Origin of the sequence: Marinomonas sp. UCMA 3892, assembly GCF_012726345.1 — a bacterium.
Classification (GTDB): Bacteria; Pseudomonadota; Gammaproteobacteria; order Pseudomonadales; family Marinomonadaceae; genus Marinomonas.
Genome location: NZ_PTXN01000001.1, coordinates 113,234 through 170,119 on the forward strand (window position 1 = coordinate 113,234; position 56,886 = coordinate 170,119).

Genomic DNA, 56,886 nt, shown 5'->3' on the forward strand with positions numbered 1-56,886 from the left:
AAGTTGTCAGTGAGCATTATGTTATTACCGAACAGAGTGATGCTCAACTTGGTGACATCAAAATTGAATCTGGCCTAACACCTAGTTATGGATTTGTACTCAATCCTGGCGAATGGTCTTGGTCGTCGGTATTTGGTTTGGATCATGATGAAGTGGATTGCGAACTCTTGAATAATTCGCTAAACCGTCCAACTTGAGACTTTTTTCATTTCGTCTAAAAGTATTTTTTTAGCCTGCTCGAAGCCATCTGGTGAGGTGTTGTTTTTGTGGTACACAAGGTAAATGGGATAAGTGAATTCTGCTGCGCCTTTTATTCTGTGTAAAAGCCCTTCTTTTAGATACTGGTCGACCACTCGGGTACGGAAGTAACCATTTCCTCCTTTCGCTAATAAGTATTTTAAAGCCATAGGACCAAGAGAAAACTGCATCGCTGCTTGGCGGTTAAAGGGCACGCAGCGATCAAATTGCAGAGTAAACTCTTCTCCCCACTCGATGAATAAATCAGGTGTTGTTTGCAAATTGGCTGCGACATGAATGAGCTTCTCTTCCGCTATCTGCTCAACGACTAAACTTGGTAAATAGCGCGGACTGTGGACAATGATCGCGTCGATTTCTTGCTTTTGTAGAGATTGATACAGCATGTCTGTTGTCGTAACTTGGCTGTTAATAAGTAAATGAGGCATGTCGTTATTCATCGCTAGCTGCCAGTCGATTAATATCGGATTCCAGAGACTGATTTCACCACCAATTCTCAAGGTTTGCTGAGCTTGAAAATCTGAAATGCCGCAAAGCTGTTTTGCCTGCTCCCATGCTTCCAACATATTTTTTGCAGGTTTTACAAAGGCTTCGCCATTTTTGGTTAGCTTAGCTCCAGCTCTATTACGAATAAATAAACGGCAATTTAACGATGATTCTAGTGCTTGTACTCGGGCAGTAACCGTGGTTTGAGTAATATGTAGGCGTTCTGCGGCACGGGCAAAAGTGCCAGCGTGAATAATTTCGAGAAAGGTTTTAGCTTGTTCAATATCCATGTTTTAATTTTAAATGCAATTATATTGCACTTAAACCTCATTTAAATTCGTTATACATGAGGCTATTTTAATCATTAAAATGGCGCCTTTACTAGGTAAACACGACTGTTTGCTTTTATTGTCTGAAATCGCAATTTATTCTCATAAGGCGTTATTGCTCCCATGTTCCTTTCGTTATGTCGTAACACAGCCCGATTTATTGGTATTGAAACTAATAAAACCTCTCACTTTGAACGCTTTTTATCAGGAATAACGGCTTGCGTTGCTTTAGTCAGTGTTTTTTATTGTTCGAGTCTGTTTTTGTCTCTTCCTGATTCGTTGTTGGTAGTGTCTTCCATTGGAGCCAGCGCGGTCTTATTGTTTGCGGTTCCACATGGGGCTTTATCGCAACCGTGGCCTTTTGTTATCGGACACCTAATATCAGCGCTGATTGGCATCTTTTTTTATCAGGAGTTTGGAGCGTCTTTTTTGACTGGAGCGGCCGCCGTTGGCACGTCGATAGTTGTTATGCATTACCTTCGTTGCTTGCACCCACCAGGGGGATCGACGGCATTATCTTGTGTGATTGGTGGCAGCAGTATACATGCGATGGGGTATGAATTTTTACTGTATCCGTTATTGATTAATTTATTGGCGATGTTGGCGCTCGCAGTCATTCTCAATAATTGCTTTTCTTGGCGACGTTATCCTGCTGCTTTAAATACATCATTGCATCAAGAAATCAATGAACAACACTTGCTTGAAATGGATGATCTTTATCATGTGCTAGAACAGGAGGACATTTTTATCGACGTCAGTGCAGAAGAGCTTATGCATATTTATAACGCAGCAAGAGTGCACGCAAAAGAGCGACATAAAAGACTTGTATCTACATTGCCGAAGTAGGATCTTAGTGTGAAGACGCTATTTAATGAAAAAGGAATTACATGTTTTCGCATATTTATTACGGTGTTAGTGACTTTGAGCGAGCTTATGCTTTTTACAGCAAGCTAATGACTTGTTTAATCATCAAAGAGCGCTTTTATGATCGAGATAAGCCTTGGGCAGGTTGGAACAGTCCTAGTTCAAACGGCCGGCCGTTATTCATTATCGGAAAACCTTTTAATGGTAAAGTCCATGATCAAGGCAATGGACAAATGATTGCTTTCAATGCAAAAGACAGAGCCACCGTCACGGCAGCATACAACTTAGCTATTCGAAACGGCGCCACATGTGAAGGTCAGCCCGGATTACGCAGTGAATACCATGAAAGTTACTTTGGTGCTTATTTTAGAGACTTAGACGGTAACAAGGTTTGTGTCGTGTGTCATGGGGTTGAATGACATAAGGAGATGACTTGTAAGTTTAAAAATGTAAATAAAATCAATTGGTTAAGTTTTATTTATTTCTGGGTGAAATAACAAGAATTTAAATCGTTTTCTCTTTAGATCTTATTTCTCTTCACTGTTTTGCGCCTAAGATCGGTTGCAACTTCTATACATTGTCGCTATATTCCCGAAACTTGAGAGTCCAAGGAATAGCCAAGTTATCTTGTGCGGTAGGTGCTTTCACTAATGTCATATTTTGGCAGGCGTGTGAGCACTTGGAAATCAACATACCCTGCCTTGGTTATTAATTGCAGAGGTAAGTATTATGATTCGTAAATTGTGTGCCGAAGATATTAATGAAGTCGTATCCATTTGGTATTCGGCCTCAGTGAAAGCTCATGATTTTATTGCTGAAGAATTTTGGCACTCGCAAAAAGAGCCGATGCGTGATGTTTATATACCCAATAGTGAAACTTGGGTTTATTACCTAGAAGACCGCATTTCAGGCTTTATTTCTTATTATCAAGGCTTCATCCCAGCTCTGTTTGTTTCCCCAAGTGATCAATCTAAAGGTATTGGTACTGAATTGCTCACTACACTGAAACAACATTATAACCAACTCAGTCTGACAGTTTATGCGGAAAATACTCAGGCTCATTCATTCTATATTCGACAAGGTTTTATCGAGCTAGAACGAAATTTGTGTGAGCATACTGGGCATGAAGAGATCTTAATGTCTTGGGCTTTATAAACATATAAAAGTATTTCTAAAGGATTCAAAGTATACGATGTGTGTATTTTGAATCCTTTTTGTCTTAATTTCGTGAGCAATAGGATGAGCTAGTTTATCTGAGGCGAAGTAAGGAACAAGTTGACGTATCTACCATGAAAAAAGTAAATGTAATAGGAACAACCGGAAGCGGGAAATCAACATTTTCACAGCGCTTAGCTACAAAGATAAATGCACCTTATATCCAAATGGACCAAATTTTTTGGAAGAAAAATTGGCAAGAGTCTCAAGATTCTGAGTTTTTTCAAAGAATTGAAGAGGTTTTATCTGAAAGCACATGGGTTTTAGACGGTAATTATAGTAGAACGAATGTTATAAAATGGCGAGATGCAGATACTATCATATGGATAGATTACTCATTTTGCAGAACGTTCTTTCAACTATTTAAACGTACTATCAAAAGGATAATCTCAGGAGAAGAGCTATGGCCAGAAACAGGAAATAGAGAATCCTTTGCCAAATCCTTTCTATCGAAGAAATCGATTTTTATTTGGTTTTTTAAAAATTATAGTCAAAACAAAAAAGGCTACTCAAAGTTAATGTATTCTTCAAAAATTAAGCACATTAATGTCATTCGTTTATGTAGTCCAAAAGAAGCAGACTTATTTTTGAAGAACATAGAAGCGTAGAGTACTATTTTTGTATTTTATGAGTTAGTTGTTGCTGCTACTACATCAATTTAACTTTATCGCTAGTCAGATTTGACTACTCCAATCAAAAGCCAGCTTATTTCCCCTTTTATTGAAGAGAAACAAACGGGCTTTCTTGTAATTAAGTTAAGAAGTCGAAAATTAAAGCATGGCCCCGATGAATCGTTTCAGTTCATCAGTCTGAGGGTTGGGCAAGATTGTTTTTGGATCGCCTTGCTCCCAGACTTTGCCTTGGCGCATGAAGACAACTCGGCTGCCTACATCGCGGGCGAAGTTCATTTCATGGGGCACCAGCACTAAGGTGATGCCTTCTTTCGCCAGTTGCTAGAGTACTTTTAAGACTTCGCCATCGTCATGTGTGGGAACAGGTTGAAGTTTTGGAAAATCATACTGACACTAAGCGCAAGACGACGAACCTGAATGTCTTCTGTGGTGACTTCTTAAGCGATAACATATTTATTTTAAAAGGGAATTGATTTGAAAAAGACAATAGCTGTGATGATTTGCCTTCTACTTTTTGGCTGCTCTCATGTTCCATTAGGCAGCATGCTTAAGCTGAGTGCCTTTGATGAAAATAGTTTTTTAAGCTTAAATCCACATGAATTGAGAAGTCGAATTCAGATCGATAAACCGGTTGAAATAGACATATCCAAAACATCGTTATCATTGAATTTAGAAACATCGAATGGATGGCTAGTTTTTGATTATCCATTGAAGGTTCTCTCTATTAAAAATATTCATAAGGATGACAATAAGTGGTTTACATCGGCGACGGAATTTACGGAATATGAGTTTGCTCTATCAGATGAGGCTGTTCATAACTTTCAAGCTTTGCAAGAAAGAATGCAGTTGGAAAAGCCTAAAAGCTACCGTTTGAATATTGATACTGAACTTGAAAAATTACCGGATGATCAAGACGAGATTACGCTATCTATCTTTGTAAGGCTGTCTGCAGAGAGTGATTACATTACCTTGTTTGATAGAGAATCTTTTGATGTTGACGAGCATAACTAAAGCAAGTGAAAGGCAAGTCATTAATTCTGAGTCAGAGCTGGATGCCCTGTTTACCTAAATTAAAGGACAAGCTGCGTAGTTAATAGATTCGTATTAGACATATCAACAGTCACTCAACAGTATTTGGAAAATATTTACCAATACATTATGCCCGGTGGAAGACATCTAGATGGATATTAGATTTGACCCTATTGCTATCGATACACACTTTTTCAATATGTAGCATGAGATGTTTATTAGTTTTAGGTTAAAAAATGAGAATTTTTATAAAGATATGAATATATTAAAGGAATAGAAGATGGCTGATGCAAGTATTGCGTTCGATGATGCAATTAAACATATAATGAAAAATTCAGAACAGTATCTTTACCAATTTAATTTCTCAGCATGCGAGCTTTGGTTATGCAATGAATTATGTAAAATTTTGAATTTCGAAGCTGGCACTGGTGTATCTAGTGAAAAGAATGAGTTTATTTATAACGAAGATAAGAAAAGAGACTTGTCTATTTATCATTGGGATAAAAATGGCACTGAGAAGTTGCTTGAGCATATAGAAGTGAAAGTAGTTTATCCTAAATATTTGTTAAGCCATAAAGTAAATTGGCTTGACTCATTAGTGAATAAACTTGACAGATCGCAGCTAAATTTCAATGAATATATTGGTTACCATGGCTGGGTATTTTTTGTTTGGACATCAGATAGAACATATTCAAAAAAATACCCCAATCCAACCGATTTTTTTAATAGAGATACTCAAGAGATTAAAACTAAATTGCCTCATTGTTATAATTCAAAAACAGACTTCCAATGTGTTGATATCATTGATGGAAGCTTTTTATGGAGAGGTGTTACTAAACGTATTGTTGTTAAGGGCATGCAATTTACTAAGGCAGCAAAACAGATTTCTGTTTGAATACTAATCTGATTTTCTATTACAAATTTTAACTACCCAAGTGAAAAAGCCAGCCAGTCTCTCTTACATTAAGAGAAACAAACTGGCTTTTTTGTAATTACGTTAAGAAGCCGAAAACTAAAGCACTGCCCCCATAAATTGTTTCAGTTCATCTGTCTGTGGGTTGGACAAGATGGTTTTTGGATCCCCTTGTTCCCAAACTTTGCCTTGGTGCATGAAGACCACTCGGCTGCCAACATCGCGGGCAAAGTTCATTTCATGGGTCACTAGCACCAAGGTGATGCCTTCTTTTGCCAGTTGTTCGAGCACTTTTAATACTTCGCCAACCAGTTCAGGGTCGAGGGCTGAGGTGATTTCGTCGCACAGCAAGACTTTTGGCGACATCGCTAAAGCGCGGGCGATGGCGACACGTTGTTGCTGACCGCCAGACAGTTTTTCAGGGAAGCTGTCGAATTTCTCTGCTAATCCTACTTTTTCTAGCATGGCGCGAGCCGTCGTTTCGGCCTCGGCTTTGCTTTTCTTCAAGACGATAGTCGGTGCAAGCATGACGTTTTCGCCAACTGTCATGTGCGGGAACAGGTTGAAGTTTTGGAAAATCATACCGACGCTAAGCGCAAGACGACGAACCTGAATGTCTTCTGTAGTGACTTCTTTACCGTCAACGGTAATGCCGCCTTCTTGGTATTGCTCTAAGCCATTAATGCAGCGCAATAGAGTACTTTTACCAGAACCACTTTTACCGATGATAGACACCACTTCGCCCGCTTTGATATCTAGATCAATGCCTTTCAGCACGTGATGATCGCCATAGTATTTATGGACTTGATGTAAGTTAACGAGAGACATTGAATTTTTTCTCCAGATGCTTGCTGTACAAAGACAATGGATAACAGAGTACAAAATAGATAAGAGCGACTAGGGTGAATATTTTGAAGGGTTCAAAGGTGGCATTGTTTAACATGGTGCCGACTTTAGTCAGTTCGACAAAACCAATCACCGATGCCAACGCGGTACCTTTAATTACCTGAACAGAAAAGCCGACCGTTGGTGCCGTCGCGACACGAATCGCTTGTGGCAAGATAATAAAACGTAAGGTTTGTAAGAAGCTCAAGCCCAAACAACGGCTTGCTTCCCATTGGCCTTTTGGTAATGTGTCGATACAGCCACGCCAGATTTCCACCAAGAAAGCGCTGGTGAAAAACGTCAGTGATAAAATCGCTGCGCTCCAAGCGGATATTTCATAGCCAAGCATTGATAAGCCAAAGAAGCACAAGAACATTTGCATAAGCAATGGTGTGCCTTGAAACAGCTCCACGTAGATTTTTACGATGCGTTGCATGACTGGATTACGTGTCAAACGCATGGCGGTTAATGTCAGAGCAACCGTAGTGCCACCAATAAACGCCGCGAGTGATAATAAAATCGTCCATTGTGTCGCAAACATTAAGTTGCGCAGAATGTCGTAGTTAGAAAATTCGATCATTGAGTTTCCCTCATTTTGCTTTTTGGAATGCCTTTTAATTAGACGTTCGATAAGCAAATAGGCGTTTTCCTAATGCGTTGAAAGCAAATCTCAGCAGAATAGACAAACCGAGGTACATCAAGGCGGTAACCAAGTAGCTTTCAAAAGCACGGAAGTTACGTGATTGCACAAGGTTGGCTGCATAGGTTAAATCTTGCACCGAGATCTGAGAGATCACCGCAGAACCCAGCATGACGATAATGCATTGGCTGGTAAGTGCTGGGTATATCTTTTCAAATGCCGGAATAAATATTACGCGCGTCAGTGTTTGACGAAAGTTTAATCCCAACACTTTTGCTGCTTCTATTTGACCCTTTGAAATACTGGCAAGACCGGCACGAATGATTTCTGTGCTGTACGCGCCAAGGTTAATAGTCAGTGCGATCATGCTGGCTTCCCATGGCGACAACATCATGCCAATCGCAGGTAGACCAAAGAAGATAAAAAACAGTTGAACAATAAACGGCGTGTTACGAATAAGTTCCACGTACACACTGACGACTCTTTGACTTGCTCGGTTGCCGTATTGGCGTACGGTCGCGCAGACCGTACCCAAGACCACCCCCAAGATCGTTGTCAGTACAGTGAGTTCAACAGTGGTTTTTAAACCACTGAGAAACACGTCGCTGTATTGCAATAGATCAGAGAAATACAACATAACGAAAGCCTTATGCGCCGAAGCCTTTAGGTAGTGGTGCTTTTAACCATTTCATCGAAATCTCGTTTAGTTCGCCAGACGCCAAGGCACTTTTGATTAACTCGTTCACTTTAGCTTGTAGTGCAACTTCACCTTTTGCCATGCCGATGTAACAAGGAGAGTCTTTCAACATGAACTTATTTTCTGGTGCGCGTTGCGGCTGACGCTTTGCGATCTCAGCGGCAACCAAGTTACCGGTAGCGATCAAGTTCACTTGGCCAGATAGGTAAGCGGTTAGTGTTGTGTTGTTGTCTTCAAAGCGGCGTACGTTGACGGATTTAGGCGCGTTCTTTTCAAGTTCTAAATCTTCTACCGAACCGCGTGTGACACCTACGGTTTTGTCTGCTAGCTCGCCAATTTTTGTCACAGCTACGTCTTTAGAGCCGAATACGCCTAGGAAGAAAGGGGCATAAGGTGTCGAAAAGTCGATAGCTTTTTCACGTTCTGGGTTTTTACCTAAGCTAGAAATAACCAAGTCTACTTTTTGAGTTTGTAGGTAAGGAATGCGATTGGCACTGGTCACTGGGATAATTTCGATTTTCACGCCCATTTCTTTAGCGATGTAATTTGCCATGTCTACATCGATACCTTGAGGTTTTAAATCAGTACCAACAGAGCCAAATGGAGGGAAGTCTTGAGGAACGGCAATGCGAATAAGGTTACGGTCTTTTATATCCTGCAACACGTCTGCGCTTGCGCTTAATGCGCTAAAGCCTGCTGCAATGATTAATATTTTGCCTAGTAGTTTGGTCAATCTTTTCATGGTTGGGGGTCCTATTTCGTTTTGTGAATGCCTGAAACACAATTTGCAACACCCATGCCAACATGAAACAAAAGTTTCTCTCCTTTTGATTTATGTAACAAATCACTGCAAATAAGACTTAAAACTCCCAGTTACTCTGTACAGTAACGAAAATATTGTGTGATGAAATGGGGAATTCTGCACTTGTTTTGTGCGCCAATATGGGGCGATTATGATTTTTTGGTGCGCTTTTGTTTGTCTGGTTCGATCTGTTTTTCTGATGAAAGCGTACTACGAGGCATCAAAGCGATAATCTAAGTTGGCAGTTCAACGATAATCAATTACCGTAGAGCAAAATATCCCCGAATTGAGGTTAACACGTGGCTACAAAGCAGGATGTGCTATCCCTGATCGAGCAGACTTATCCAACCCTGTCTCCTTCAGCGCGATCCATAGCGAACTATTTACAACAAAATCCCTTGGCGATTGTAAGTCAAACATCAGCTGAGATTGCCGAAAACACCAACACGTCAAAAGCGACGGTGAGTCGTTTCTTTCGTCAGCTTGGTTATGATTCGCAACAAGGTGCCAAACAAGCGCAATTAGCATTACGTGAAAGCGGCGTACCGATTTTCATCCAAGGCTCGTCTTTGGATCAAACCGCGCAAGAGCTAAAAAATCTGTCTCTTACTTTTGAAGGCTTGCGACCAGAAAACCTAAACGACATCAGTGAACGATTAGCCAAAGCCAGTCGAGTGACCTTGATTGGTTTTCGTAATGCTTATCCACTGGCGTTGCATTTCCGCCAGCAGCTGCAACAAGTGCGTCATTCTGTGCGCTTATTACCACAACCAGGGCAAACTCTAGGTGAAGATCTTCACGATATTCTTGACGATGAAGTGATTGTCTTGCTCGGCTTTAGACGCCGTACCCGCCAGTTCAAAAAAATCGTGGAAGCACTAGAAGGTCGAACCACCGTCTTGATTACCGACCCAACTGGGCAAGTCTACAACCAGCAAGTGTCTCATGTGTTGGTGTGTCATCTTGGTAATGAAAGTCCTTTCGACAGCTATGCCGCGCCAATGAGTTTGATTTCCATGCTGTGCAATCGCGTGTTTGGCTTTTTGGGCGATGCCGCTAGTCGTCAGACGCAGGCGATTTCGGCCTTGTATGAAGATTTGGATGAGTTAGAACCTTAACGGTTACGACTACTGTGCGCGACAATGCTTTGTTAAATACACCCACACTGTTTGCGACAGGTCGGCAGAAAAAAGAGATTTATTTTTCGTTTCAGTTGACAGAGTTGTGAAACGATTGTTTCATATGTGCTAATCAAGCGGAGGACATATGAAACATTTCATGGTGCAAAATCCATTTATTAGTCTTAAGGCATTCAATCAAAGCGAAACCTCTTGGCAGCAGAATTCATCTGCCGATTCTGCTTTGCCATTAAGCGGTTTGCGTCTGGCGGTGAAAGATTTGTTTCATATGGCAGGGCTGCCAACTTCCGCAGGTAATCCAACTTGGCTTGCTACTCACCCTATCCCAACAAAAACGGCTTCCAGCGTTAGCGCTTTGCTGAGTGAAGGGGCTATTTTTTGCGGTAAAACCATTACTGACGAGTTGGCTTACAGTCTTAATGGACAAAACATTCATTACGGAACACCCTCAAATCCGGTGACACCAGATCGTCTCCCAGGCGGGTCGTCATCGGGTTCGGCGGTGGCTGTGTCATCAGGTCTTGCTGACATAGGCTTAGGCACAGACACGGGCGGTTCGATTCGAGTGCCTGCTAGTTACAGTGGTTTGTTTGGATTACGCCCGACATATGGTGTCATTCCGTCCGATAACATGGTTGCACTTGCTCCCTCTTTCGATACGGTGGGTTGGCTCACGAAAGACTTAACTACGTTAGAAAAAACAGCTAGCGTTTTGCTTAAAAGCAAAACACCTAAAAGATTTAATAACATCTTGATAGCTAAGAATTTAATCGATCAAGTTGAGCACGTGAAAGAAATTAATGCTCAGCTGCAAAGTTGGCGTGATCAAGGTCGTCTTGTCAAAGAGTCCTCCATCGTTATCGATACCAAAGCCTGGAAAACCAGTGAAACCTTTCGAACATTGCAGGGCGCAGAAATCTGGCACGAACATGGCAAATGGATTAAGAGTCTAGAAAACCTCGAGGGCGTTGATGCCTCGGCGGTATTTGCGCCAGACATTCAATCTCGTTTTGATTGGTCGAAAAGCATTTCGGCAGCCGATGTGGCGACCGCGCAGCAACAAAGACAGCGATTCGTTGATTGGCTAGAACAGGAAATCGAAGGGGCTGTGTTAATCATCCCGACTACTCCCGGTTTAGCGCCTTTGTTTGATGCGGCGGAAGATGAATTAGCGGCTTATCGCAACCAGTTAATGGACATCACTGCCATTGCTGGATTGGCTGGATTGCCGCAATTGCATTTACCGGTTTGTACCTTAGATGGCGCGCCATGTGGCTTGTCCTTAGTGGGTGCTAAAGGGACAGATTTAGCGCTGATAGAATTCGCAAAACACTTAATGGAGTCGGCGTCATGAGTACTTTGAATCCCAATAATGACTCACACACGAATAACATAAAAAATAACGATATTGCGTTTACTGCGCCCCATTTTAAAGCCACCGAAGCAGGGCAAAAAATCCTTGCGCAAGGTGGTACAGCGATAGAGGCCATGGTGGCGGCTGCGGCGGCGATTGCCGTGGTGTATCCCCATATGAATGGCTTGGGCGGAGATGGTTTTTGGTTGATTAGTGAGCCGGGTAAAAAGCCAATTGGCATTGATGCTTCTGGAAAATCAGCCGCATTGGCCACATTGGATTTTTATTGCGGGCACGACAGCATTCCAGCGCGAGGCGGCAAAGCGGCTTTGACTATGGCGGGTGCTGTGGCTGGCTGGCAAGAAGCCTTGGCCGTCAGCCAAACGTGGCAAGCCGTCTCCAACGCACAAAACATGCCCTTAACTTGCTTGTTGGAAGACGCTATTGAGTTAGCGAAAAACGGCAGTGAGGTAACAAAAACCTACCTTGATGCGAGCAACAAAACCTTCGCCGATTTGGTCAGTGTTCAAGGTTTTGCTTCGACATTTTTAAAGCAGGGCAGCCTGTATGAACAGGGTGATAACTTGACCTTGCCAGTACTGGCACAAACGCTGGAACAACTTGCTGAAAAGGGTTTAAACGATTTTTATCAGGGCGATATTGCCGAGCGCTTAGCGAAAGATTTGGCGACGGCAGGGTCTCCGATTCGTTTAACAGACTTTCATTCTTATCAGGCAAAACGAGTAGAACCTTTGCAGGTCAAAACCAGCGTCGGCTCTCTTTATAATCTGCCTGCGCCGACACAAGGCATCGCATCTTTATTGATTTTGGCCTTGTATGACAAGTTGTATACGCAAGGGAAAAGTGCCACAGACATGGCGCATTTGTTGATTGAATGTACCAAACAAGCCTTTATCGCTCGTAACCAATTTGTGACTGACGAATCTCGTCTAGCAATGGATTTATCGTCTTTATTGGATGACGAACAGCTAGAAAAAATGTGCCACGAAATCGCCTTAGAGCGAGCGCAAGCTTGGCCACATCAAGCCAAACATGGCGACACCATTTGGATGGGCGCGTGTGACAGCGAAGGGCGCATGGTCAGCTACATTCAAAGTTTGTACTGGGAATTCGGCAGTGGTGTGGTCAGTCCTTCGACTGGCATTGTGTGGAACAACCGCGGCTCGTCGTTTTCTCTTGAGAAAGGTTCTTTGCAAGAGCTGGGGCCGAATTTAAAACCCTTTCATACCTTGAATCCTGCGTTCGCTGAGTTGAACGATGGTCGTCGTATGAGTTACGGCACCATGGGTGGCGAAGGTCAGCCACAGACTCAAGCAGCCTTGTTTAGTCGTTATGTTTATCATCAAATGCCATTGGCGCAAGCCATCAGCGAAGGCCGTTGGTTGCTGGGGCGTACTTGGGGCGACGTTAGCCATAATTTGAAAATCGAAAGGGATTTTGCCGATATGGTCGCAGAAGAACTGGTTAATCGCGGTCATGACTTGGTGGTCGTTGATTCGTGTAATGAATTAATGGGTCATGCCGGTGCAGTGGTGCTTCATAACGAAGGTCACACCGAAGCCGCGACAGATCCACGCAGTGATGGCTTGGCCATCGACAGTCATTTTATTCGTAACAATCTCATTTAGGAGCAAACAGAAACATGTCATTCATAATGGAAAACTATTCCATGATTCTCGCCATGATGGCAACTGGTGTAGTAGGTGGAATCTTAGCCGGTTTGTTAGGCGTTGGCGGCGGTATTGTTATCGTGCCTGTGTTGTATTTCTTGTACCAAGGTATGGGCGTTAGTGCGGATTCTGCCATGTTAGTTGCCACAGCGACCTCATTGGCAACCATTATTCCTACTTCAATCAGTTCGATCCGCTCCCATAAGGCCAAAGGTAATGTGGATTTCGATTTGCTGAAGCGTTGGGGCTTTTTCATCTTCGCTGGTGTAATGGTGGGGAGTTTTGTCGTAACGCGTGTGGATGGTCAATGGTTGTCCTTGCTGTTTGGCGTTATTGCTACTTTATCTGCGCTAAATATGTTGCTGGGTAAAAAAGACAGCGTGTTCAAATCCTTGCCTGGTAATGCTGGCCAAAGTGTTATGGCCACTTGCATTGGCTTTTTCAGCTCTATGGTGGGCATTGGTGGCGGTACGCTGACGGTGCCGACTCTGACGTTTTGTAACTACCCAGCCCATCGCGCAGTCGGTACGGCCGCAGCGGTTGGCTTGATCATTTCATTACCAGCCGCATTAACCATGCTGATTTTTGGTCAAAGTCCTGTTGATGCACCTTATGGCACAGTGGGCTTAGTTAACTTAATTGGCGTTATTTGCATCATTCCATTGACGGTTTTGTTTGCACCTGTTGGCGCGGGATTAGCTCATCGTTTAGATGCTTCTAAGTTGAAGAAAGTCTTCGCTGTTGTGTTGATATTCACTGGCATCAAGATGCTTTATCAGGTTTTAGGTTAGGAGATTATTATGCAGCCACTTTCATTGCCGCCAAGACTTCTTATGGGCCCAGGTCCAATTAACTGCTATCCACGCGTGTTGTCAGCGATGTCGACTCAGTTAGTGGGGCAATACGACCCAAGCATGACCAGCTACATGAATGAAGTCATGGAATTGTATCGCCGTGTTTTTAATACTCAGAACCAGCAAACTTTTTTGATCGATGGCACGTCTCGTGCGGGTATCGAAGCCGCTTTGGTGTCTTGTTTGGAACCGGGCGACAAAGTATTGATTCCTATTTTTGGTCGTTTCGGTCACTTGTTGGCTGAAATTGCTGAACGCGCCGATGCGGAAGTTCACACCATCGAAGTGCCTTGGGGGGAAGTGTTTGATCCTCAGCAAATCGAAGACGCCATTAAGAAAGTGCAGCCTAAATTATTGGCGATTGTTCAGGGCGACACTTCAACCACCATGTTCCAACCTTTGGAAGAGTTAGGTGATATTTGTCGCGCTCACGATGTGTTGTTCTACACCGATGCCACGGCGTCAATTGGTGGCAACCCGTTGGAAGTAGACGCATGGAAAATCGATGCGGTGTCTGTTGGTTTGCAAAAATGTTTGGGTGGCCCATCAGGTAGTGCGCCGATTACTTTGAGTGATCGTTTTGTGTCTTGCGTGCGCAAGCGTGCCCATGTGGAAGCAGGGATTCGTGATGCTCATCATCAAGGGTCATCTGGCATGCGTATTCGCTCTAACTATTTTGATCTACCTATGATTATGGATTACTGGGGAGAAGAGCGTCTGAATCACCATACGGAAGCCGCCACCATGTTGTTTGGCTCCCGTGAGTGTGCGATCCAGTTGCTTACCGAAGGTCAGGATGCGGTGATTAAACGCCATCAATTGGCTGGTAACGCTATGTTACAAGGTGTGATTGCGATGGGCTTGCAGCCGTTCGGAAATCTTAAACACAAGATGAGCAACGTGGTTGGCGTTAATATTCCAGAGCAAGTAAATGGTGAGCAAGTTCGCCATGATTTACTGAACATCTTTAATATCGAAATCGGCACCAGCTTTGGTCCATTAAAAGGCAAGGTGTGGCGTATTGGCACCATGGGCTACAACGCTCGCCAAGATGCGGTATTGCATACTTTGCAGTCACTGGAAACCGTACTTCGTCGCGCTGGTTTTGCGTTACCTGCTGGTGCAGCGGTAGACGCAGCAATGGCTGTCTACAATGGAGATAAATAATGATTGATTGCAACAATCTCGCTCAGCTGGTCATGGACCGCTGTGACGAACTTGGCAAAATCAGTCAAAGCGACGATTGCCTAGATCGTCGCTATCTCACCAAGGAACACAAACAAGCCAATGGACTGGTGGGCGGCTGGATGCAAGAAGCAGGTATGCACACTTGGCAGGACGCCGCCGGTAACCTTTGGGGACGCTGGGAAGCCGCTGATCCACAAGCGCCTCGCTTTATCATGGGCAGTCATTTGGATACCGTGCCAAACGGCGGTCAATACGATGGCATGCTGGGTGTTATCACGCCGGTGACCTTGATCGGTGCTATGCAAAAAGCGGGAATCCGTTTGCCATTTCATCTTGATGTGGTGGGATTCGGGGATGAGGAAGGCACGCGTTTTAGTTCTACTTTGTTGGGAAGTCGTGCCTTGACGGGTCAATGGCCTGAGAGTTGGGCGGATTTAACGGACAGTGATGGCATTAGTTTGTCTCAAGCCCTTAAAGACTTTGGTTCGGACTTTGCGAACATTCCCAATGCGACCATATCGACGGACAACTTGCTTGGTTACCTTGAGTTGCATATTGAACAAGGGCCAGTATTAGAAAGTTTGGATTTGCCCGTCGGTGTCGTGAGCGCCATCGCAGGAGCGAAACGCTTCGAGTTTAATGTTACTGGTATGGCGGGACACGCAGGCACGGTTCCAATGAATCTGCGACAGGATGCTCTTTGTGCCAGCAGTGAAATGATTTTGGCAATAGAGAAAGTCGCACAGCAGCATGGCATTGTGGCTACAGTAGGCCGTATTCAGAATCGCCCTAATGGTGTGAACGTGATTTCGGGTAACACGGGATTTTCTCTTGATATTCGTAGCGAATTTGATGACAAACGCGATGTGGCTCTGGATGAAATTTTGCAGCAATTAGACGCCATTGCGGCTCGCCGGAATGTCCGTATTGAACGCAAAGCCACTCATGCAGCCAATGCGGTTCATTGCGACGAAAAACTGCAAAGTAAACTGCGCAACGCCATTGAAGCGCAAAGTATGGCTGTTCATACCTTGTTCTCAGGAGCGGGTCATGATGCCATGGCGATTGCGGATATTTGCCCTGTGGCAATGCTGTTTATGCGTTGCGATAAAGGCATTAGTCATCATCCAGCGGAAGCCATTGATACGCCAGATGTGGCGGTGACCTTGGCGGTGTTGAACCACACATTACAGAATTTGGCCTAACGTTTTTTGTGGCTACTCTGCATAACGCCTCGCTCCTTCTGTACTTTATCCAGAATCACGCCTCGCTCCTTCTGTGCTTTACCCAGTATCACGCCTCGCTCCCCGAGCAGGCTCGAAGAATCGCTCTGGCGTGATTCTGGGTTCAGTGAGTAGACGTTTAAGAATTGAATAAACCGAAGCAAACTCGTAGGTCAGATGAGACGAGGAACGAGGCGTGATCTGACGGTTGAAGAGGCATGAGATGATTGAAAATGGCACATGACGCCTCGCTCCTTTTGTTCTTCAACCAGAATCACGCCTCGCTCCCCGAGCAGGCTCGAAGAATCGCTCTGGCGTGATTCTGGGTTCAGTGAGTAAGCGGTTGAAGAATCGCTCTGGCGTAATTCTGGGTTAAGTGAGTAGTTTTGCATTCGATGCATACACGACGAAAAGCTTCCATGCGTTTAATTGGCGCTGACGTGTCGAGGAACGAGACAATACGCAAGCCAATTGAATTGCATGGAGGCTAATGATTTACGATAAATAGAGGAATACTTGATGAAATTCACGCGCATTTTTAACGACGATCAGGGTAAAAGCCATTTTGGCGAGATAAATCTGGATGTTCGAGATGGCGGTGCCATTGGTTTTTTGTCTGAGCGTTTTCCAGCGGGTGAGATGATTTTCCGTGAAACCCCAAGTGATTACGATTTTAAATGGCATCCAGCGCCACAGCGTCAGTTTCTCTTCATCATCAAGGGGCGTTGTGAGTTTAAGGTGTCTTCAGGTGAAACTCGTCAATTCGGTGCAGGGGATGTGGTCTTGCTTGAAGATACACAAGGCGAAGGCCATTGCAGCAAAGCGTTATTTAATGAAGTTAGGCACTCGATTTTTGTCACTGTGCCAGACGATGTGGTGTTTTAAATACAGGTGAAAAAAGCAAAGGGCGCAATGCCCTTTGCTTATAAGTGAGAGAATAAATAGGTTTGCGATTCTTTTAGTCGCTGATGTATCCCATTGATATGTTTTTCCATCTCTATTTGTAGTTGGGCTAATTTCTCAATGTCACTGGGACTGGTTTGCATCATGGTCTGTGCCAATGCATCCAATTGCTCGAACTCGCCAGCCATGTTGATGAAGCTGGACGTATGTCTAAAATCGAATTCGTTATCTGTGCCATTGAAGTACCAATCTGCAGCGGCCGTTTCGCGCACGTTTATCATGGTGTTCTTACCTTTTATGACATTGATCAGGCAGCTTGTCTGCCAGTTGTTCAGTTCCAGCAATGATGCTGAAACGTGAGAATATGCCATGGATTTATAGCTCGCTTCCATGAGGCTTTGTGTGCTTTCGGCGGTTTTATTGAACGAGTGATTGAGGTTTTCACAGGTTTGGCTAACGCGTAATGTATTTTCATGTAGCTTTTCGATCTGCTGGCTAACTTTGATCGTACGGTTATCGATACGATTTACCAAGGCGGAAATCTGTTCGCTGGAATCTTTGGCTTTGGTGGCCAAGGTTCTGACTTCATCGGCTACCACGGCAAAGCCTCGGCCATGCTCTCCCGCCCTTGCGGCTTCGATAGCGGCGTTAAGTGCTAATAAGTTAGTTTGTTCAGAGATGCTTTGGATGGTGTTGGTAAAGCCTTTGATTTCATTGGCAATATCTTTGAGTCCATTAACATCTTCTAGGCTGAGTTGCGTTTGGCCAGCAATCTCATTGAGTGACGTTGAGAGTTGGTTAATGTCCGCTTTGTTTTTCTCAATCTCTGCATTGCTGCCTTCTGCTGCACTCATGGGCTCGAATAATAGTTCTAACACCTGATTTATGGCAGCAAAGGATTCTTGGTTGATATTTCTTTGTGGCAGGAAAAAACGGTTATCGAGCTGAGTAGCTGGTGCTTCTGATATGTTTCTGAGTGATTCAATGGTCGCGGTCAGTTCAGACATATCTGTTTCAAGAGCCTGTTTTTCAGCGGTTACTTGAGTTAATTCATTTTCTAAGGCTTGGAAGCGCTTTTTGTTTAACCACATAGACAGTCCTTACTAGGAGCGGTGAGAATGAATAGTTTATTCAGCAAAAAAATACCAACTGTAAAAAACAACGCCGTTTAGGGCGGCGTTGGTTGATCAAAATGGTGATTTATTTATTTTGAGTCAGGCTCAAATAAGCCACGTTTCATGAAAAACTTCACCCATATCGCGCCAATCACACACAATACCAGCAATATACCACCGGTGATGCTATACACCATTTCGGTCATTTCTGGTGACGGTGAGTTGTTCAAGGCAACATATAGCATGGCCGCAATACCTAAAATTTGTGGTAATGGGTAGAAAGGTGTGCGGTATGGGCGAGGGTGATCAGGCATACGCTTACGCAGTACGATGACATTGATATGGGCGACGATGTAAGCCAAAAGCCAGCTGGTGGTCGCCGCAATAACAAGCGTTATAAGTGAGTCAATACCCAAACTAAAGTATGGAATGGTTGTTAAGCCAGTGATCATTAGGATGCCAACCCAAGGTGCATCAAAGCGGTTTTTCGCTTTGAGTTGTGGGAAAGCTTGGCCTTGTTCAGCCATGCCTTGCAACATTCTAGGAACAGCAGCAAGTACCGTGTTCATGGTGCAACATGTTGCAGCTAAGCCCATGGCAGTTGCAATGATCAATCCACTTTTACCAAATACGGCATTGGCGTAGTCCAAGAAAGGCAGAGGCGAGCCGACAAGCTCATCCACGTTGAGATACAGGCTTGCTCCATACACAAAAGCAGTAAATATGAAGAAAATCATAAACAATGATAAGTGCATAGAACGCGGAATATTTTGATGAGGATTTTTTACCTCTTTAATCATAGGGCAAATGAATTCTACCCCAACCATGGTCCACAAGGCTAAACCCACTAAACCGATAAAGCTGCCATCTAATACACCAGCAAATCCCCAGTCTACGGTCGCTCCCGCAAGAACAGGATGAGGCTCGCTGGTGCCAGAAATAGCAACAACACCCGTAAGAATAAGGGCACTAACCAAGATAAACGCAAGAACGTTTTGTATGCGCGCAAATACGTCTGTACCTATTAGGTTGGTTGCAGTGAAAAGCAACAAGATAAGCAATGGACCGACTTTTTCTGGTAGAAGGCCAGGTAGTAGCTGACTCAGCATGGCATCGACCAGAAACATTTCGACTGGTATCGCTAAAACTGCAACGACGACGTAGCCTGCAAATACTGACACAATGGCTGGAAAGTGTCCTATTGCCTTTTGCGTATAGGTTGCCAGTGTTCCTTTTTCTGGGAACATTAGTGACAACTCAGCAAAGCTCATGGCATTGAATTGCGCCAATATTAAGGCGGTTATCATGGCAAAGATAAAACCCATGCCGCCGATCCCGATACCTTGCAATGCTGAAATCATAGAACCTTGCACAATAACTAAGCCAATACAAATAGCCATCATAGTTGGCAAGCCTAATTTTTGAATTTTTGTCGCTGATTTGTCAGCTGTCATTATTGTTCCTACATTTGTGATATCGCTCATGGCTTTGTTCCTCGTTTGAGTAAAACGTTATTACGATTTCAGCTCTTTTATAATTTCATAGTCGTGTAAACCGGTATGGCTTGGGATCTATGAGGGGTTCCACTCCAGACACAAGGTCAGCTGCCAGTTGCCCTGCCGCTGGCCCAGTGCCAAATCCATGCCCTGAAAAGCCAGTCGCTATCGTCAATCCGGGGATATCTTCGATATGGTCAATAACAGGGTTTGAATCGGGTGTTACATCAATCACGCCAGCCCAAGCCTCTTCTATTTGTGCTTGGTTAAAGATTGGCCAAGCGTTGCGTAGGTTGGTGAGGGCTTCGTGATTCAGGTCTGGATTAGCAGCAGGGTCCATGGTGCGGATCTTCTCAAACGGTGAACGGCTGTTTGCCGTCCAACGCCGCGCTAGTCCAAGATCTTTGAAAAACTCGCGTCCAAACGAGGTGCGTAAAAAGCTACGTTGGGCGCGAAGTTGGCTAAGGTAGCGCCAGCCAATAAGCAAATGATCTAGAGTGATGTGGGCATCCAAAGCACCTCGTTGGGTGATAATGAAGCCGCCATCTTTATGTTTTCTAAAGGAAAAATCTGGCCCACCGACGGAAATATCGGTTGGGCCATCCATTGGTTTGGTTCTTAGTACGGAGCAAACCAAAGGCAGTGTCGGTAAAGAAATACCGTGATTGCCTAAAAAGCGACGAGACCATGCACCGCCAGCCAGCAAGACTTGTGAGCAGCGTATTTCTCCCTTTTCTGTGACCACGCCACTGATCTTACCTGCGGTGGTTGAAAGGGTTCGAACAGCACAGTTTTGTACTAGGATGGCGCCTTTTTCAATAGCGGCTTTCGCCATCGCGGGAACAGCAATGGAGGGCTCGGCACGACCGTCGGAAGGTGTGTAAATGCCACCTTCCCACTTGCCTTGTCCACCAGGAACATGCTGATCTATTTCCTGCGAGCTGAGCATTTTTGAGTCCAGTGAAAGGGAATCGACGGATTTTAACCAGCCTTCATGCATGGCCATTTGTTCTTCTGTTTTTGCTAAGAACATAATGCCAGACTGCTTGTAACCAACAGATTGGCCAATACGTTCTGGCATTTCCGCCCAAAGCTTATCCGCCGCTAATGCCAAAGGAACGTCTTCAAAATGACGGCTGGTTTTGCGTATCCAGCCTAAGTTGCGTGACGATTGCTCTCCAGCAATATGGCCTTTTTCAATCAAGACCACGGGAATATTACGCTCAGCTAACGTTAATGCGGCCGTTACACCAATTACGCCACCGCCGATAATAACCACGGTTGTGGACTCCGGTAACTGGTCGGTTGTATGCACTGCATCAAGTGTTTTTGTCATGGCTCGTATCCTAAATTAGGCGCAATATGCCGTTATTTGGCGGTATTAATGATTTCAACTTCTGCATTGGAGGCACCACGGAAAGCAGTTACTTCCAACTCCATTTTGTAGATAGTTGAACCAAGTGGTGGACAGGTCACCGTAGTGGCAGGGTCGATGCCACGGAACTTTTCACCAATTAACGTCATGACGGCTTCTGTGTCTGCTGGTTTTTGGATAAACACTCGTGACATGACTACATCTGCGAGGCTTGAACCAACCGCTTTAAGCGCTGCTTCAACGTTGCTGAATACTTGGTGAGTTTGTTCTAGTACATCGTCTGGAATTTCTTTTGTTTCAGGGTTTCGGCCAGCCGTGTTGGATACAAATATCCAATTATCGACGCTTACTAAGCGCGAGTAGCTGCTTATTTCTTCTAGTTTTGAACCTGTTTTTACTTTTACTATCTTGGTCATGGCTGTCTTCTTAAAATCTAATATTTGGAATGAAAGGAGGTGTGGTTATCGCAAAACTGGTGTTTCCCAAAGGTTTAACTTCACGCCAATGTTTTGTGCGATTGCGTTGCGATACACCTTGGTGGCCCAAGCGACGTCTTCTACTGGCATGCCACCGACTGACATAATGATGATTTCGTCATCATTTTTGCGGCCAGGAGCTTCACCCGCGGTGATTTTTCCGATGTCTTCTAGATCATCTAACGTGATTTTGCCTTCCGCGATCATGTCCATGAAGCGCACGCCTGGTAGAGGAATGTAGTTGTGAGCTGGCTTTGGTACTTCTTCGTACCATGCTTGGTAAAGGCCAGTGTTATCGAGTACTTTACGAACATCGTCTTGTTCCATGCCATCGTCTAGGCTGCAATAAGCTGGCATAACAAGGAAGGTTCCTGGTTTTACCCATTCGCGTTTTACAATTGGGTAAGTAGACGGGTCACCGGTTACGCCAGAGTTGCAGTAGGTCACTATGTCTGAACCACGAACGACTTCTTCTAAGGTGTCGACAATCTGAACATTGTTGATTTGTGGGAAGGTCTCATTGACCCATTCAATAAAGACATCAAGACTTTTTTGTCCGCGGCCTTTCACTTTAATCGTATCGATTTCAGGGCAAACTGCCATAAATGCTGCAACCGCTGTTTTACCCATCACTCCTGGCCCAAGTAGACCGATGACTTTAGAATTTTTGCGAGCAAGGTAGCGAGCACCAACGCCTGGAACTGCACCGGTACGGTACGCTGAAAGTAGGTTAGCTGACATGTAGGCCAATGGTGCGCCAGTGTCTGTATCACTTAAGATGAACATCAGGATTGAACGTGGTAAGCCTTTTTCGCGGTTCGCAATGTTCGATCCATACCATTTCACACCAGATGTTTGGAAGTCTCCACCAAGGTAAGCAGGCATCGCCATTAAGCGGCGGTCTGCGGTCGGTTTTGGCATAGTTGGAAACGGTGATTCGTCAGGGAAAGTGATCATGGCGCCGTGGGAATCGCTGTTTGGCCCAGCCATTCGGTAGTCACCTTTGTACAACAGAGTAAACATCTCGTCCATGGTGTCTACGCACTGGGGCATATCCATAACACCTGCTTTAATCATGTCTTGTTCAGAGAGATAGATAAAATCGATATTCGTGTTTTCAGAAGTTGTAGACATAACATCACCTTAAAAAATTTGGAGAGAAATCGTGTATTTCCGTGCTTGGCTCACGTTGTGGTTGCGCTGATGCAGAGCTTTTCAAGCAGCGGATGAATTTGATCCTAGAAGCTTAGATTTTTTCCGTATTGAATTTTTGCGACATGATGAAATAGATATTTTGCGCCCCGGAATTGGCATCTGCTTTGCAAAACTAAAAGATCGTTTTGATCATTTTGGTAAACAGGTGCGGATCATGTTGAAAGATTCTGTGTACGATCGAGTTTCAGGAATTCACTCCAAACAGCCTTGGTTTGTATTGGGTGCGGCACAGGATTTTTTGCTATATCACTCTGATATTCCTAGTATTTCTCACTTTTACAGTTTTGAAACAGATGTTTTAACAGAGCAGGTACTGGCTATTCCTGATGGCTGTGTGGATATTTTGTTTGATTGTGATGAACTTCGCCCAAGTGCCAAAGTGTGTGGAACAACGTTGGCTGCTAGCAACGCAGAATTTATTCCAAACCATAGATATTTTGGTGTGAGGTTTGCGCCAGGCGTGATTCCCGACTTTTTGGACGTGTCAGCCAATGAGCTTATTGAGCATCAGTTAAACTTTTTAGAGGTGGCGCCTAAGTTTTGTCACTTCTTCGAGCTTATTGTGCGTAGTAATGTATTTGCTGATCAGGTCGCGTTATTTGAAAAATTCTATTCTAATCAATCAACTAGACAGCCTTCGAAATTAACTTTACAGGCAATGGATGAGATTTTTATCCATAAAGGGAACATTCAAATACAAGATATAGCAGAGACAACTGGCTACACAACAAGAACCATCCAACGCCAATTCCGTGCAGATATGGGTATGTCGCCAAAAGCATTTAGCCGAATTATTCGTTGTCAGTCTGCCGTTTACGATATTAATCACAGTAAGGGAGTTACCTTTTCCGATCTGGCTTGTGATCTTGGTTTCAGTGACCAAGCACACTTTTTAAGAGAATTTAAAAAGCTAGTTAGCGTCACGCCATTAGACTACTTACAACGTGTTAAACAAGAAGCGTATGTTGGACGCTTGCGCTATTATTGAGCTTTGGTAAGACATTTATTGCTGTATCGCACAAGCGCTGTGCAATCCCTTCTCGCAATCGTCATTTTATTCTGATCTTTTTTATCGCGCTCTCACTTTTCTCACTTGTGTTTGATGGGTGACTTCTATCATTTTATCTATGGTTAATGATTATGAGGATGATAATTGTTATTATAACGCCTTATTTAAAAGAACAGTGGAAGGAAGCACCTTAAGATGCAGGTAAACCAAGTAAGAAAATGGGCATTTCTGCTGATAGCGTTTTTGCTGATTTTAGCGCCTGTAAATCAGGTGATGGCGTCAGAGAAAAAAACGATTATTCATGCGATGGGGAGTTCTGAGGTTCCCCAAAAAGTCTTACGTGTGGTGACCTTGTTTCAAGGAGCAACTGATTCTGTGGTGGCGTTAGGTGTGACGCCTGTTGGTGTGGTGGATTCTTGGGCGCAACAGCCAACTTATGAATATTTACGAGATGCTTTAAAGGGCGTCGCTCATGTGGGGTTGGAAACTCAACCGAATCTTGAGGCAATTGTGGCGTTAAAGCCAGATTTAATAATTGGCACCAAGTCTCGTCATGAAAAGATCTATCGTCAGTTATCGCAAATTGCTCCCACTGTGATGGCTGAGGATGTGTACGACTTTAAAACCACTTTAGATTTAACCGCCGAGGCTCTGAATAAACAAGAAAAAGGTAAGCAGGTTTGGGACGGTTTTCAACAGCGCATTACTAACTTCCATAATGTCATTAAAAAGCGAGAAGCGAACTGGCCACTAACCGCAGCGATTCTGAATATTCGTGCTGATCATTTACGCCTATATTTGAATCAAAGTTTTCCAGGTGTAGTGCTAAAGGAGATAGGTTTTAAATTCCCTTTGCCGAATGAAAATGGTTGGGGCGTGAAGCTGAAAACTAAAGAAGCCTTGCCGAGCGTGAATGCGGATGTGTTCTTTGTAATTTTACACTCTAATGATGCTGCCGTTAGACAAAACTACGATGTATGGCGTGCGCATCCGCTATGGAAAATGCTGACGGCTCCTAAAAATAAACAAGTGTATGAGGTAGATAATGTAGCTTGGTTGTTGTCTGGTGGAATTCTGGGGGCTAATAAAATTTTAGATCAGCTGTACCAAATCTACCAATAACCTAAGACTAATCGCTAGAGCATTTATGCACTTACACAGCAGCCACACTTTTAAATGGAGCTTTCTTGCTCTGTCTATTTTATGCCTGATGCTCTCCTTGTTGGGGAGCATTGCCTATGGACAATATGTCATTTCAGCTAAATCAGTTTGGACGGCGTTTTGGGCGTTTGATCCTCAATCGATAGATCACGTTATTATCCGTACCACGCGTTTATCCCGCGCTCTTGTTGCTTGTTTAGTAGGCTCAGCGTTGGCGGTTTCCGGTGTTTTGATGCAAGCGTTAACGCGTAATCCGCTGGCTTCACCGTCTATTTTTGGTGTCAACGCAGGTGCTGTGTTCTCCATCGTTTTGTTCTCGACCTTCTTTTCAGTTACTTCCTTGAATACTTTTTTATGGCTGGCTTTTTTGGGTGCGAGCGTGGCTGGGGCGTTAGTGTATGGACTCGGTAGTTTAGGCAAAGACGGACTATCTCCGGTTCGTATTGTGCTGTCTGGTGCTGCGATCTCGGCGCTGTTTATGGCTTTTACTCAAGGCATATTGGTTATTGGTCAAGAAGGTCTAGACAGTGTTTTGTTTTGGGTGGCTGGTTCTGTATCCGGTCGTGATTTGTCTATGGTGATGCCATTAGTGCCAGCTTTTGTTGCTGGTATTGTGTTGGCGATACTGGCGGCACCGCAGATCAATATTTTGTTGTCCGGTGACGATATAGCTAAAGGATTGGGGCAGAACACGGTGCTGATTAAAGTGGTGCTGAGCCTGCTGATTATTGGTTTGGCGGGTGGTTCGGTCGCGCTTGGCGGTAGCATTGGTTTTATCGGTTTGATGGTGCCGCATATGGTGCGTTCAGTGGTGGGTTATGATCATAAATGGCTAATTCCGTTAAGTGCTTTGTGGGGCGCTATTTTGTTGTTGTGTGCGGATGTGATCAGTCGTTTTGTAATCATGCCAGAAGAGGTGCCAATTGGTGTGACGACCGCGATTTTAGGCGCGCCTTTCTTTATTTATTTGGCGCGAAAAGGGGGCAAACGTGAGTAAGTCTTTTAGCATTCGTCACCGTTTGTTTTCATTTTCGACACCTGTTCGTTCTTTGTGGTCGATACTTGCTCTCCTCGTTTTTTTTCTTTCGATTATTTTGCTTTCCCTGTGTTTAGGTGAAGAGTTCATAGCTTTGCCGCAATTGTTTCAGGTACTGCTTGGAAAGGGTGGTCAGGCTGCGCAGTTTGTCGTGGAAACTTTGCGTATGCCTCGTGTACTGATGGCGGCCATGGTGGGCGCAGCGCTGGCTTCGTCTGGATTGGTGCTGCAATCCATGATACGCAATCCGCTGGCGTCACCAGACATTATTGGCATTACTGGCGGAGCCTCTGCCGCCGCGGTGTGTTTTCTGTCTTTTTTTGCGACTGCAATGGGGGTTATCTGGTTACCTGTTTTTGCCATCGCGGGTGCTTTGCTGGCGGCTTTGTTAATTTACGCGCTCGCTTGGAATAGTGGCGTGACGCCGATGCGATTGGTATTGGTTGGTATTGGTATTTCCTCGGCGATGGGCGCGGTGACGACCTTTGTTATTGCAGCCAGTCCGCTTTCTACCAGCATTACCGCGTATATCTGGCTAACGGGCAGTGTGTATGGCGCGAGTTGGATTGAGGTGAAAGCTTTGTTGCCGTGGTTGTTGATTTCATGGCCCTTGGCGTTTTATTTAGCGCGCCGAGTGAATACCCAAGAATTGGGTGATCAGTTAGCAACTGGGCTAGGAATTCCTGTGCAGCGCTTGCGTTTAATTCTGTTGTTTTTGAGTGTGATTATGGCTGCACCTGCTATTGCTTATGCTGGTGCGGTGGGCTTTGTGGGTTTGATCGCACCACACATTGCCAGGCGTCTTGTTGTGCGGAGTTTTGCGCTTTTATTGCCTACCTCAGCCTTGGTGGGGGCTTGTTTGGTCATGCTGGCGGATTTATGTGGTCGTTTGTTGTTTCAGCCTTTGGACATTCCCGCTGGTGTGTTTGTGTCTGCTATTGGCGCGCCATTCTTTATTTATTTACTCTATCGACAGCGTTTCTGAGTCGGTTAGCTATATTGGGATTTTTTAATCATGAGTTTGTCTGAACATTCTTTAGTGGACGATAATTTATTCGCTCAAAGCCCATTAGAAAGTGTGGCGCTGTCTTTAGGTTATGAGAAAAAAACTATTATTAAGTCTTTGGATTTAGCTATTCAGTCGAACCAAATTACGGTGCTGGTAGGCGGCAATGGTTGTGGTAAATCTACCTTGTTGAAGTCGTTTGCCCGATTGTTGAAACCTTCGACTGGTCAGATTCTCCTGAATGGTGCAGATATTCATTCCTTGTCTGGAAAGGACGTGGCTCGCAAGCTGGCTATTCTTCCCCAAGGCCCTGTTGCGCCAGAAGGCTTGACGGTTGAGCTGTTGGTTCGTCAAGGCCGTTATCCTCATCAAAATTGGCTACAAAGCTGGACCGAAGACGACGAACGATTAGTGCGTAAAGCTTTACACGACACCAATATGACCGAGTTTGCAGATCGTTCCATTGATGCTTTGTCTGGTGGTCAGAGACAGCGTGCGTGGATTGCTATGGCGCTGGCACAGAATACCGATATTTTGTTATTGGATGAACCAACAACCTATTTGGATTTAACCCATCAGATAGAGATTCTTGATCTGCTGTTTGAGCTGAATGCGACCCAGAATACGACCATCTTAATGGTATTGCATGATCTGAACCTTGCTGCTCGTTACGCCCATAACATGATTGCTATTAAAGACGGTGCGGTTTTTTGCCAAGGCGCACCAGAGACGATTTTAGATCATGATATGGTGAAAGCTGTGTTTGATATGGAATGCCATATCAGTGCCGATCCACTGTTTGGTACGCCAATGTGTATTCCTTATGGGAAAGGACGCAAGGTCGACTCTCAGGCAGCTAAGCATGTTTAAACAAGCTCCTAAGCAAGCATTGCTTCCAGAAGAGTGGGACGTTTTGGCCGCATTCGGGCTTAAGGCTTACCAAGCGGATGAGCCACTGGCCATCGATTCTAGCAAGTTATTGGATGATGCTTTGTGCTTGGAAACATTACGCAATATCATGCCAGAACTCGGTGCGCCGAACCTGAAAGTCACGGCGTCATTAGTGATAAAGCGTGTGGCGTTTCTTACGTTGGCACCTGTCTTATACGCCATGTCTGGGTTTAATAAAGGCCTTGATGCTTCAATAGAAAACAGTGTCTTTGAATATCCGTTAGATAACAGAATTTGGCAGTCCAAGATGCCATTAAAAAATACATCGGTATCAGTGTTAGAACGTTCGGATAAAGAAGATCGAGCGGTATGGCGGCATGAGATCTTGAGCAAGGTATTTTCGGGGCATTTAACCTTATTGGTCGAGCAATTTTACCGCCTAACAAAAGTGTCTAGACGTATTCTTTGGGAAAATGTCGCAGTGCGGGTTTTTAGCATCTATGAACAACGTATTTTAGTGAGTGTGATAGAAGAGAAAAGAGCGACAGCGGAAGCAGATTATGCGTATCTGCTGGATAAAAGTACGACTGCATTGTTTGGCTTAAATGAAAACCCGCTGACGGTGTTTTATCAAGACAAGCAGTTAACGGCACTATCGGAAAACCCTGTTCGTGTTAGACGTACCTGTTGTTTTTACTACCAAGCTACTGAGCCGCCAGTGTATTGCGGTTCTTGTCCTTTGCCTTTGAAGAAAAAGAGAACAACCCTACCTTAATCCTCCCCTTGAAGATAAGGGGAGGAGGCTGTTCTCGTTCTTAGGAGGTTAAAAATCCAAACCATAAGCCAATGTCAGGGTACGACCGCGGCCTTTGAAATAGAAGCTATCATCCGCATAAGCTGCTTGTGAATAGTAAGTGAAATAATCTTCGTTCAATAGATTAGCCACTGCGACACTCATTTTACCAACGGGCAGTTTATAACCGAAAGATGCATCGACAAGGGTATAGCCGTCAAAGTTTAAATCCTCGTCATCAAAGCTTCGGCTGAACGCATGGCTGACTTGTATTAGGGAAGACAGTCTTTCATCCCAACGCGCGTTCCATGATGTCACTAAGCGATTTGGTGGAATATCGGCACCGGTTAATTTGGTGTCGACTTGTCCATCACCATCCGTGTCTGATTTGCCTTGAATGAAAGAGTAGCTGGCTTGTAGCCTATGTTCTTTGTTGAGTTGAAAACCTAACGAAGCTTCGGCACCTTGAATCTCTTTTTTCTCACGTTTGACCACATAGAGTCCATTCTGGTTTTCAATGCGGCTGCCCAAATCGGAGTTTGATTCGTAGTAGCTTAATTCGACATCGTATGGATGACGGTTTACACGCAAGCCGACTTCATAGTTATCCGTCAAAATAGGAGAGAGATCAATGAGTGTGTCAACGTCTTGATTCGCGGTGGATACGCCTCTTAGTATGCGTCCAACGTCAGGCATACCAAAGCCTTGTGAGTAGTTGGCAAATACACTGACAGTAGGGGTGATCTTAAACACCGCGCCAGCATTGTAAACCGTATCACTAAAGCTTGGAGAGCCGCCATTCACTGAAACCGATGTGTTTTTATTGGTTGCCACTGTCTGGTAAGTGTCCACATCTAATTTTGCATGTTCATTACGGGCACCTGCTTGTAGAACTAAGCGGTCAGTGGGTTTATATTCAAATTGCAAGAATGGTGCGTAATTTGTGTATTCCGTTTCTGGGACATAAGTACGGTTGGTCAATATTAGCGTCTGACTGGTGGTGTCTTGCAGCAAATCTAAGCCTGCCGTGACACTTAAATCGCTATCTAACAGGTCATCTTTGGTTAAGCTGAATTTGGCCCCGATTTTTTCAGATTGGTTTTGGCTTTGGTCGTAGAGCGTACCGATGGGGGCTAAGCTTACGTCCTGAAAGCTATTTGAGTTTGACGCGCCATAACGGCCTTCGAAGTCCTGGTGGAAGACTTGTGCTTTAAGCTCCATGCCATCAAGATCACTGTCCGTATAAGAAAGGCTGGTGGTTTGCACATCGTTGAAAGGTGCTACTCCATTTGGTGGGGTGCCTTTGATAGAACTGGTTGCGATACCATTGTCTCTGTCGCCATCAACGCCAGTAAAGTTCATCCGGCTTTTTAAACGATACTTGTTGAGTTCAAGCTCCAGTCTTTTGTCGTCAGTTAGCCAGTAACCCAGTTTAACAAAGGCGTCGTGGCTTTTAGAATCCATGATGTCACCACGAACCGTTGCCGCCCCGACATAGTCATCATTGGCATCAAGGTAAACGCCTTGTACTTCGTGGGTTAAGCCTACAAGGTAGTCAAAATCCTCTTTTGCCCCTTCTACTTGATAGCCGATTTTATAACCTAACGTGTCGCTGTTAACCTTATCTGTCGGTGTGGTTAGCTGTATATCGACATGTTGTTTCACCTCGTTTGAACGATTGGATTTGGTGATGAAGTTAATAATGCCGCCTGTTGCTCCTAAGCCATGAATTGCGCTTGCCCCATGAATGACTTCAATACGATCAACCATAGCAAGGTCAATGGTATGAGCGGATCGGCTACCTTCTCGAATAGGGTTAGATTGCGGTACGCCGTCGACCATGTATAAAACAGAACGGCCACGGAAGGTTTGGCTGCTGTTATTTAATTTTTGTGTATTGGGCGAGTAGGCCGGGAGAAGATTAGAAAGCGCTTGGGAGCTATCGGTTGAAATAGACAGTTGCTCTTCAATTTGCTTCCGATTGATCACCGTGATGACCTGAGGGCTGTCTTCTTTTTTGGTATTAGAGCGGCTGGTTTGGATAATCAATGTATTTAGATTAATAGTTTGATTGTCCTCTGTAAGGCCTTGGTGACTCTTTGTTAAGCTGTAAGTGCCGTCTTGATTAGCAATCACCACCAAACCTTTGTTAGAGAGTAACTGCTCAATGAGTTCTATCGGACTGCCGTTACCTGAAATGCCCTCGCTTTTCAGGTTTTGTGTTAAGGCTGGATTAAACGATAGAGCGATATTGTGACGAGCAGAAAATTCAGTAAGTACGCTCCCAAGGTCACCAGCTTCAATGCGTAATGACTCGCGGATCGTTTGCTTTGTGGCATCTTGCGCAACAACAAATGGGCTAAGACTCGCCGCGATGATTAACCCACTACAGGTCAATGTTGTACCGATAGTCTTCTGAAATTGCGTTTTTAGACCAATTTTTTTACGGGTAGTCACAGCCACCTCCTTCTTTACAATGATGGTGCTTATTAGTGGTTTACCCTGTAGGCCACTTGAAAAGAAAAAAAGTGTCAGTTGAAATAAGAATTATTTCGTTTTTTAGGCGGATTCTATGGTGACCCAATAATGTCCAAGATGACTGTTTATTTGGATCGGATAGGTGTGCGATAACATATTGAGAATCATGTTGAGATCTTGGACAGGATACGCTCCTGAGATAGCCATATTGGCAATCGCAGGAGAAACCCGTAATAAGCCGTTATGGTAACGGGAAACCTCTTGAGCAAACTGACTTAATGGCATCTTGTGCACAGCAAGCATTTTGTTTAACCAAGAGGTCGTATTGGATTCGAGTGCTTTACGAGACAAAAATGCCTGACGTGATAATTCGATTTGGTAACCGGCGCTAATAGCATGGTCTGGCGTAGCTTGTGCTAGTTTAGGTGATGCTTTGACAAGGCCTTCAATCACGCCCAAGCGTGTTAAATCACGATACTGACGCACGGTGAAGTTGGCCTCTAAAGGCGATAAAACCGCGTCCCGTGTTGTTACGACAAAAGGGGTCGGTAAGTGAGCATTGGCGGTGGCCGTATTAACTTGGATTTCGCCTTCTCTTAACGACAACAAACGAGCTTGGTGATCAAACGAAATATCAAATGCCGTTGCAGTATTCAGCTTAACTTGGGTTCCATCTGGTAGCGTAACTTGCTTTTGCTGGCCCTTCGCAGTGCGATAATCGGCGCTCCACTGCTGACTGTCGACCGCTTTATAACTTCCCCATATTAAGGGGCCAGAGGCTAACAGAAGCGCCAGTTTGCCAATATGCAAACGGCGTGTTGCATCGTCTGGTCGGTTCAGTACCGCGTAAGCTACTTCCTTCGGTAGTGTGTCGACTTTATTGATAAAATGTTGTGCACGCTGCCATGCGCACTGGTTGTCTTTGCTTGATTGTAACCATTGCTGCAGCTGTTCTTGCTCGCTATTTGTGAGCGGTTTTTCTTGTTGTCTGATGAGCCAATCCGCGGCTTCGTGTAGACTTTTTTTCGAGAGCTTATTCAAACACATCGTCTCCCATTAAGATGAGGCATTTTACATAAGCTTGTTTCATGTATCGCTTCACGGTGGCAAGAGAAAGCTGCATTTCATCGGCTATTTGCTGATATTTTTTGCCTTCTATTTGCGACAGCAAAAAGACTTGTTTTACCTGTTCGGGAAGGGCATTAAGCAGCCTGTCTACTTCTTCTAACGTTTGTAAAATAATGAATTCATGTTCAGGTGAAATAACGAAGGGCTCAGGCTGTGTGGCTAAAAGTTCCAGATACGCCTGCTCTAAGGATCTACGTCTGTAGAAATGGCACACAAGGCCTTTGGCGATGGTGGCTAAATAGGCTTTGGGTTCTTTAATGGTGGCCGCATTCTGCTTTGCGTGAACGCGCAAGAAAGTATCCTGAGTCAAATCAGCGGCATCGAATTGGCTGTCTAATCGTTTTCGAATCCATGTGTACAGCCAATTATGATGATTGGCATATAAAGAGTGCATTACGTCATGTTGCACACTGTGGCTCGCATTGTGCGGCATGAAACCGAACCTTATAAAAAAGTATAAATGATAATTACTATCATTAAAAAGCTTTGTGCTTGCCTTGTCAAGATAGGGTTGTTGTGACGGTGATTTTTGCTTTGCAAAGAGAAAGAAAAGCGCCAAGATAAGACTGACTGGCGCTTCTATTTTTGAGTTAGTCCAACGCCAGATCATTTTGGCGGATGATTTTTAATCCAATGATCGGCGATATCCTCACGGCGAGCAATCCAGACGTTGTCGTGGGATTGTACGTAGTCTAAGAATTTCTTCAGGGCCATAAAGCGGCTTGGCTTGCCAAGGGTTCGGCAATGCATGCCGATGGACATCATCTTCGGTGCAGTCGCCCCTTCCTCATATAAACAGTCAAAGTTGTCTTTTAGATACTGGAAAAACTCTTCACCGTGATTGAAACCGTATGGAGAAGAAAACTTCATGTCATTGCAATCGAGTGTATAAGGCACGATCAAATGCGGTTTGCTATCACCATCAGGTGTATCGACTTTTACCCAATAAGGGAGGTCATCACCGTAATTATCTGAGTCGTATTTGAGCTGGGTTTGTTCTGCGACCAAGGCGCGAGTATTTGGCGAATCTCGCCCTGTATACCAGCCAACAGGTTTAACACCAGTGACTTCTTCGATTAAAGCAAGCGCTTGTTGCATGTGCTCGCGTTCTTGCTCGATTGGCATTTCTTGATAATGAATCCATTTTAAACCATGGCAAACAATTTCGTGTTTGCCTTCCACAAAAGCTTTGGCCACTTCTGGATTACGTTGTAATGCAGTCGCAATGGCAAAAACAGTGAGTGGCAAACCGCGTCGCTCAAACTCATTTAAAATACGCCACACACCAGTGCGAGAGCCATATTCGTATAGAGACTCCATGCTCATGTGGCGGTCTTTGAAGGGCTGCGCGCCGAAGATTTCCGATAGAAATGTCTCGGCGTGTTCATCGCCATGAAGAACGCAATTTTCACCACCTTCTTCGAAGTTTAAAACAAACTGGACTGCAATTCTGGCATTGTTTGGCCATTTTACGTTTGGCAGCCCTTGGCGACCATAACCCGCGTAATCGCGTTCTAAGTAGTGTTTCATAGTCTGTGTTCCATTATTTTTTTATGTAGTTTGGGAGCAGTTATAAACTCCAGTGGGCATAGCGCCCAGTAAAAGCTTTGCTAACACGCTGTCCGTATTGACCTTTTTTAGAGGTTTGTAGCCCTAACTGATGCAATGATTCTGCCAGTTTTACCGCGGCGACAACGCCATCAATAATAGGAACAGGTAATTCGGCAGATAGCTTTTCCACCAAACTCGACATGCCAGCACAGCCCAAGACGATGGCTTCCGCGCCGTCTTCCTCTATCGCGGCTAGGCATTCTGTTTTAAGTAACTGATATGCTGCGGGATCGATATTTTCTAAGGCTAAAACGGGAATGTCGGTGGCTCTTACACCGCTGCATTTATGTTGATGACCGTATTTTTGAAGTAAGTGTTCACTTGCTGGTAAGGTTCTGGATAACGTGGTGACGACGCCAAAGCGGTGGGCAATTAAACTTGCCATTTGAAATCCCGCCTCGGCAATGCCTATCACAGGTGCATCCGCTAATTCACGGGCGGCGTCTAAAGCCGGATCGCCAAAGCAGGCGATAATATGAGCATCAACACCTTGTTGCTTGCCTTGTTCTATTAGGTCGAGAAGGGCTGCACTGGCAATGACTTCATCAAAAGCGCACTCTATGCTTTTCGGTCCGTGTTCTGGTGTGCAGGCGATAATTTGCGTGCTGTCTAGCGCAACAGATTGTGCGCTCAGTGCCATGGCATTAGTCATGTCCGCGCTGGTGTTTGGGTTAATGAGCTGAATTCGCATGGTGCTCCTAGCGGCCAAAAAGTCGTTGAAAATCGATATTTTCTTCGGGTTTGCTTTCGAGAATAAGTGACGATTTAATATGTTTTAAGTGGTGACTCATCCAAGTTTTAGCTTCATCTTTTCTACCCTGGTCAAGAATATCGAGTAGCTGTGAATGATCACCACATTCGCAACCCACGCTGCCGCGAGTACCGTAAGCGGCTAGAATCAAGGAAGACCGATAGCACAGCTGTTCAACAAAGCTAGCCAGCACCTGATTACCAGAAAGCTTTGCTAATTCGTAATGGAAGCGAGCTGTTAGTTGTATAGAGTCTGCCAGTTGGTTGGCCTCTTCTGCGCGTTTTTCTTCAGTGACCATGATTCGAAAACGTTCAGAATGTTCTGTATTCCAATGATCAAGTAAGGCTGGAATGAGTTGCGGCTCAATCAATATGCGGCTGTCTAGCACTTCCGAAGCTTCGGCTTCATTAGGTCGGTTTACTTGCGCGCCTTTGTTTTTTTCAATGATCACAAAGTGTTCTAAGGCGAGCCGCTGTAATACTTTGCGTATGCCTGTTCGGCTTACACCAAACGCTTCTGATAAACGATCTTCTGGTAAACGCGCCCCTGGCGGTAATTGATGTTCGACAATGGCGTTTAGCATTTGTCGGTAAATGTTCTCGTCATTCGACATGAGTGCTTCTCTATGGATTGTATACGATGTCTTATTAAATATAGTTCTTAAGACAATATAGCATGCTAGTTTGTTTCGTACATCTTAAACAAAAAATGAATTAATTGTGCACAATATTGGTGTGGTTTTCGTTTTTTTGACTTGCAATGGTGCAGTAAATATTGGTTTTTTGGGGTCATACTCCTATTTTTACTTAAGTTCTTTAGGTTCTGTTTTTTGGCACAAAAATTGTATTTATCATTGTATACAATTAAAAAGGAACGCAATCATGAAACAAGAATTTGAGCAAAGTCCTAAATTAGCGAATAGGGATCTGCTGCCAGAGAAAGATCAGAAATGGGGTTGGTATAGCATCTTCGCTTTTTGGATGTCAGACGTTCATAGTGTGGGTGGATATGTGTTTGCTGCCAGCTTGTTTGCACTGGGTCTAAATGGTATTCAAGTGTTTATTAGCTTGTTATTGGGCATTTCTATTGTGTTGGTGTTTGCCAACTTGATGGGTAAACCGGGACAAAAAGCAGGCGTGCCGTTTCCTGTGGTGGCACGAATGTCTTTTGGTGTGTTCGGTGCCAATATTCCAGCCATCATTCGTGGCTTGATCGCGGTCGTTTGGTACGGTATTCAAACCTTTCTGGCGTCTAGCTCCTTCATTATTCTGTTGTTGTATTTTTTTCCTGGTATGGCATCTCTTGCAGATCAATCTTTCATCGGTCTTTCATATCTTGGCTGGATTGGTTTCACGGCAATGTGGGTTGTACAGGGAATCGTCTTCATGTTTGGCATGGACATGATTCGTAAGGTAATCGATTGGTCAGGCCCTGCTATCTATGTCGCTATGTTTGCATTGTGTATTTATATGGTGGATCGAGCGGGTTGGGAAAATATCAGCTTTAATTTGAGCTCAAATAACCTGACAGGCATGGATGTGATTGTGCAGATGTTTATTGCAATCGCGCTAGTAGCGGGTTATTTCGCTGGCCCAACGCTGAACTTTAGTGATTTTTCACGTTATTGCGGCAGTTATAAAAAATTAAAACTGGGTAACCTATTGGGCTTGCCACTTAATTTTGTCTTGTTTTCTTTGTTTAGTGTGGTGATTGTGTCGGCTTCTATCCCCGTATTTGGTGAGATGATTACCGACCCTGTGGAAACGGTGAAACGTCTCGATTCTGGATTTATTACGGTACTTGGTGCGTTAACTTTTATTTTTGCTACCGTGGGGATTAATATCGTCGCGAACTTTGTGGCGCCAGCGTTTGATTTCTCCAACGTATCACCACAGAAAATCAGCTTTAAAGCGGGTGGTTTTATTGCTGCGTTTGGTTCTGTTTTGCTAACGCCTTGGAATTTATTCAATAATCCAGAAGTAATTCACTACACAGTGGACGTTTTGGGCGCGATGATTGGGCCTTTGTACGGGATTATTATTGTCGATTATTTCTTTATCAAAAAAGGCCATATTGATATTCCTGCTTTGTATACAGAATCGCCAAAAGGCTGTTATTGGTATGAAAACGGAGTGAATAAGAAAAGTGTATATGCCTTGCTGATTGCGGGTGCAGTATCTATTCTAGCGACCTTCGTCTTCAGTGCCTTGGCAAACTACGCCATCTTTATTGGTGGTATCGTGGCGGCATTGTCTTATCGTTACATGATGGAGCCAGAGCGTCTTGCTTTGCAAAGTATGAGTCTTGCTAAGCCGTAATCAGTTTACGGATAACATCTAGAAAACCAAAAGCCTCGCTTCGAGAAAAGCGGGACTTTTGGTTTTTTTAATTAGCGCATCTTTCAATAGCTGAGGCGGCTTGTTTTAAGTGTTCTACGAGTACGACAAGACTGGTGGGCTCAAACTCACTGGCCGTGCCAAGGAAGGCAACACTGCCAATAATTTCGTTGTTTTCTAGGTTGAATATCGGTGCAGCGATACCGGTTAAGCTAAGGTTGTTGAGTTCATTGTGGGTTACGCAAAAGCCGTTTCTACGAATTCTTTTTGTTTCGGTGTTAAATTGATCCCATGTCATGTCATAGTCTTCATTTTGAGCAATGTGCTCATCATAGATTTTTTTAAGGCGAAATGCTTTTTGATTTGCTACTAAGACTTTAGATTGTGCTCCTTTAAAGATGGGAAGAGCGCGGCCACGACCAAAGGCTAAAGTATACTCTTTATTGTCAGATTCGATATGTGTATTGATAATATGACCATCGCAAAACATGCTCATATACACGGTAAGCTCCGTGCTTTTAGAGAGTTGAGCCATGATTTCATGACCCTGTGAAATGATTGGATTGTATTGCCTCATCATCCAGTCAAGCTCAATGATTTTAGGGCCTAATGTGTAATTCTTGTCAAAACGAGTTAGTAAGCCTGCGTCACACAATTCTCTTACATAACGGTAAGCCGTTGCTCGGGAAAGCGACAGCTTTTTAGCAATATCATCTACGTTGATCACTAGAGAGTCTGGTCCAAAAATGTTCAGGACATTAAGCATTTTATTGAGACTGGTCACTTTAACCTCTTATTTAAAAGTTATTCCATATTAAGTGTTGGTGTATCAGTCATACGGATTTTAGGTATTGTACACATGTTTTAATGGGGTAAATGAGAGTTTTTGGATTTTGACAACGTCTTATCTTAAAGACCAATTTGTCGGTGTTTTTTTGGGGATGATCTAGTGTTGAGGTGAAAGCCTGTATTTAAGATGTAGCAGCGTGTTTTTCGATATCAAGATAGTAATGTAGTCAAAGTTATTGGACGGAAAGTTAAACTAAGAAAAAAGGCTAGATGAGTCTATTTTTAGCTGAGATCGAACCAAACATATAATAAAACGACGACCTGAAAAGGGGAACAGGCCGTCGTTGTCGAACTCGCTATGTTAATGCGTTAGAAAGGCATAATCGCGATAATTTGCATATACGTGTTTGTATTGGTATTTCCTTGCTTACTATCGTATTTAGGTGTGTAAAAACCTACCAATGGAGACACAATAAGATGTTCGTTGACTACCCATTCCGCCCAAATATCTAACTCTTGAGCATCATTTTTCTTGCCTTCAGCTGTTTTATTTTTTGAAATATCAAAATAAGCAGCACCTACGCTTAGCATCTCAGTGGGGGTTGCTTTGATGCTAATAGACTGAATGTCTGAGGCAATAGTGCTTCCAGATGTCCCGGCGTAGTTTGCAGCGACCTCACCTTGGAACCAGGTTCCATAACCACGGCTGAAGCCATAGAACAATGGATCATAGCCCTCGTCATATCGAGTAAAGCGATAATTCACACTTGGAGACCATGTTGTGTCAGCAAATGTCCAACCTGCTTCGGCATACCATGCGTTGGCATCTTTAGAGTTGTCACCTTGTGTTTGTTTCACATACTCAGAGGATAGGAATAAGTTCTCGACTCCTGCATTACCTTGGAAGCGCACACTCATGGTTTTTTGACCATCACGCTTCTCTAAGCCAAAGAAGTTGGCTTCTTTCGCATCGACGCTTAGACCTTGGTTATATAAAAAACCAACAACACCGTATTGGTTGTTGTTCTCAATATTGATTCCTGCCATTTCTGTACTGGCTTGTCCTGCATTATCAGATTGCAACCAATAAACATCAGAGCGCCATCCCTCATCTCCACCTACTCGAAGAATCGCAGTATTACTAAATGCTTTACGTGGAGCGAACCAAAGTCCGCCGCCGCGATTGAGGGTTATTCCAGCGGCACCTGGAACAGAGTCTAAGCCGCTACCAAGGTTTAAAGCATCGCCATTGATAATAAAGCCATCTCCGACACGGAATGATTGGCGACCAACGGATAATTCAAACTGACCAGTTCGATAGCCTATGAATAGCTCTTCAAGTTTGGTTTTTCTTTCATCCCCAGTGGTGGCACCACCTGCATCGCCATCACCCCATGTACCACTAGAAAGCGCACTTACTGATCCAAACAGTTCGCCATCATTGAGCGTTTTATCACCTGTTAGGCCGTATTTTATATAGCCTTCTTGCCAAGAAGGTGAGCTCTTGCTGTTGCCATAAGTTTCCTGACTTTTAAAGGCGCCAATGGCTGCTTCACCAGTGAAGGTTACGTGTGAATCTTCATTGTCAGTAATTGAGTAAGCTTGAGCGGCGCTAGTGACGCCAGCTAATGCCGCACAAACACACATGTTTAAAGTATTTCTTTTGAGCAATATTTTCATGGGGGGTCCTTTTGTTCTTCGCTGATTATTATAAGAAACGCAGTGCTTTACGTAAGAAAATAGATAGAAATGAGGAATGATTCAATAAAAATTATCACCATGTGATATTTTTTATGTTTTTTTTTACAATTTTTGCTTCCTTACAAAGCTCAGGATGAGAAAGCAGAATGCGTTTGGGTTGCTTCTTTCTAGAGGGGGGCTAAGTAAAAAGCCCCGCATTTTTCAATGCAGGGCTTCGGTTTGTTAGCAATTTATTCAGAGGAGTTAAGGTGAAGTAGCGAGATCCGCTTCAGCCGCAGCCAGCATGTCAAATTCTTCTTCTGGCGTTTTCGCCACAAGGCGATTTTTGCTGTACAAGAAGTAATAAGCCGCACCAATTACGAACAAGACAAGTGTGTAGTTAAACGCGCGTGGATCGTATGCATAGACACCAGTTAGCGCCAATAAAGACAAAGCCAAAGCCACAGACGAAGTGAAGATACCGCCTGGTGTTTTATATGGACGATGTAAGTCTGGTTGCTTGATGCGAAGCAATATGTGGCTAAGTGCCATCAAAGCATAAGACACAGTCGCGCCAACTACCGCCATTGCCAACATCAGATCGCCTTCACCAGTCAAAGAAGCAAGGAAGCCCAAAATACCAGGTACAATCAGAGCTCTAGAAGGTACTTTGCGTTTATCAGTAACAGACAAGCTTTGTGGCAGGTAACCAGCGCGGGACAAGGCAAATACCAGACGGCTGTAACCGTAGATAATTGAGAAGAAGGATGCAATTAAGCCAGCAAGACCCAATACGTTTACTGTGGTTGCTAAAGATCCGTGACCTGCGAAGTTTAAGGCATCGACCAAAGGAACGGCACTCTTACCCATAGCGTCTGCACCAGCCGCACCGGCCAATAAGAATACAACCAACACCGCCGTGAAAAGTAAGAAAATCATTGCGCCGATAATGCCTTTAGGCACATCTTTCGCTGGATCTTTCGCTTCTTCTGCCGCTAAAGGCACACCTTCAACGGCTAAGAACAACCACATACCAAATGGTAGAGCTGCCCAAACGCCATACCAACCCATTGGCATAAATTCAGACGCGCCAGCGGCATCGGTTACAGCCACATCAAATAAACGACTAGTATCGAAGTCCCCAATCAAAGCAACAGCCGTTGCCAAAATAGCAATCACGGCCAAGCCACTGATAACCATCATGACCTTAAGCGCTTCACCCGCTCCCGCTAAGTGAATGCCGATAAAGACAATATAAAAGGCGGCATAAACCCAAGGCCCGTTAAAGCCTAATAGCGCTTCTACAGCAGAGCCGATGAAAATCACAATGGCCGCAGGCGCCAATGCGTATTCAATTAACACCGCTAGCCCAGTTAAAAAACCACCAGTAGGTCCCATCGCTTGACGAGCAAAACTATAACCACCGCCTGCAGCAGGAATAGCCGCCGACATTTCCGCTAAAGATAAAACCAGCGTCAGGTACATGATTGCCATTAAACCTGCGGCAATGGCAAAACCGCCCCAGCCAGCTTCAGCGATACCAAAGTTCCAGCCTGCGAAGTCGCCAGAGATAACGTAAGATACGCCCAAACCCGCGAGCAGAATCCAGCCAGCGGAGCCTCTTTTTAGCTGGCGTTTCGCCAGATATTCTTTATTGATTTGATCAGACATTTTAGTTTCCTTTTGTTCCAGTTGTGCTCTATACGTTGAGTTTTAAACCGTCATTTTTTGCCCAGTGGGCTTATAGTTTTCTTGTGTTTTTTCTTGAACGTCTTCGTGCGTTTTGTTTTTTCTTATCTTTTTTCGTATTAGGAGATGAGGAAGTTTTTTGACTCCTTTGAAGTGTCTACGATTAAGTCATCGTCTGATCTGTCTTTGAGCTTTACGCCAGACAGCTTCAGGGTTCGTGCTTCTTTTAATAGATAAAAGGCTTTACGTGCGGCTTCTTGGTAAACCAAGCCCGCTGGGCGAACGTTGGAAATGCAGTTACGGTAGGCATCTGTTAGGCCGACTTTGCCGCCCCAAGTCAGGTACAAACCTAAGCTATCGGGCGAGCTCAACCCAGGGCGCTCACCGATCAATACCAAGACGCATTTGGCATTTAGGCGCTCACAAACATCATCACCAATTGCCACGCGGCCTTGCTTTACAAAACAAACAGGCGCGAGGTTCCAGCCGTTTATATGGCTAGAAAGTGCTTGTAAAAACGGTAAGGTATTTTGTTCAACCGCCAGAGAGGACAAACCATCCACCACGACAATGGCAAGGTCATAGTCTTGCGAAGTAGAAACTCTGTGCTCGTCTAGTTTATTGGCAGATTCGTCATCCAATCTGCGACCGTAATCTGGACGCTGCAAATAGGTTGCGCGGTCCGTCGCGCGACTGTGCAACAGTAGGGGGGCACAGTGCTTTGTCCAATCTTTCGCCCAGTCTTGTTCTATCATAGCCTTCGACAAAGCATCGGTGTCGAGTTGCGTGTGTACCGCATCAATAGCCTGAGCATGGGCAAGCTGAAAGGCCAATAAATGTTTGGTTGGTACACTGACACCAGAACGTCCCAAACCAACGCGCGCGTCGGTAAAGGCATTGAGCTTGCTCCATGCGTTCTCTGTTACTGGCTCTGCATGAGGGTGTGTTGGGAAAGACTTGTCTGAATGAGTGGTGTCTTGGCTCATGACTTGCCTCCAATCATCTTATGCAGTGATTTATGAAATGCATCTGGTAGCTGGTGGTTGAGGGTAAATTGCTCGTTATTTTTGAAGATTTCCATTTTAGCTAACCAAAGGTCAAACTCCGGCGCAGGTTTTAACCCCAACACTCGGCGAGCGTACAAGGCGTCATGAAACGAGGTGGTCTGGTAGTTCAGCATGATGTCGTCGGAACCGGGGATGCCCATAACAAAAGTACAACCCGCGACACCTAAAAGTGTCAGTAAGTTATCCATGTCATTTTGATCGGCTTCCGCGTGGTTGGTGTAACACACGTCGCAACCCATAGGTAAGCCAAGTAACTTGCCGCAGAAGTGATCTTCCAAACCCGCGCGGGTGATTTCTTTGCCATCGTATAAATATTCTGGACCGATAAACCCAACCACGGTGTTAACCAGCAATGGATTAAACTTACGTGCCACCGCATAGGCCCGTGCTTCGCAAGTTTGCTGATCTAAACCATGATTAGCATTGGCGGATAAAGCGCTGCCTTGGCCTGTCTCAAAGTACATGACGTTATTACCAACCGTGCCACGATTCAGCGACAAGGCTGCTGCTTGGGCTTCGGCCAGTGTGGCGAGGTTAAAACCAAAGCTGTCGTTGGTTGCTTGGGTGCCGCCTATGGATTGAAAGACCAAATCCACTGGCGCGCCTTGTTCAATGCATTCGATGGTGTTGGTCACGTGAGTGAGCACACAGGATTGAGTCGGGATTTCATAATGCTGGATGACTTCGTCCATCATCTTGATCAAGCGTGTGGCTTGCTGCACGTTGTCCGTGGCAGGGTTAATACCAATCACAGCGTCGCCATTGGCGTAGAGCAAACCGTCCAACATGCTGGCGGCGATGCCAGTTAAATCGTCCGTTGGATGGTTAGGTTGTAATCGCGTCGATAAATGTCCTGGTAAGCCAATAGTGTTACGAAACGCGGTTTTTACATGGCACTTTTTCGCAACTAAGATCAAATCCTGATTACGCATAATCTTACTGACCGCTGCCGCCATTTCCGGTGTGACACCGGGACGAATCTGAATAAGCACCTCGCTGGAGGCAAGGTCGCTTAACAACCAATCACGAAAGCCACCTACGGTAAGGTGTGAAATCAAAGAAAAAGCGCTTTTGTCATGATCGTCTAATATTAGTCGGGTAATTTCATCTTCTTCATAGGGAACGAGGGCTTGCTCAAGAAAAAGGCACAGTGGTACATCGGCAAGCGTCATCTGCGCGATGGCGCGTTCTTCGGCGCTTTGGGCCGCAACACCGGCTAAGCGATCCCCCGAACGTGCGGGTGTTGCTTTCGCCATTAAATCGGCAAGATCGACAAAGCCGAAGGTGCGTTCGCCTACTGTGTTCTTAAACTGAAAAGTCGAATTTGGCTTGCTCATAATTATCTCACGCGCTTTACTGACATGGTGTTGGTTCAAAAAAGCAAACAAGAAAAGGGTGTAAATCTTGCATAGTTTGAACATATATAACGTTAGTTAACATTACGGAAATCCATAAACCGACGTTATCGAATAATGGCAAAAATATTAATGTCTATATATTTCAATTAGTTAGATTTTTATTAAATAAACATTTAATAAAAATCGATATATAGCGGGATGAAGATATGTCGTTAAACCTCAAAAGCGCACCAAAAGAGGGCTTTCCCCCTCACATATCGAAAGTTAGATTGTCGGAAGCTCACGATGCCGATTTGCATGCGAGTAATTTGACCAACTGGCAGCAAGAGTACGACCAAATCAGCCGTGGAAGTTTTTACGGCCGTATTGTCGAGTTGCCTTTTGATGGTTTGCAGGTGTTTTGTGAACACACCAGCCAAGCCTTGCAGCAAAAATGCGTCGTTTGGCCGGACTCTGTTTGGCTGGGGATTCCTCTTGTTGATCAAGAAGAGAGTCGCATCAACGGCTTAACCATCAATCCCAATAATATTATGTGCCGTCCAGGTGATTGTGATTTTCAGCTATCCACACCGCAGGATTATGATTTATATGGATTAGTGGTGGATCGATCAAAGGTGATCAAAATGGCGGCGATTCACGGGGTGGATCTAAATTGGAAAGAACTCACCGAATGTGGCCGTCTTGGCGTACCCGATAAAACCTTAGAGGAAGCGCGCTTTGTGCTGGCACGTTTGTTGTCTTTGCAAAACAACACAACACCGCCACGCTTGCAGCAAGACATCGTTATGATGGCATTGCTTGAAGTGCTCAAAGTAGAAACCCCACAGCCAGCCAAAACACAAAGCTATTATCACCGTAAAAAAGTGGTCGATTGTGCCCGTCAGTTTTTGGATTATCATCTTGATGAACCCTTTACCGTGACGCAATTGTGTGAAATAACCAACGTCAGCCGTCGCACTTTACAGTACAGTTTTGAAAGCATCCTCGGCGTCAGCCCGATTCAATACCTACGCATCAGCCGACTAAACGGCGTTCGCCGTTCCCTCGTCCAAGCCAAAGATGGTCAAGCCGTCAGCGACATCGCCGCCCAATGGGGATTTTGGCACCTCAGCCAATTTGCTAAAGACTACAAACAACTCTTTGGTGAACAGCCCTCAAAAACACTCACGGGGTTGAGTGGTTGATAGTCATGTAGACAGATGACAAAAGAAATGATTTTTCATCTGACCCTAATACTTTACTAATACTTAAAGAAAAGAAAACCGACGGATTTGATCTTACTCTGACACGTTGTCTTCCTAGTGGTTGTGTTGCGGTGACAAAATTAGATAGCAAAATGCGTGCACAGATGAGTGCAGGAATGACTGGTCAGCTGCAATTTATCAGTGCGAATGGGCAAGAAATTGGCATTCCATTGTCTTGGATGGGGTTTACGCAGGCGATGAAAGCATTAGATAAAAAAGGCTAGACGTTTAGCGTCAGTTTCTTTCTTTTTTGCGTTGTCTACACATTAATAATGAGTAGACAACGTTTTTTTGTTTAGTGATCGGTGCCATTATTCGTCGCGGAGTCTTAATTGCTCAATCATCCGGTTGCTTATTCCCATCTTCTCGAAGCATCTCAATAATTGTGTGTCTCAGCCAATTGTGCCCGGCATCACTCTCCCGTCGTGAGTGCCAGACCATGCTGAACTTAAAAGGATCAATGGGGTACGGTGGCGTAAAAAGCTGCAGCGGTGAGTCTTCTAGAAACAGATCGAAGCTGCGCCGAGCAGCCGTTAAGATTAAATCCGTGTTTGCCACCATGCGGCTGGCTACTCCCCAGTGGGGCAGGGTCATGGCGATCCGACGGCTGACGCCTTCTCGATGCAATGCATTCTCTATCTCATTGCTTTCGTTGGTTTGCATGGCGACCAAGATATGCGGTCGCGAGAGCCACTGAGTTTTCTCAAGACTGCCTGTTTTGGGTAGCGTATTTTTATCAGCAGCACAAATGAAGTGCTCGATAAATAGTGTATGGGTATGTAGCTCATCAGACAAAGGCGAATTAAAAACGCCAAAAGCCATGTCGATCTCTCCATCATAGACACCCGTCAGCATCAAGGTGCGGCTACCTTGAATCACTTGTAGATCAATCCCTGGGGCGCGTGATCTGAGTATCTGAATCAGGCCTGGGAGTACTACACGAGATCCATAGTCCGACATGGCAAGCCTAAATACTCGTTTTGCCTGGGTAGATTCAAATGTGGGCTGTTCAATCAGCGCGCCGAGCTGATGCAGCGCTTCTGTTAATGCTGGTAATAATTCATTGGCGCGTGAGGTGAGCTCCAGCTTGCCTGTTCGTCGCACCAACAATGGGTCGTTAAAGATAGCTCGCAGATTGGCGAGTGCATGGCTGATGGCCGGCTGGCTTTTATGTAAGCGCTGTGCCGCACGAGATACATGCTTTTCCACCAATAGTGCGTGCAGAGTGACCAGTAGGTTGAGATCGATGCGTCTTAAATTATTCATGGCAAGAATATAGATAAATAAAAAATAGAATTTCAATTCATGATATGAATTGTACATGATGAAAGACCTTTTACAATGTCTCGGGAGTCTTGTTATGAATTCATCTTTCACTTTAGTGATGCTTGCGGCTGTGGCGGTTATCGCGGGTGCCTTAGTGCCTTTTCAAGCCGGCAGCAATGCTGAATTGGGCCGAGCGCTAGGCCACCCTCTTTGGGCGACTTTGGTCTCTCTGATAGTAAGCATACTTGTCGTCATCCCCATCGTGCTTGCCATGCAGGCACCTCTTCCCGCCTTGGGTGTCATTAAGCATCTACCAGCTTGGGCCTGGCTGGGGGGTGTGGCAGGAGCTATTTATATTTCGTCTGCGTTGATCCTTGTGCCACGCGTTGGAGCGACCAGCTTCATTGTATGTGTCATTGCAGGGCAACTGATCACTTCACTGTTGCTAGACTACCACGGCTGGATGAATCTGCCCGAGAGGGAAATCAGTATTGGACGGATGGTTGGTGTCACACTGGTGTTGGTCGGGATGGTGACTGTTCAGTGGTTTTCGCCGGCCGTTGCACCGCCTCACCAGAACGCTACACAGGTAGCAACTAAAAACTCTGGAGTTGTTAAGTCTAAGGGGTGACGCTGTCGAATAATCACAGAGACGAGAGCCCTTTGTGTCAATCTAAACCGGGTGCCGATCGCGATTTCTCAACAGCGATCAAGCTCTGACAGTGTTGTACCGGACAAGCCGCTGAATGCGGCGTAACACGGAATCAACTTATTGACTAGCGAGGCACCCACACAAACTTATCAAGAGTGGCTGGTAACGCGTGACGTTTCTAGTCTCCATAAATGCCTGACTTTTCATCGCCCAGAAAATTATTTTTAAAAAATATCGTTTATATGAAACCTTTTTTTAAAATATGAGTATCTCTGTATGAGCCACCAAATTGGGTGACACCAGGTTTACTAATAAAACTCATATAGGATGATTATGATGAAAAAGACGATTATTGCTGCCACGACTGCTTTCGCTGTTTCTGCTTGTTCAACTGGCTTTTACGGAACATCGGACCAAGATAGCCCTATCTCTGGGTACGCACTTGCTAATAATGGAACGACTTTGGTCACAATGGGGTCTATCGCGTCTCCCGCTAAAATGGATACTTTTACGCTAAGCAATAAGCTGGATGCCGTGGCTTATCGCCCCGTCACTGGCGAGCTGTTGGGGTATTCCAACGGCGCGGTTTATGCTGTGAATACTAAGACTGGTAAGCTAACTGATCTGGGTGCTACCTTCACAAATGGCGCCATGATTTCCAAGGATGCATCAGCCACCGCGATGGATTTTAATAACGCCATCGATGCGGTTCGCATGGTAGGTTCTGACGGTACAAACTTGGTGTATTTCCCTGTCGGTTTTGGTGACCAAGATAAGCGTGCTAATTCAGTATTAAAATTCACCTCCACCTTTTATGTAAAAGGCGACAGCAACGAAGGTATGACACCTGAAATTTTTGCCAACGCTTACACTAACGCCATTGCCGGAGCTAAAGCGTCGAGCACTTTCCAGTTTGCGTTAGACAGTAAAACAGATTCATTGGTCAGCCTTGCGAATAATACAGGCGAATTAAAAACCGTCGCTAAGATCACCATCAATGGCAAAGCCGTTGACGTATCTTCAATGGGTGGCTTCGATATTATTTCTGCCGAAGAAGGTTCTGACGATGCTTACGCCATATTGCAGCTCGAAGGTGCATCAAAAGCCGGCCTTTACTCTATAGACCTGACGACAGGCACGGCAACTTTAATGGCCGGCCTACCAATGGGTGGCTTTAGTGGTTTTGCTGTCTCTGGCGGCAAATAATGATAGAGGGTGTTTTTACATTCATCGTAATTTAATGGTAGGTAGGATCAAGATGAAAAATCCCCGTATTCTTCATCTTGATCTTAATTCGTCGACAACTATTTGGCGAACAACCCTCGCAAACTTTAGAATGATGAGGTGAGTAATTAATAAGGTTTGCTTCCCATGTCTCGTTTTTCAATGGCCTTATGGCTGTATTTTTTGGTTATCCCCGTTCAGGCACAGTCAGTTGAGCAAGATATGAGTCATGGGGATTTCGGCCCTTTTATGCGTTCGTTAAATAATACGAGCTATGGTTATCAAGTTATTCAGGACATTACCGAGGGCGCGCCAACCAAACTAATCGAGAAATTCGAGGTGCGTCCAGGAGACTGCTACTGGAATAAAGGCTGGAACGATTGCAAGCAAGATCGCGAACGCAGTGAGTTATCCGAGCAAAAGAAAACAACTCCGGCTGGCAGTGAAGCTTGGTACGGTTGGTCGATGTATTTTCCTGATGATTATCCCAATGTTTTTCCTACCAAGGTTGCTCTTGGTCAATTTCATCAAGCTAACTCTCATCCGATCTGGATGTTTCAAAATGGCCGTGGTGGGTATCATCTAGACGATCATATCTCCGGCACTAAGAAAAACTACGAGCTGATTAAAGAGTCTGATCTGCGAGGTCGATGGCATAAAATCGAAGTATATGCTCGCTGGGAAAAAGACGATTCTGGTGTATTCCAAGTTTGGGTAAACGGCGAACAAAAAGTCGACTACCAAGGCCCGACGATGGACGCAGATATTGTGTATTTTAAATACGGCGTGTATCGATCTTTTTTATCGAGATATAAACAAGCCAAGCAGTTAAACGCAGTACCGCCGCAAATTGTCTATTACAGTAATGTGAAGCGTGGTAAAAATAGAGCATCGCTTCAGCCTTAGATTATTGCCATTGGGAGATAAAATGAGCGTTCAAATTCGTCCAGCTGTGATTGAGGATTTACCCGCGTTAACCGATCTTTATAATCACTACATAGTGAATACGGCGACTACTTTTGATATAGAGCCTTACACATTAGAAGGTCGAGCGGTTTGGTTTTCGCAGTTTGCTCCAACTGGTCGGTATCGTTTACTGGTGGCGGAACAAGACGGTGAAATTCTCGGCTATGCCTGCAGTGGACAATTCAAACCAAAACGCGCCTATGAAACCTCTGTAGAAGTCAGTATTTACCTAAAGCCAAACACCAAAGGTCGAGGATTGGGAACCGCCTTGTACCTTGAACTGTTTGAGCAACTGGAAACTGAAGACGTGCACCGCGCCTATGCTGGCATCACCTTACCCAACGAAGCTTCCCGTATTATCCATGAAAAATTCGGCTTTGAATCTGTTGGTGTTTACCTAGAAGTTGGCCGAAAATTTGGACAATACTGGGATGTTGAATGGTTTGAAAAAGAGATTCATCGTTCCAGCATATAGGTATAGCTGGCACTATTTATGTATTTTTACATCCATTTACCATTCTTAGCTGTTCTATTAACTTTAGTGTAGTCGGCGTCTTTTCTCTGCCATCTAAAGTGATTATACCTATAGGTGGCAAATCAATTTCTAACTCTATTGGAATAATAGACATTAGCCCTTGTTGCTCGAAATGCTGTGCAACTTGATGAGCCATAAAGCCTATGGCTGAGCCTGTTTGTAATGACATCAGTATATTTAAAAATGATGCTGACTCTATGATGTTTTCTGGTGGATGTAAGTTATGTTTGTAAAATATTTGGTTCAGTTTTGTTCTAGATGCTGCCCAAGATGGCGGAACAATCCAAGCTTGTTGTGATAGCAGTAGCCAATCAATAATTTTTCCTTTCAGGATTTCATGATTCGGTGAGCAAATGAGACACATGGATTCGTTATAGAGTACTTCTGTATCTAAATCTGGGGCTGCATAACCAGGCTCTAACCTTCCTACAATGAGATCTAGCTCCCCAGACCTTAATCGGGGTAATAAGCGCCTTAGGTCACCTTCTTCTATTAGAACTGTTGTTTTGGTCGCATTTTTTTTAAGGTTGTTAACGGCTTGCGTTAATAGGGTAGGTGTTGCTGCAACCATAGCACCTACTTGTACTCTACCAGCTGAACCTTCCGTAACCGCTGCTATCTCAATTTTAGCTCTGTCATAATCTGCTAGTACTGAACGCGCAAATTTAATAACGGTTACGCCGTATGGGGTAGGTTCAGTTCCTCTACTCGAACGTTCAAATAGCTGTAAGTCGAATGTTTTTTCTATTTCTGCGAGCATTTTTGATACGGCAGGCTGAGTCACAGATAGAAACTCTGCGGTTCTTCCTAGGTGTCGAAATTCATCTAATGCTACTAATAATTGTAAGTGTCTTAGCCTCAGATTAGAGCGTAAGACGCGATCAATGCCTATCATGAAATGTTTTACTCTTTTTTATTTTCTTATCTACTTCATAACATAATGGAATGAGAGGAGTCTATTGTTTCATTTTACATTCATATAGATGCTCAACATACTTGCTCACATAACTACAACAAATTTAGTGTGAGTGAATAAAATATGTCATCCTCATCGTCCCCTCTAATTAAATTGCATAGCAATGATAATGTATGCATCGTTCGTGAGTCAGTATCAATAGGGCAGCAAGTTCCAGAGTTTAATCTTCGTATTCGAGCTCAAGTTTCGGGTGGTCATAAAATCGCTGCAAGGCTTATTGAGGCTGGTGAGCCGATTATCAAATACGATACACGCATTGGTGTGGCATTACGTCGAATTGAAGCTGGAGATCATGTTCATACGCACAATCTTGAATTAGTTGATTATGAAAGAGATCCTAGCTTTTGTCAGGATGTTGTCCCTGTCGATTATGTGGACGTTTCAGCAAGAGCGACTTTTAATGGTATTGTGCGCTCCAATGGAAAAGTAGCAACGCGTAATTATATTGGTATTCTTTCAACGGTTAATTGTTCTTCTACTGTTATTCGACAAATTGCAGATCATTTTACTCCAGAACGACTTTCCGCTTTCCCTAATGTTGATGGCATTGTTGCTTTTCCTCATACCAGTGGATGTGGCATGTCTTCTCCTAGTTATCATTTTGATGTCCTCCGTAGAACTTTGTCCGGATATGCACGTCATCCAAATTTAGCTGGTGTGCTTATTGTTGGGCTTGGATGTGAACGGAATGAGATGTCCTCTTTAATTGCTTCTCAGCAACTCGAAGAAAACTCTCATTTACAGACCTTGGTTATGCAGGCTGTGGGTGGAACTAGAGCAACGATTGCAGCTGGTATTGCTGCAATTGAAAGTATGTTGCCAGAAGCCAATAAGGTGGTGCGAGAACCAGTGAGTGTAGAGCACTTAAAGATAGGTTTGCAATGTGGCGGCTCTGACGGGTTTTCAGCAATTACTGCTAATCCTGCATTAGGTATGGCCATGGATATTTTGGTTAGACATGGCGGTACAGCCATTTTATCTGAGACTCCAGAAATTCATGGTGTCGAATATATGCTGACTCGACGTGCTATTAGTCAGGAAGTCGGTCAGAAGCTATTAGATCGTCTTTCTTGGTGGGATGAATATACCCGCGGTCACAATGGGCAGTTTAATGGTGTGGTTGGGCAGGGCAATCAAGCTGGCGGCTTGGCAAATATCTTTGAAAAATCGTTGGGATCCGCCATGAAAGGCGGTACGACACCTCTTCAAGCGGTTTATGAATATGCAGAACCTATTGAACAAAATGGTTTTGTTTTTATGGATACTCCTGGATATGACCCAGTTTCAGCAACCGGACAAATAGCTGGCGGAGCGAATTTGATCTGCTTTACGACAGGGCGGGGGTCTATGTTCGGTTCAAAGCCTGCTCCTACGATTAAATTAGCATCTAATTCAAATATGTATAACCGCTTACAAGAAGATATGGATATTAACTGTGGGTTAATACTGGATGGAAAAATGAGCCTTGAGGAAATGGGGCAACATATTTTCGAACATATTATTAAAGTGGCATCCGGAGAAAGTACCTCTAGCGAACGCTTAGGCTTAGGTGATAACGAGTTTATTCCTTGGCACATCGGTATTGTTAGTTAATTCCATTTTCTATATTGCAGAGGAATCAATTGCATGAGTCAACATACAATTACGAATCAAAACTATATCGCGGGAGTTTGGACAACGGCTCAGTCAGAGCAAACGTTTGAGGTTTTGAATCCTGCTAATCAAGGAGTGATTGCTCATGTTCCAGATAGCGATGCTAGTGATGCTTTGGCTGCCGTTGATGCAGCGCATCAGGCTTTTTTAACATGGCGGTTAGTGCCTGCAAGAAAGCGAGCTCAGTATCTAAAGGCTTGGCATGCTTTGATTTTAGCTAATTTGGATACGTTAGCTGGGCTCATTTCGTTAGAGCAAGGTAAGCCATTAGCCGAGGCCAAGGGTGAGATTAGCTATGCAGCAAGTTATGTTGAATGGTTTGCCGAACAAGCTCCTCGAATTGAGGGAGATTTAATCGAATCTCCTGTAGTTGGTCGAAAAATGATGGCGATTAAAGAGCCTGTTGGTGTCACAGCAGTCATAACGCCATGGAACTTCCCTGCTGCCATGATTACTCGAAAAATCGCACCAGCTTTGGCTGCTGGTTGTACTGTCGTCGCTAAACCAGCAGAAGACACTCCGCTTACATCGCTTGCCTTGGTTAAGCTGGCCGAGGTCGCTGGAATACCTAGTGGTGTGATTAATATAGTGTGTTCATCTCGTAATAATACACCAGCGATGGTGAACAACTGGTTGCAAGATAGTCGAGTTCGTAAAATCAGTTTTACTGGTTCAACACCAGTTGGTAAGCATTTGGCTCAAGCCTCAGCGGCAACGTTGAAAAAACTTTCTTTAGAACTTGGAGGTAATGCTCCTTTTATTGTCTTCGAAGATGCAGATTTAGACGCTGCAGTGTCTGGCTTAATGGCAGCGAAATTTCGTAACGGTGGTCAAACCTGTGTGTGCCCTAATCGAGTTTATGTGCAAGCAAAGGTTTATGACGAATTTGCTGCAAAATTAGTGGAGAAAGTTCGTGCTCTAAAAGTTGGCCCTGCCAGCGAATTAGATAGTGAAATTGGCCCAATGATAAATGAGAGAGCAGTAGACAAGATACTGTCTCATATCGACGATGCTGTACAGAAAGGTGCAAGGGTATTAGTTGGTGGAAATAGGGTTCGAATATCTGATGGCCCTAATTATATTGCTCCCACAGTGCTAGGGAATGTGAGTAAAAATGCCGTTCTTTGTCAGGAAGAGACGTTTGGTCCAGTTGCTCCATTATTTTGTTTTGATAATGAACAAGAAGTCATAGAACAAGCCAATGATACTCCTTTTGGCTTAGCTGCTTATTTTTACTCTGAAAATGTTAGCCGTATTTGGCGACTTGCCAGTGCATTAGAAACAGGGATTGTAGGTATTAACGAAGGAGCTATTGCGGCAGATTCAGCCCCATTTGGAGGTGTTAAAGAATCTGGTTATGGTCGAGAAGGCTCTAAATATGGATTAGATGATTACCTGCATATTAAATATTTATGCCAAGGAAATCTTTCTTAAGAGGTTGTTATGAAAATAAAAAAAACTAACGAATTTAAACAAGCTTTATCCAGAGGAGAACAGCAGGTTGGGTTCTGGCTTTCAATGGGAAGCTCATACAGTGCTGAAATGTGTGCTTCTGTTGGGTTTCAGTGGCTTTTGATTGACGGAGAGCATGCACCTAATAACTTGCAATCGATGCTTTTACAATTACAAGCTATTGCTCCTTATTCTTCTCATCCAGTCGTGCGTCTAGCTGATGATAATCCTACTTTTATTAAGCAAATATTGGATGTTGGTGCACAGACTTTACTTATACCTATGGTGCAAAGTGCTGAGCAAGCAGAGGCGATTGTTAAGTCGACTCGTTATCCTCCTTTTGGAACGAGGGGGGTTGGTGCCGCCGCAGCAAGAGCGTCTTTATGGAATGGTATAACGGATTATGTTCATAACGCCAATCAAGATATTTGTGTATTGGTTCAGGTTGAGTCTGTTACTGCCCTTGAAAATTTAGAATCAATTTGTGCCGTTGAAGGTGTTGATGGTGTTTTTATTGGGCCTGCGGATTTAGCAGCGTCTATGGGGCATGTTGGCAATCCCAGTCATCCTGAGGTCAAGCAGGCGATTGAAGAAAGTATTCGAAAAATAATAGCGAGTGGAAAATCAGCAGGTACGTTAACCAGTGATTCTGCACAGGCAAAACGGTACATGGAATTAGGCGTAGGATTCGTTGCTGTTGGGTTAGATGTATCACTCATGATGCAAGCGATCAGGAAGCGTGCAGAGGAATTTGAATTTGGTAAGTCTGCAGTGCAGTCAGACCAATCTGTCTACTAAATGACTAGTAGCAAATTATGAAATGGAAAAATTAATAATGTGTGTTTAGGCACATTAATGCAAAGACCAACAAACAAAATAAAAGGCATTAAGCATGAAAAAGCATATAAAGTTACTTTCGCTCTCTCTTACTCTCGCTGGGGCTGTCCTAGCTCAGAGTTCATACGCAGCTTATCCTGAAAAAACCATTACTATGTTGATTCCTTATGGAGCTGGTGGCGGTACCGATGTTTTGGCTAGGGCCCTACAGCCTGCATTGGAAGAGTCGCTAGGTCAAACCGTTATCGTGAAAAATGTCCCTGGCGGCGGTGGTATTCTAGGTTTTACTCAGCTAGTACATGCTAAGCCTGATGGTTATACCGTGACAATTCCTAATAATGTAATTTTTGCTACAGAGGGCATGGGGAATGCTACTTACAAGTACAAAGATTTTGATTATTTAGGCAATATCTTAACGGAAGATTATATTGTAGCCGTTCGTGCTGATGGCCCATGGAATAGTTGGAATGACTTATTAAAAGATATGGAAGAGCATCCAAATAAAATTAAATTTGGTTTCTCAGGTTATGGCGGATCAACTCATGTTGCTAGTCAGATACTAGCGAATGTTGCAGGTTATCAAGCTAAACAAATCCCTCATGATGGTTCTTCTAAGGCAGTAGTTGCTGCAATGGGAGGGCATATTGATGCATTAATGTTGAACCTAGGTGATCTATCTTCTGGTATTAAATCTGGAAAATTGAAACCATTACTTTCTTTGGGTAGCAAGCGTCTCAGCGAGTACCCAGATGTTCCTACGTTACAAGAAACTGGTATAGATTTAAATTTGACCAATTGGCGAGGCATTGCAGCACCTGCTGGAGTGAGTGATGAAGTAAAAGTGGCTTGGAATAAAGCCCTAGAGCATGCAGTCAAGGATGAAAAATTTCAGCAGCTGATTGCTACTCAGGGAGGTCAAGTTGATTTTCAAAAATCAGGTGAAAATTTAGACAAATGGATGTCACTGTTAGCTGAGTCTTTTATTAATACGGCTCATAACTTGAAAAAATAAGTATAAAAGGTCAGGTGGATGTTAGACACCTGACCATATTTTAACTATTTAGGTGACAATATGTTTCACTTGAAAGAACAACATGTTTTTTATCTTTTTCTCATGGCTGGCGCCGGTTTTTTCTTAAAACTATCTTGGGATATTCCTTCAGGAATAGGTGTAGAAAATGATCCAGGGGCAGCTTTTCTTCCTATTGTTATTTGTGTCTTGATCTTATTTCTTGTTTCTTATTTGTTTGTTATAGAATTTAGAGAAAAAAGTGAAAAGCTATTTTTTAGTCGTGCTGAGTTTTTTGCATTAGCTGGAACTTTATTATTGATCTTTGTTTATATATTTATCTTATCTTTAATAGGTTTTTTTGCTTCGACAATAATTTTCTTATTTCTATTTCAGCGGCTTAATAGTTACCTTTTAAACAGTGGAGGCTTGAGTTATAAATCTTATTTGGTGTCAGCTCTGTTTTCTTTTATAGCGACGCTTTCAATTTATTTTGTCTTCTCGGTTCTTTTTAAAATGAGTTTGCCGTAGTTAAAGGTGGATTATTATGTTTATGCAATTTGTTCATTCGTTTGACGCTTTTTTAGAACCAACCATCTTTCTTGCTATTGCTGCTGGTACTGTTTTAGGGCTGATTTTTGGTTCTTTACCCGGCCTGACAGCTACTATGGGGATTGCTCTTTTATTGCCATTGACATTTAGTATGCCGCCTATCAGTGGTATGGGGATGTTGTTTGGTATGTATTGTGGTGCTATATCTGGAGGGTCGATACCTGCTGCTTTGTTAAATATACCTGGTACTCCCTCTTCTGTTGCAACCACACTGGATGCTTATCCAATGTCGAAAAGAGGAGAGCCAGGAAGAGCTTTAGGTCTATGTGTTGTCGCTTCTTTTATTGGCGGAATAATTAGTGTTTTAGTTTTTGCATTATTGTCACCTATTATTGCCAAAGCTGCTCTTGAATTTAGTGCCGTAGAGTATTTTTCATTAGGTATTTTTGGTTTAACTATTATCGCATCAGTTTCAGGGCAATCAATTGTGAAGGGATTGGTTGCAGGCCTTATTGGTGTATTGATTTCCTTGATTGGGATTGATTCATTGAGTGGCATAGTTAGGCTCACTGCAGATATTCCTGATTTAATTGGCGGTGTAGACTTCATGCCTGCACTAATAGGCTTGTTTGCGTTGTCCCAAATTATTGGCGATATTGTTTCGAGTCGAAATGCTAAGGGCGCAGAAATAAAAATTAAAGTGGATAATGCTTATCCTCGCTTTAAGGAAACTTTTGGTCTGTGGCGAGTTTGGTCTGTTAGTTCTGTAATTGGTTCTTTGGTCGGTGCTGTTCCTGGGGCCGGAGGAAGTATTGCTTCTTTTTTAGCTTACGATGTTGCTAAAAGACAATCAAAGACACCGGAAAAATTTCAAACAGGCCATAATGAAGGAATTGTTGCGTGTGAATCTGCTAATAATGGTATGACCGGCGGTGCATTAATTCCAATGATGACATTAGGT

58 protein-coding genes (2 of these 58 only partly in view) are annotated in these 56,886 nt (G+C 44.1%); 33 read left to right on the forward strand and 25 right to left on the reverse strand.

Annotated features, from left to right (window positions below; genetic code table 11):
• Positions 1-197: the final stretch of a hypothetical protein gene (locus tag B6N13_RS00585; RefSeq protein WP_169458132.1), read on the forward strand. Its footprint begins 379 nt before the window's first position; only the last 197 of its 576 coding nucleotides appear in the window; its start codon lies off the left edge, out of view; its stop codon occupies positions 195-197.
• Here B6N13_RS00585 and B6N13_RS00590 read toward each other — a convergent pair.
• Positions 180-1,031 (reverse strand): LysR family transcriptional regulator, encoded by an 852-nt coding sequence (locus tag B6N13_RS00590; protein ID WP_169458133.1) that lies wholly within the window; start codon positions 1,029-1,031, stop codon positions 180-182. The genes B6N13_RS00585 and B6N13_RS00590 overlap by 18 nt on opposite strands.
• 162 nt (positions 1,032-1,193) lie before the next feature.
• Between B6N13_RS00590 and B6N13_RS00595 the strand changes: the two genes are divergently transcribed.
• The 4 genes from B6N13_RS00595 to B6N13_RS00610 all read left to right on the forward strand — a co-directional run bounded on the left by B6N13_RS00595 (position 1,194) and on the right by B6N13_RS00610 (position 3,757).
• Positions 1,194-1,916: an HPP family protein gene (locus tag B6N13_RS00595; RefSeq protein WP_169458134.1), complete on the forward strand. Its 723-nt coding sequence runs from the start codon at positions 1,194-1,196 to the stop codon at positions 1,914-1,916.
• 41 nt (positions 1,917-1,957) lie between these two features.
• Positions 1,958-2,353: a VOC family protein gene (locus B6N13_RS00600; RefSeq protein WP_169458135.1), complete on the forward strand. Its 396-nt coding sequence runs from the start codon at positions 1,958-1,960 to the stop codon at positions 2,351-2,353.
• Between the two features lie 310 nt (positions 2,354-2,663).
• Entirely contained in the window at positions 2,664-3,089 is a 426-nt protein-coding gene (locus B6N13_RS00605; protein WP_169458136.1) for an N-acetyltransferase, read from the forward strand.
• A 134-nt stretch (positions 3,090-3,223) separates the two neighbouring features.
• Complete coding sequence (locus B6N13_RS00610) at positions 3,224-3,757, forward strand: adenylate kinase (protein ID WP_169458137.1); 534 nt, start codon at positions 3,224-3,226, stop codon at positions 3,755-3,757.
• 162 nt (positions 3,758-3,919) lie between these two features.
• Here the strand turns inward: B6N13_RS00610 and B6N13_RS23240 are convergent, their stop codons facing one another.
• Entirely contained in the window at positions 3,920-4,057 is a 138-nt protein-coding gene (locus B6N13_RS23240) for a hypothetical protein (RefSeq protein ID WP_248280181.1), read from the reverse strand.
• 198 nt (positions 4,058-4,255) lie between these two features.
• Between B6N13_RS23240 and B6N13_RS00620 the strand changes: the two genes are divergently transcribed.
• Positions 4,256-4,792, forward strand: a complete 537-nt coding sequence (locus B6N13_RS00620; RefSeq protein ID WP_169458138.1) for a hypothetical protein — start codon at positions 4,256-4,258, stop codon at positions 4,790-4,792.
• A gap of 298 nt (positions 4,793-5,090) precedes the next feature.
• Positions 5,091-5,705, forward strand: a complete 615-nt coding sequence (locus B6N13_RS00625; RefSeq protein ID WP_169458139.1) for a hypothetical protein — start codon at positions 5,091-5,093, stop codon at positions 5,703-5,705.
• 117 nt (positions 5,706-5,822) lie between these two features.
• Here the strand turns inward: B6N13_RS00625 and B6N13_RS00630 are convergent, their stop codons facing one another.
• The 4 genes from B6N13_RS00630 to B6N13_RS00645 are packed head-to-tail and all read right to left on the reverse strand — an operon-like array spanning position 5,823 to position 8,687.
• Positions 5,823-6,551, reverse strand: a complete 729-nt coding sequence (locus B6N13_RS00630; protein WP_169458140.1) for an amino acid ABC transporter ATP-binding protein — start codon at positions 6,549-6,551, stop codon at positions 5,823-5,825.
• Positions 6,538-7,188 (reverse strand): amino acid ABC transporter permease, encoded by a 651-nt coding sequence (locus B6N13_RS00635; protein WP_169458141.1) that lies wholly within the window; start codon positions 7,186-7,188, stop codon positions 6,538-6,540. Before B6N13_RS00635 ends, B6N13_RS00630 begins: the two co-directional genes overlap by 14 nt.
• 34 nt (positions 7,189-7,222) lie before the next feature.
• A complete protein-coding gene (locus tag B6N13_RS00640; protein WP_169458142.1) occupies positions 7,223-7,885 on the reverse strand; it encodes an amino acid ABC transporter permease in 663 nt (220 codons plus the stop codon).
• A 10-nt stretch (positions 7,886-7,895) separates the two neighbouring features.
• Entirely contained in the window at positions 7,896-8,687 is a 792-nt protein-coding gene (locus B6N13_RS00645) for a transporter substrate-binding domain-containing protein (protein WP_169458143.1), read from the reverse strand.
• 359 nt (positions 8,688-9,046) lie between these two features.
• Between B6N13_RS00645 and B6N13_RS00650 the strand changes: the two genes are divergently transcribed.
• From B6N13_RS00650 to B6N13_RS00675, 6 genes are all read left to right on the forward strand, one after another.
• Positions 9,047-9,865 (forward strand): MurR/RpiR family transcriptional regulator, encoded by an 819-nt coding sequence (locus B6N13_RS00650; protein WP_011978282.1) that lies wholly within the window; start codon positions 9,047-9,049, stop codon positions 9,863-9,865.
• A gap of 148 nt (positions 9,866-10,013) precedes the next feature.
• Complete coding sequence (locus B6N13_RS00655; protein WP_169458144.1) at positions 10,014-11,240, forward strand: amidase; 1,227 nt, start codon at positions 10,014-10,016, stop codon at positions 11,238-11,240.
• On the forward strand, positions 11,237-12,889 hold the full coding sequence (locus B6N13_RS00660; protein ID WP_169458145.1) for a gamma-glutamyltransferase: 1,653 nt from the start codon (positions 11,237-11,239) through the stop codon (positions 12,887-12,889). The genes B6N13_RS00655 and B6N13_RS00660 overlap by 4 nt, the downstream gene beginning before the upstream one ends.
• Positions 12,890-12,903: 14 nt before the next feature.
• A complete protein-coding gene (locus B6N13_RS00665; RefSeq protein ID WP_011978285.1) occupies positions 12,904-13,722 on the forward strand; it encodes a sulfite exporter TauE/SafE family protein in 819 nt (272 codons plus the stop codon).
• 9 nt (positions 13,723-13,731) lie between these two features.
• Positions 13,732-14,952 carry an alanine--glyoxylate aminotransferase family protein gene (locus tag B6N13_RS00670; protein ID WP_169458146.1) on the forward strand — a complete coding sequence of 407 codons (1,221 nt, stop codon included), beginning with the start codon at positions 13,732-13,734 and terminating at the stop codon, positions 14,950-14,952.
• Entirely contained in the window at positions 14,952-16,178 is a 1,227-nt protein-coding gene (locus B6N13_RS00675) for an allantoate amidohydrolase (protein WP_169458147.1), read from the forward strand. The genes B6N13_RS00670 and B6N13_RS00675 overlap by 1 nt, the downstream gene beginning before the upstream one ends.
• A gap of 191 nt (positions 16,179-16,369) precedes the next feature.
• On the opposite strand, the gene B6N13_RS00680 is transcribed toward B6N13_RS00675, so the two are convergent.
• On the reverse strand, positions 16,370-16,597 hold the full coding sequence (locus B6N13_RS00680) for a hypothetical protein (protein ID WP_157035925.1): 228 nt from the start codon (positions 16,595-16,597) through the stop codon (positions 16,370-16,372).
• Positions 16,598-16,715: 118 nt separating this feature from the next.
• Between B6N13_RS00680 and B6N13_RS00685 the strand changes: the two genes are divergently transcribed.
• On the forward strand, positions 16,716-17,081 hold the full coding sequence (locus B6N13_RS00685; RefSeq protein ID WP_169458148.1) for a cupin domain-containing protein: 366 nt from the start codon (positions 16,716-16,718) through the stop codon (positions 17,079-17,081).
• A 38-nt stretch (positions 17,082-17,119) separates the two neighbouring features.
• Here the strand turns inward: B6N13_RS00685 and B6N13_RS23245 are convergent, their stop codons facing one another.
• From B6N13_RS23245 to B6N13_RS00710, 5 genes are all read right to left on the reverse strand, one after another.
• Positions 17,120-18,190 (reverse strand): methyl-accepting chemotaxis protein, encoded by a 1,071-nt coding sequence (locus B6N13_RS23245; RefSeq protein WP_169458149.1) that lies wholly within the window; start codon positions 18,188-18,190, stop codon positions 17,120-17,122.
• A 113-nt stretch (positions 18,191-18,303) separates the two neighbouring features.
• Positions 18,304-19,698, reverse strand: a complete 1,395-nt coding sequence (locus B6N13_RS00695) for an APC family permease (protein WP_011978290.1) — start codon at positions 19,696-19,698, stop codon at positions 18,304-18,306.
• A 55-nt stretch (positions 19,699-19,753) separates the two neighbouring features.
• Positions 19,754-21,046, reverse strand: a complete 1,293-nt coding sequence (locus B6N13_RS00700; RefSeq protein ID WP_169458150.1) for an FAD-binding oxidoreductase — start codon at positions 21,044-21,046, stop codon at positions 19,754-19,756.
• Between the two features lie 32 nt (positions 21,047-21,078).
• Entirely contained in the window at positions 21,079-21,501 is a 423-nt protein-coding gene (locus B6N13_RS00705; RefSeq protein WP_169458151.1) for a RidA family protein, read from the reverse strand.
• Positions 21,502-21,546: 45 nt separating this feature from the next.
• On the reverse strand, positions 21,547-22,695 hold the full coding sequence (locus B6N13_RS00710) for a tyramine oxidase subunit B (protein WP_169458152.1): 1,149 nt from the start codon (positions 22,693-22,695) through the stop codon (positions 21,547-21,549).
• Positions 22,696-22,930: 235 nt separating this feature from the next.
• On the opposite strand from B6N13_RS00710, the gene B6N13_RS00715 reads away from it, so the two are divergent.
• From B6N13_RS00715 to B6N13_RS00740, 6 genes are all read left to right on the forward strand, one after another.
• Positions 22,931-23,764 (forward strand): helix-turn-helix domain-containing protein, encoded by an 834-nt coding sequence (locus tag B6N13_RS00715; RefSeq protein ID WP_169458153.1) that lies wholly within the window; start codon positions 22,931-22,933, stop codon positions 23,762-23,764.
• Between the two features lie 216 nt (positions 23,765-23,980).
• Entirely contained in the window at positions 23,981-24,907 is a 927-nt protein-coding gene (locus tag B6N13_RS00720; protein WP_169458154.1) for an iron-siderophore ABC transporter substrate-binding protein, read from the forward strand.
• A 25-nt stretch (positions 24,908-24,932) separates the two neighbouring features.
• On the forward strand, positions 24,933-25,943 hold the full coding sequence (locus B6N13_RS00725; RefSeq protein ID WP_169458155.1) for an iron ABC transporter permease: 1,011 nt from the start codon (positions 24,933-24,935) through the stop codon (positions 25,941-25,943).
• The gene (locus B6N13_RS00730) at positions 25,936-26,967 is read left to right on the forward strand and encodes an iron ABC transporter permease (protein WP_169458156.1); all 1,032 of its coding nucleotides are present in this window, start codon (positions 25,936-25,938) and stop codon (positions 26,965-26,967) included. Before B6N13_RS00725 ends, B6N13_RS00730 begins: the two co-directional genes overlap by 8 nt.
• Before the next feature lie 30 nt (positions 26,968-26,997).
• Complete coding sequence (locus tag B6N13_RS00735; protein WP_011978298.1) at positions 26,998-27,858, forward strand: ABC transporter ATP-binding protein; 861 nt, start codon at positions 26,998-27,000, stop codon at positions 27,856-27,858.
• Positions 27,851-28,654: an IucA/IucC family C-terminal-domain containing protein gene (locus B6N13_RS00740; protein WP_169458157.1), complete on the forward strand. Its 804-nt coding sequence runs from the start codon at positions 27,851-27,853 to the stop codon at positions 28,652-28,654. The genes B6N13_RS00735 and B6N13_RS00740 overlap by 8 nt, the downstream gene beginning before the upstream one ends.
• A 48-nt stretch (positions 28,655-28,702) precedes the next feature.
• On the opposite strand, the gene B6N13_RS00745 is transcribed toward B6N13_RS00740, so the two are convergent.
• From B6N13_RS00745 to B6N13_RS00770, 6 genes are all read right to left on the reverse strand, one after another.
• A complete protein-coding gene (locus B6N13_RS00745; RefSeq protein WP_348981510.1) occupies positions 28,703-31,129 on the reverse strand; it encodes a TonB-dependent receptor in 2,427 nt (808 codons plus the stop codon).
• 102 nt (positions 31,130-31,231) lie between these two features.
• Positions 31,232-32,191 (reverse strand): FecR domain-containing protein, encoded by a 960-nt coding sequence (locus tag B6N13_RS00750; RefSeq protein ID WP_169458158.1) that lies wholly within the window; start codon positions 32,189-32,191, stop codon positions 31,232-31,234.
• Entirely contained in the window at positions 32,184-32,711 is a 528-nt protein-coding gene (locus B6N13_RS00755; protein WP_169458159.1) for a sigma-70 family RNA polymerase sigma factor, read from the reverse strand. Before B6N13_RS00755 ends, B6N13_RS00750 begins: the two co-directional genes overlap by 8 nt.
• A gap of 173 nt (positions 32,712-32,884) precedes the next feature.
• A complete protein-coding gene (puuE, locus tag B6N13_RS00760) occupies positions 32,885-33,808 on the reverse strand; it encodes an allantoinase PuuE (RefSeq protein WP_169458160.1) in 924 nt (307 codons plus the stop codon).
• 40 nt (positions 33,809-33,848) lie between these two features.
• Complete coding sequence (locus B6N13_RS00765; protein ID WP_011978302.1) at positions 33,849-34,580, reverse strand: aspartate/glutamate racemase family protein; 732 nt, start codon at positions 34,578-34,580, stop codon at positions 33,849-33,851.
• Between the two features lie 7 nt (positions 34,581-34,587).
• Positions 34,588-35,253 (reverse strand): GntR family transcriptional regulator, encoded by a 666-nt coding sequence (locus tag B6N13_RS00770; protein ID WP_169458161.1) that lies wholly within the window; start codon positions 35,251-35,253, stop codon positions 34,588-34,590.
• Positions 35,254-35,521: 268 nt separating this feature from the next.
• On the opposite strand from B6N13_RS00770, the gene B6N13_RS00775 reads away from it, so the two are divergent.
• A complete protein-coding gene (locus tag B6N13_RS00775) occupies positions 35,522-36,958 on the forward strand; it encodes an NCS1 family nucleobase:cation symporter-1 (RefSeq protein WP_169458162.1) in 1,437 nt (478 codons plus the stop codon).
• A 67-nt stretch (positions 36,959-37,025) separates the two neighbouring features.
• On the opposite strand, the gene B6N13_RS00780 is transcribed toward B6N13_RS00775, so the two are convergent.
• The 5 genes from B6N13_RS00780 to B6N13_RS00800 all read right to left on the reverse strand — a co-directional run bounded on the left by B6N13_RS00780 (position 37,026) and on the right by B6N13_RS00800 (position 43,538).
• The gene (locus tag B6N13_RS00780) at positions 37,026-37,760 is read right to left on the reverse strand and encodes an IclR family transcriptional regulator (RefSeq protein ID WP_169458163.1); all 735 of its coding nucleotides are present in this window, start codon (positions 37,758-37,760) and stop codon (positions 37,026-37,028) included.
• 374 nt (positions 37,761-38,134) lie between these two features.
• Positions 38,135-39,445, reverse strand: coding sequence for an alginate export family protein (locus B6N13_RS00785; protein WP_211172724.1), 1,311 nt, complete (start codon positions 39,443-39,445; stop codon positions 38,135-38,137).
• A gap of 264 nt (positions 39,446-39,709) precedes the next feature.
• Positions 39,710-41,116: an ethanolamine permease gene (eat, locus tag B6N13_RS00790; RefSeq protein WP_169458164.1), complete on the reverse strand. Its 1,407-nt coding sequence runs from the start codon at positions 41,114-41,116 to the stop codon at positions 39,710-39,712.
• Positions 41,117-41,253: 137 nt separating this feature from the next.
• Positions 41,254-42,120 (reverse strand): ethanolamine ammonia-lyase subunit EutC, encoded by an 867-nt coding sequence (gene eutC / locus B6N13_RS00795; protein ID WP_169458165.1) that lies wholly within the window; start codon positions 42,118-42,120, stop codon positions 41,254-41,256.
• Positions 42,117-43,538: an ethanolamine ammonia-lyase subunit EutB gene (locus B6N13_RS00800; RefSeq protein WP_169458166.1), complete on the reverse strand. Its 1,422-nt coding sequence runs from the start codon at positions 43,536-43,538 to the stop codon at positions 42,117-42,119. The genes eutC and B6N13_RS00800 overlap by 4 nt, the downstream gene beginning before the upstream one ends.
• A 227-nt stretch (positions 43,539-43,765) precedes the next feature.
• On the opposite strand from B6N13_RS00800, the gene B6N13_RS00805 reads away from it, so the two are divergent.
• Both B6N13_RS00805 and B6N13_RS00810 read left to right on the forward strand, forming a co-directional pair.
• Positions 43,766-44,743, forward strand: coding sequence for a helix-turn-helix domain-containing protein (locus B6N13_RS00805; RefSeq protein WP_169458167.1), 978 nt, complete (start codon positions 43,766-43,768; stop codon positions 44,741-44,743).
• A gap of 59 nt (positions 44,744-44,802) precedes the next feature.
• The gene (locus tag B6N13_RS00810) at positions 44,803-45,027 is read left to right on the forward strand and encodes an invasion associated locus B family protein (RefSeq protein ID WP_169458434.1); all 225 of its coding nucleotides are present in this window, start codon (positions 44,803-44,805) and stop codon (positions 45,025-45,027) included.
• 112 nt (positions 45,028-45,139) lie between these two features.
• On the opposite strand, the gene B6N13_RS00815 is transcribed toward B6N13_RS00810, so the two are convergent.
• Positions 45,140-46,126 (reverse strand): LysR family transcriptional regulator, encoded by a 987-nt coding sequence (locus tag B6N13_RS00815; RefSeq protein WP_211172725.1) that lies wholly within the window; start codon positions 46,124-46,126, stop codon positions 45,140-45,142.
• Positions 46,127-46,163: 37 nt separating this feature from the next.
• Between B6N13_RS00815 and B6N13_RS00820 the strand changes: the two genes are divergently transcribed.
• The 4 genes from B6N13_RS00820 to B6N13_RS00835 all read left to right on the forward strand — a co-directional run bounded on the left by B6N13_RS00820 (position 46,164) and on the right by B6N13_RS00835 (position 49,386).
• Positions 46,164-46,700 (forward strand): DMT family transporter, encoded by a 537-nt coding sequence (locus B6N13_RS00820; protein ID WP_169458168.1) that lies wholly within the window; start codon positions 46,164-46,166, stop codon positions 46,698-46,700.
• 357 nt (positions 46,701-47,057) lie between these two features.
• Positions 47,058-47,927, forward strand: coding sequence for a DUF4394 domain-containing protein (locus tag B6N13_RS00825; protein ID WP_248280182.1), 870 nt, complete (start codon positions 47,058-47,060; stop codon positions 47,925-47,927).
• A 165-nt stretch (positions 47,928-48,092) separates the two neighbouring features.
• Positions 48,093-48,851 carry a polysaccharide lyase gene (locus tag B6N13_RS00830; RefSeq protein WP_169458170.1) on the forward strand — a complete coding sequence of 253 codons (759 nt, stop codon included), beginning with the start codon at positions 48,093-48,095 and terminating at the stop codon, positions 48,849-48,851.
• Positions 48,852-48,873: 22 nt separating this feature from the next.
• Positions 48,874-49,386, forward strand: a complete 513-nt coding sequence (locus B6N13_RS00835; protein ID WP_169458171.1) for a GNAT family N-acetyltransferase — start codon at positions 48,874-48,876, stop codon at positions 49,384-49,386.
• Between the two features lie 16 nt (positions 49,387-49,402).
• Here B6N13_RS00835 and B6N13_RS00840 read toward each other — a convergent pair whose 3' ends face one another.
• Entirely contained in the window at positions 49,403-50,341 is a 939-nt protein-coding gene (locus B6N13_RS00840) for a LysR family transcriptional regulator (RefSeq protein ID WP_169458172.1), read from the reverse strand.
• A 144-nt stretch (positions 50,342-50,485) separates the two neighbouring features.
• Between B6N13_RS00840 and B6N13_RS00845 the strand changes: the two genes are divergently transcribed.
• From B6N13_RS00845 to B6N13_RS00870, 6 genes are all read left to right on the forward strand, one after another.
• A complete protein-coding gene (locus B6N13_RS00845; RefSeq protein ID WP_011978326.1) occupies positions 50,486-52,015 on the forward strand; it encodes an altronate dehydratase family protein in 1,530 nt (509 codons plus the stop codon).
• A 33-nt stretch (positions 52,016-52,048) separates the two neighbouring features.
• Entirely contained in the window at positions 52,049-53,509 is a 1,461-nt protein-coding gene (locus B6N13_RS00850) for an NAD-dependent succinate-semialdehyde dehydrogenase (RefSeq protein WP_169458173.1), read from the forward strand.
• A 9-nt stretch (positions 53,510-53,518) separates the two neighbouring features.
• A complete protein-coding gene (hpaI, locus tag B6N13_RS00855) occupies positions 53,519-54,325 on the forward strand; it encodes a 4-hydroxy-2-oxoheptanedioate aldolase (protein WP_072838796.1) in 807 nt (268 codons plus the stop codon).
• Positions 54,326-54,419: 94 nt separating this feature from the next.
• On the forward strand, positions 54,420-55,376 hold the full coding sequence (locus B6N13_RS00860; RefSeq protein ID WP_011978329.1) for a tripartite tricarboxylate transporter substrate binding protein: 957 nt from the start codon (positions 54,420-54,422) through the stop codon (positions 55,374-55,376).
• Positions 55,377-55,436: 60 nt separating this feature from the next.
• Positions 55,437-55,904: a tripartite tricarboxylate transporter TctB family protein gene (locus tag B6N13_RS00865; RefSeq protein WP_169458174.1), complete on the forward strand. Its 468-nt coding sequence runs from the start codon at positions 55,437-55,439 to the stop codon at positions 55,902-55,904.
• 16 nt (positions 55,905-55,920) lie between these two features.
• On the forward strand, positions 55,921-56,886 hold the 5' portion of the coding sequence (locus B6N13_RS00870; RefSeq protein WP_011978331.1) for a tripartite tricarboxylate transporter permease. The gene runs 519 nt beyond the window's last position; the window shows 966 of its 1,485 coding nt (coding positions 1-966); its start codon is at positions 55,921-55,923; the stop codon falls past the right edge of the window.

Bases quoted from the DNA above. Each gene is read 5' to 3' on its own strand.
- B6N13_RS00725 (WP_169458155.1), top strand. From the start codon at position 24,933: ATGCACTTACACAGCAGCCACACTTTTAAATGGAGCTTTCTTGCTCTG.
- B6N13_RS00665 (WP_011978285.1), top strand. From the start codon at position 12,904: ATGTCATTCATAATGGAAAACTATTCCATGATTCTCGCCATGATGGCA.
- B6N13_RS00710 (WP_169458152.1), bottom strand. From the start codon at position 22,695: ATGTCTACAACTTCTGAAAACACGAATATCGATTTTATCTATCTCTCT.
- B6N13_RS00800 (WP_169458166.1), bottom strand. From the start codon at position 43,538: ATGAGCAAGCCAAATTCGACTTTTCAGTTTAAGAACACAGTAGGCGAA.
- B6N13_RS00825 (WP_248280182.1), top strand. From the start codon at position 47,058: ATGAAAAAGACGATTATTGCTGCCACGACTGCTTTCGCTGTTTCTGCT.
- B6N13_RS00770 (WP_169458161.1), bottom strand. From the start codon at position 35,253: ATGTCGAATGACGAGAACATTTACCGACAAATGCTAAACGCCATTGTC.
- B6N13_RS00590 (WP_169458133.1), bottom strand. From the start codon at position 1,031: ATGGATATTGAACAAGCTAAAACCTTTCTCGAAATTATTCACGCTGGC.
- B6N13_RS00700 (WP_169458150.1), bottom strand. From the start codon at position 21,046: ATGACAAAAACACTTGATGCAGTGCATACAACCGACCAGTTACCGGAG.
- eutC (WP_169458165.1), bottom strand. From the start codon at position 42,120: ATGAGCCAAGACACCACTCATTCAGACAAGTCTTTCCCAACACACCCT.
- B6N13_RS00640 (WP_169458142.1), bottom strand. From the start codon at position 7,885: ATGTTGTATTTCTCTGATCTATTGCAATACAGCGACGTGTTTCTCAGT.
- B6N13_RS00865 (WP_169458174.1), top strand. From the start codon at position 55,437: ATGTTTCACTTGAAAGAACAACATGTTTTTTATCTTTTTCTCATGGCT.
- B6N13_RS00805 (WP_169458167.1), top strand. From the start codon at position 43,766: ATGTCGTTAAACCTCAAAAGCGCACCAAAAGAGGGCTTTCCCCCTCAC.
- B6N13_RS00785 (WP_211172724.1), bottom strand. From the start codon at position 39,445: ATGAAAATATTGCTCAAAAGAAATACTTTAAACATGTGTGTTTGTGCG.
- B6N13_RS00740 (WP_169458157.1), top strand. From the start codon at position 27,851: ATGTTTAAACAAGCTCCTAAGCAAGCATTGCTTCCAGAAGAGTGGGAC.
- B6N13_RS00850 (WP_169458173.1), top strand. From the start codon at position 52,049: ATGAGTCAACATACAATTACGAATCAAAACTATATCGCGGGAGTTTGG.
- B6N13_RS00840 (WP_169458172.1), bottom strand. From the start codon at position 50,341: ATGATAGGCATTGATCGCGTCTTACGCTCTAATCTGAGGCTAAGACAC.
- B6N13_RS00705 (WP_169458151.1), bottom strand. From the start codon at position 21,501: ATGACCAAGATAGTAAAAGTAAAAACAGGTTCAAAACTAGAAGAAATA.
- B6N13_RS00675 (WP_169458147.1), top strand. From the start codon at position 14,952: ATGATTGATTGCAACAATCTCGCTCAGCTGGTCATGGACCGCTGTGAC.
- B6N13_RS00670 (WP_169458146.1), top strand. From the start codon at position 13,732: ATGCAGCCACTTTCATTGCCGCCAAGACTTCTTATGGGCCCAGGTCCA.
- B6N13_RS00680 (WP_157035925.1), bottom strand. From the start codon at position 16,597: ATGCATCGAATGCAAAACTACTCACTTAACCCAGAATTACGCCAGAGC.
- B6N13_RS00835 (WP_169458171.1), top strand. From the start codon at position 48,874: ATGAGCGTTCAAATTCGTCCAGCTGTGATTGAGGATTTACCCGCGTTA.
- B6N13_RS00660 (WP_169458145.1), top strand. From the start codon at position 11,237: ATGAGTACTTTGAATCCCAATAATGACTCACACACGAATAACATAAAA.
- B6N13_RS00645 (WP_169458143.1), bottom strand. From the start codon at position 8,687: ATGAAAAGATTGACCAAACTACTAGGCAAAATATTAATCATTGCAGCA.
- eat (WP_169458164.1), bottom strand. From the start codon at position 41,116: ATGTCTGATCAAATCAATAAAGAATATCTGGCGAAACGCCAGCTAAAA.
- B6N13_RS00720 (WP_169458154.1), top strand. From the start codon at position 23,981: ATGCAGGTAAACCAAGTAAGAAAATGGGCATTTCTGCTGATAGCGTTT.
- B6N13_RS00630 (WP_169458140.1), bottom strand. From the start codon at position 6,551: ATGTCTCTCGTTAACTTACATCAAGTCCATAAATACTATGGCGATCAT.
- B6N13_RS00635 (WP_169458141.1), bottom strand. From the start codon at position 7,188: ATGATCGAATTTTCTAACTACGACATTCTGCGCAACTTAATGTTTGCG.
- B6N13_RS00610 (WP_169458137.1), top strand. From the start codon at position 3,224: ATGAAAAAAGTAAATGTAATAGGAACAACCGGAAGCGGGAAATCAACA.
- B6N13_RS00685 (WP_169458148.1), top strand. From the start codon at position 16,716: ATGAAATTCACGCGCATTTTTAACGACGATCAGGGTAAAAGCCATTTT.
- B6N13_RS00605 (WP_169458136.1), top strand. From the start codon at position 2,664: ATGATTCGTAAATTGTGTGCCGAAGATATTAATGAAGTCGTATCCATT.
- B6N13_RS00860 (WP_011978329.1), top strand. From the start codon at position 54,420: ATGAAAAAGCATATAAAGTTACTTTCGCTCTCTCTTACTCTCGCTGGG.
- B6N13_RS00815 (WP_211172725.1), bottom strand. From the start codon at position 46,126: ATGTACAATTCATATCATGAATTGAAATTCTATTTTTTATTTATCTAT.
- B6N13_RS00715 (WP_169458153.1), top strand. From the start codon at position 22,931: ATGTTGAAAGATTCTGTGTACGATCGAGTTTCAGGAATTCACTCCAAA.
- B6N13_RS00820 (WP_169458168.1), top strand. From the start codon at position 46,164: ATGAATTCATCTTTCACTTTAGTGATGCTTGCGGCTGTGGCGGTTATC.
- B6N13_RS23245 (WP_169458149.1), bottom strand. From the start codon at position 18,190: ATGTGGTTAAACAAAAAGCGCTTCCAAGCCTTAGAAAATGAATTAACT.
- B6N13_RS00775 (WP_169458162.1), top strand. From the start codon at position 35,522: ATGAAACAAGAATTTGAGCAAAGTCCTAAATTAGCGAATAGGGATCTG.
- B6N13_RS00595 (WP_169458134.1), top strand. From the start codon at position 1,194: ATGTTCCTTTCGTTATGTCGTAACACAGCCCGATTTATTGGTATTGAA.
- B6N13_RS23240 (WP_248280181.1), bottom strand. From the start codon at position 4,057: ATGAACTTCGCCCGCGATGTAGGCAGCCGAGTTGTCTTCATGCGCCAA.
- B6N13_RS00845 (WP_011978326.1), top strand. From the start codon at position 50,486: ATGTCATCCTCATCGTCCCCTCTAATTAAATTGCATAGCAATGATAAT.
- hpaI (WP_072838796.1), top strand. From the start codon at position 53,519: ATGAAAATAAAAAAAACTAACGAATTTAAACAAGCTTTATCCAGAGGA.
- B6N13_RS00765 (WP_011978302.1), bottom strand. From the start codon at position 34,580: ATGCGAATTCAGCTCATTAACCCAAACACCAGCGCGGACATGACTAAT.
- B6N13_RS00830 (WP_169458170.1), top strand. From the start codon at position 48,093: ATGTCTCGTTTTTCAATGGCCTTATGGCTGTATTTTTTGGTTATCCCC.
- B6N13_RS00735 (WP_011978298.1), top strand. From the start codon at position 26,998: ATGAGTTTGTCTGAACATTCTTTAGTGGACGATAATTTATTCGCTCAA.
- B6N13_RS00755 (WP_169458159.1), bottom strand. From the start codon at position 32,711: ATGCCGCACAATGCGAGCCACAGTGTGCAACATGACGTAATGCACTCT.
- puuE (WP_169458160.1), bottom strand. From the start codon at position 33,808: ATGAAACACTACTTAGAACGCGATTACGCGGGTTATGGTCGCCAAGGG.
- B6N13_RS00655 (WP_169458144.1), top strand. From the start codon at position 10,014: ATGAAACATTTCATGGTGCAAAATCCATTTATTAGTCTTAAGGCATTC.
- B6N13_RS00625 (WP_169458139.1), top strand. From the start codon at position 5,091: ATGGCTGATGCAAGTATTGCGTTCGATGATGCAATTAAACATATAATG.
- B6N13_RS00600 (WP_169458135.1), top strand. From the start codon at position 1,958: ATGTTTTCGCATATTTATTACGGTGTTAGTGACTTTGAGCGAGCTTAT.
- B6N13_RS00695 (WP_011978290.1), bottom strand. From the start codon at position 19,698: ATGAGCGATATCACAAATGTAGGAACAATAATGACAGCTGACAAATCA.